Raw genomic sequence first — 56,513 nt, 5'->3', positions numbered from 1 at the left:
GCTGAGCGACGACGAGCAGCGGACCTGGCGAGCCTACCTCGCGAGCACCCAGCTGCTGCAGGATGCGCTGGAGCGGCAGCTCCAACGCGACTCGGGCATGCCGCACGCCTACTACATGATCCTCGCCATGCTGTCCGAGGCGCCCGGCCGTACGCTGACGATGACCCGGCTCGCCCGCGTCACCCGGTTCTCCGCGAGCCGGCTCTCCCACGCCATGGCCCGCCTGGAGGAGAAGGGTTGGGTCCGCCGGGTCAAGCACGGGCAGGACCGGCGCACGACCATGGCCGAACTGACCGGCGAGGGGTTCGCGGTCCTGGAGGCCGCCGCGCCCGGTCATGTGGAAGAGGTGCGGCACCGCCTGTTCGATCCGCTCACCGGCGAGCAGGCGCGGCAGTTCCGTGACATCCTCGCCACCCTCACGGCCGCGTACGCCCGGGACGGGCACGAGAGCGACCTCACCCCTCCCTGACGGCGACGGCGGCGCCACACGTCATCGAGTCACTCCTGGGGCGCCTGGATCCCTTCCAGGACCATGGTGAGGTACCGCCTGGCGATCTCGTCGGCGGCCAAGCGGCCGCCGGGGCGGTACCAGCTCGCCGCCACCCACACGGTGTCGCGCAGGAAGCGGTGCACCAGTGGAACGTCCAGATCGGAACGGAAGGCGTGTTCCTTGATCCCCCGGTCGAGCACCTCGCGCCACATCCGCTCGAACCGGTCCCAGGACTCCCCCAGGTAGGTGAAGCGCTCCCCCTCCGACAGGTGTCTGGACTCGTTCTGGTAGATCACGACGGCCGCCCGGTGCCGGTCGATCGCGCGGAACGACTCGATGACGAGGCTCTCCATCGTCTCCCGCGCCCCGAGCCCCGAGCCGAGTACCTCGTCGTACCGGGCCCACAGGTCGTCCAGGAAAGTGGAGAGGATCTCGTCGACGATCGACTCCTTGGAGTCGAAGTGGTAGTAGAGGCTGCCTCCAAGGATGCCGGCCGCGTCCGCGATCTCCCTGACGGTGGTGGCGGCATACCCTCGCGCGGCGAACACCTCGGCCGCGGTGGCGAGCAGCTCCGTACGTCGCCCCGCCCGCGTGGCCGCGGTGCCGCCGTCGTCACGCCGTCGTGGACTCATCTTTCGTGGCTCCCTGGACGCCTGCCGGAGACGGAGCCGGTCCGCTCCGTCTCATGTGTACGAGGACTAGTGTCCCGTCTCCCGCCGGATGGCGACGCCGCGGCGGTAGGTCACGGAGCGGAGACCGGCATGACCACCGGCGCGGAGACCCGCGGTGGTAGGCCCGCGGCGGGAGGCCCCTGGGGGATGGCCTAGGGAGTGTTTCGTGGATCTTTGCCGTAGCGAGGATCGGCCAGATGGATGCCGCGCAAGGCGGAGGAGGAGGTCGGAGCGGAGCCTCCGGCCGACATTCCCGGGCCCCGCGGAAAGTCCGAGCTTGCGAGGAGTTTTCGTGGGTGGGGCGACAACGAAGCGAGGCGCCATCTGGGCGACCGCAGTAGGCCAAAAAGATCCACGAAACACGACCTAGGACCATCGTCCGATACCGGTGTCACCACACTGGGATCTACAACAGATGGCACGGGGCCGCGAGGCCACGACGAGAGCATCGACACCCGACTTGGGAGAACCACCATGCGCGCCATCCGCCTGCACGCCTTCGGACCCGCCGAGAACCTCCGCTATGAGGAGGTCGAGGACCCCAGTCCCGCCGCCGGGCAGCTGCGGATCGCCGTACGGGCGGCCGGGGTGCACCTGGTGGACACGGCGATCAGGGCGGGGGTCTATCACGGCGGCCCCATCCCCGCGCCGGACCTGCCCACCATTCCCGGGCGCGAGGTCGCCGGAGTCGTGGACGCCGTCGGCGAGGGCGCCGACCCCGGCTGGCTGGGAAAGCGGGTCGTCACCCACCTGGGCATGGTCCCCGGCGGCTACGCCGAGCTGGCCGTACGGGACGCCGGTTCGGTGCACGAGCTCCCGGACGGGCTGGGATACGAGGCGGCGATCGCGATGATCGGGACCGGCCGCACCACCATGGGAATCCTGGACGTGGCGGCGTTCGCCTCCGACGACGTCGTGCTGGTGACGGCCGCGGCGGGCGGGATCGGCAACCTGCTCGTGCAGGCGGCGGTCGGCGCCGGCGCGACCGTCGTCGGGCTGGCGGGCGGCGCGGCCAAGGTCGAGCGGGTCCGCCGCCTCGGCGCCACGCACGCCGTGGACTACACCGCACCGGACTGGCGGGAGGCGGTACGGGCCGCGCTCGGCGACCGGGAGGCGACCGTGGCGCTGGACGGCGTCGGCGGCACGCTGGGGCGCGGCGCGATGGAGCTGCTGGGGATCGGCGGCAGGCTGGTCCTGTTCGGCTGGGCCGACTCCGCGGACGGGCCGACCGAGATCACCACCGAAGACCTGTACGCTCGCGGCCTGACCGCCTCGGTCGCGGTCGGCCCGCGGATCCTGAACCGGCCCGGTGGGCTCCGCTCCCTTGAGGAGCGGGCGCTGGCCGCGGCGGCGACGGGCGCGCTGGTCCCGCTGACCCAGAGCTTCCCGCTCAAGGACGCCGCGGCCGCACACGCAGCGCTGGAGACCCGGGCCACGATGGGCAAGGTCGTCCTCGTGCCCTGAGCGACCGCTCCGGGGAGCCGGTCGAGGGAAGCCGTCAGGGAAGACCGGCCAGGGAGCCGGCGAAGGGAAGCCGGCTACAGGGAGCCGCTGAGATAGCGCTCGGCCAGCTCGCAGCTCCCGTCGGTGTATCCGGCGCCGAGCTCGCGGGCGATGTCGACGGCCGAGTGGGTGCCGATCCAGGCGACCAGGAGCAGCCGGCGGAACAGGATGAAGGTCCAGATCTCCTGCTCCTCCTCCTTGGGCAAGGAGAGAACGGTCCGGTACCCCCGAACCCAGGAGTCGATCATCTCGGGCACCTGAGGGTAGTGCTCGATAAAGCTGACGGCCGCGCCGAGGTCGTACAGGTACCAGCCGAAGCCGCAGTCGTCGAAGTCGATGACGTTCGGCGCCCGCGCGCCCTCGACGAGCAGGTTCGCGAGCCGCAGGTCGGCGTGGATCAGTCCGTAGCGGTCCGTCCCCCGGCCGAACGCCGCCAGCCGCTCGCGCAGAACCTTGTCGAGCCGCTCGAGCACGGCTCTCGCCTCACCCTGGACGCCCGTGCCGTCCTGCCAGCGTCCCCAGCGGGCCACTTTGCCGAGGGCGGCGTCGTAGTCCCAGTGGAACCGCCGGAAACCCGGAGGCCGTCGCCAGCTCCGGGCGTGCCGGTGCATCCGCGCCGTCACCGCGCCGAGCCGTTCGAAGTCGTCAACAAGTCGGTCCTCGGACGGCTCGGTTCCGGGCAGGTACTCGAACATCACGCAGTTGCGCCGCTCTCCGCCCGGGCCCTCGACCGCGAGGATGCGGGCGCCTCCGGCGGAGGGGATCACGCGTGGGGTGCGCACACCCGCCTCCTCGCGCAGCGCCTCCAGCCAATCGAGCTCGGACGCGATCGCCTGCTCCGAGTGGTAGCCGAGGCGGTGTACGCGCAGGATCGACCGGTGGCCGGTGGCCGGCTCGTCCACCCGGTACGTCGCGTTCTCCGAGACGTTGATCAGCGTGGCGGTCGCGTCCGGCGATAGGTCGTGGTGACGCAGCGCCAGGCCCGCGATCCGGTCGGTCCGCGCCAGGACCTCGGCGCCTCCGGAGAGGTCGTGTTCCCGCATGCGCTGTCCTCCGAAGGCTGGAAAGGTCATCGACATTCTGGACCACGGCCGATCACGGCATCACGCGGGCCGGACCATCCGGGCGAGATATTTTCCAAGTAAATTAGAGGCTAATCTGTTACCCATGCGGGAGGGGAACCATCACGACACGTCCGTACGCCCACGGACGGGCGCACGCGTCCAGCCGCTTCCGCTCAAGGGCATGCTCCGCCTGAGACCGTACGGGGACATCTGGCACAAGCCCGCGCTCAGTGTGGTGGTCGCGACCGCCGTCCCGAGCCTCGTGCTGCTCGTCCTCGACCGGCTCGACCTCGCCGTCTACGCCTCCGCCGGCGCTCTCTGCGCGCTTTACGGCCACGGCCTGCCGTACGCGGCGCGGGCCAGGACCCTGCCGTGGGTGGTGGCCGGGATGCTGGCGGGCACGGGCGTGGCGCTGCTGACCGCGTCGCTCACCGACTCGACCGTCATCAGGGTGGCCGTCGCCGCGCTGATCGCCGCCGTCCACCGGATGCTCTGCGACGCGACGCGCATCGGACCACCGGGCAACGTCGTCCTCACGTTCGTCGCCGCGAGCTGCGCGTTCATTCCCCAGCCGTTGGGCGACATCCCCGGGCATCTGGCCGTCGGGCTCGCCGGAGGGGTCATGGCGCTGCTGGTCTGCCTGGCCCCGGCGCTCGTCCGGCCGCACGGCCCGGAGCGCGTCGCCACCGCTCGCGCGCTGGAGGCGGCGGCCCTGCTGCGCTCCGGCGCGCGGGAGAAGGGGCACGCGCGCGCCGCGGCCCGGCACGACACGGCCGCCGCGGTGAACGCCGCCTGGCACACCCTTCTGCTGCTGCGTCCCAGGACCGCCGCCGGGTTCCGATCGCGTGCCGTGCTGGAACGGCTCGTGGAGCACGCCGAGGCCGCGCTCGCCGGTGACCGGGCCGACCACGCCGAGGCCGTACGGCTCCGCGCGTGGGCCCGCGCGCTGCGCGGGAACGGTCCGCTGCCCGCGGTGGAACCGGAGCCCGGGCCCCATGTCGCGTCCCGCCTTCCCGCGCGCGAAGGCCCGCACGGGTTCCGTGCCGTGCTGTCCGAGCTGCGGCCAGGATCCCCGCTGCTCCCGATCGGGGCGCGGGTGGCGCTGGGCTGCACCCTGGCCGGATGGGGATCCATGGCCGCCGGGGTCGGTCATCCGTACTGGGCGGTCGTCACCGCCGCGTCGGTCTTCCAGGCCAACACGTCGCTGAGCTGGCAGCGGGCCCTGCAACGGGTCCTCGGCAACCTGGCCGGGCTGGTGCTGTTCACCGCGATCCTGCCGGTGTCGCGGATCGGGCCGCTCGCGCTCATCGCGTCGATGCTCGTCTGCCAGTTCCTGACCGAGGCGGCCATGACCCGCAACTACTGGGTGGGCAACGTCTTTCTCACCCCGATGGCCCTGCTCATGACGGAGTTCGCCGTGCGGCAGCCCGCCTCGGTGCTCGTCGCCGACCGCTGGCTGGACACCTGCGTCGGAGCGGGCCTGGGCATCCTGAGCTGCCTCCTGGTGACCAACCGCCGGGCGGGCGGCAGGGTCGAGTGCGCGTTGCGGCGGGTGGCACGCGCGGAGGCCGCCGCGCGCCGCCTGCAGGCCGATCCGAACGCCGGTCCGAATGCTGATCTGAATGCTGATCTGAATGCTGATCCCGACGCGGATCGGGGCGCGGATCGGGGCGCGGATCGGGACGGAGCTCAGGACCCGGCGGGCACGCGGGAGGAGGCGCGGGTCCGGCGCGAGCTGGCCGTGGCGCTGGTCCAGCTTCGGGAGGCCGTCGACGTCGCCTCCGGCGAGTGGTGGCAGCGGGCCCTCCCGGAGGAGGAGGTCGCGCTCGCGGAACGCGACGGCCACCGGCTGCTCGCCGAGCTGGCCGCCGGGCTGCCCCTGGCCCGGGCCGCCTGATCCGGCGCCGTGCTCGCCCGATCGCCGCTGCTGCCAGACTGGCAAGCCAGACCATCGAAGGGAAACCGGTCGTGGAGGACGTCGTCGCCGGAGTGCTGCGCCAGTGGCAGCAGGTCCATCCGGAGCTGGATCTCGGGCCGATGGCCGTGATCGGCCGGCTGAACCGTTGCTGCGCGCTGCTCCGCCAGGCCTCCGACATCCTGCTGGGCGAGGAGGGCCTGACCCGGCCGGAGTTCGACATCCTGGGGGCGCTGCGCAGGGTTGGCGGCGAGCTGACCCCGAGTCGCCTCGCCAAGGAGACCTTCGCGTCCGGAGCCGCCGTCACCAAGCGCGTCAAGGTCCTGGAGCACAACGGCCTGGTGTCGCGCCGCGTGGACGATCGGGACCGGCGGGTGTTCCATCTCTCGCTCACCGACCGCGGCCGCGAGCTCATCGACCGGCTCCTCCCCGAGCAGCTCGCGGCGGAGGTCACGCTGCTGTCCGGTCTCGGCGGCGACCGCCAAGACGAGCTGGCCGCCGCGCTCGGGGAACTGCTGGCCACCCTGGAGGGACGGCTGGGCGGGTTGATCGGCTGACCGGCTCGTCACCGCTGCGTGGGAAACCTGCTGTTGCGGCGCCACCACGCGGCCGGGTGACCTCACGGCTCGCTTCGCCGGGATGACCGCCGACCGCTTACCGGAACCGTTCACCGGGGTGACCGCGCGGCGGATTTCACCTCGTCGGTCGATCCCTTGCGACGGGAGACCCGGATCAGCGCGGCGGACAGCCGGGCGAGGTCGTCGTCCGATCCGACCAGGGCGGCCAGCGGGCCACCTTGCCGGGGCAGGCCGACAGTGCGGGCGGCGTCAAGGACACGGTCGTCGACATACGGTGCGACCTGCGGCCACACCACCTGAACCTCGCGCAGGAATATGTCGGCTCCCGTGGGTCCGATGCCGGGAAGCTCGGTGAGCAGAGCTTTGATCCGTCGCGGGTCGCAGCCGGACTCCTCCCGCAGCCGGCGCAGATCGCCTGACCACCGGTCGATCAACATGTCGGCCGCGCGGCCGAGCATCGTCGACGTACGCTCGTCGTACCGCCGATAGTGGCCCCGCCCCAGCGCGTCCACCCGATCCTGCCAGCTCGCCTTCCGCATCGACCGCGGCGTGCGATAACCCGCGGCGAACAACTCCCGCGCGGCGGCGACCGCGATGTCCGACGATATGCGGGCGCTCAGCAGGGTGGTGAGGACAAGGAGCTGGTACAGCGGGCCCGGCTTGTCGGCGAGCCGGATGCCGGCCTCCTCCGCGTAGGTGCGGCCGTACCGGTCAAGCAGGATGCCCACCAGGGCCCTGTCCGTGTCGGTGTCCGCATCGGTGTCCATGTCGATGTCCGTGTCCATGCCCGTGTCCGCCCATGTCCGCCCATGTCACGGATTTCCGCTACCCGCGCGCTGCCGCGGCATTCACGAAACACCCCGGCGATAGCACGGCTACCCGCCCAAGGACCCAGCAGGTACGCCTAACGGCCATGTCACCAACCGCCAAATGCGGCTGATCCCTGGTCTGTCGGCATGGAGCATCCGCCGTACACATCATGATCTGTACGGTAGAAAGGCATCATGATTGACGATCAGCGGCATGGCGGTCGACAGCGGGACCGCTCGCGTGTGACCCGTCCCGTGGAGATCCTGGTGAGCGCCCTGGCGGTCGGAGCGGGATTCGGCGCGGCAACCTCCCTCGTGAACGCCCTCTCCCACAGCTCCGCCGACCTTGAAAGCCGTGCCTATACCACCAGCGGGTGGTCGATCGCGGAAATCATGAGCGTGCTGCTCGACTCCGGCTAGGGAAGACGATCGTATGGACGGCGGCTGCCGCGAGTATCGGCTTCATCGTCGTCCGCTTCCTCCTCGTGGAGCGACGTCGGCGCTCTCTGGCAGCTGCGGAGTCGCCGCAGGAAGGGTGAAGCGCGTCCGCAAGGAGGTCCAGAACCGCCTGTGTGTGCCACTTGGCGGCAGGTGTCACATTGGTTAACGACACCCGGACCCGCTCCAGCGCCGCCCATCCGGGCAACGTGGTCGGTCCACCTAGGCGAGCCGCCCGAGGCCGGCGTAGACCCACATTTTCTCGGGCTCGACGGGCCGCGCGACGTGGGGGTGCCATTCGGGAGCGGTCACCAGGCCAGGATCGACGAGCTCGAACCCGTCGAAGAAGCGCATGATCTCGGCACGGTCGCGAGCCACCCACGGCGCGCCCGCGCGCCCGGACACGGCGACGAGATTGCCGATCTCCTGGGGCCGGAACTCGCTGGTGACGTGGGAGATCGCCAGGTGACTGCCCGGGGCCATGAGGTCGCGGAGCCGGGTCACGACCTCGGCCGGGCCGTCCTCGTCGGGCACGAAGTGCAGCACGGCCACCATCAGCACCGCGACCGGCTCGGAGAAGTCGATCAGCCGCTGGAGGTCGGGGTGGCCGAGGTAGTCGTCGGGGGCGCGCAGGTCCGCCTGGACGAACGCGACGTCGCCGCTCGTGGCCAGCAGCGCGTCGCCGTACCTCGCGACGATGGGGTCGTGGTCGACGTAGACGACCCGGCAGCGCGGATCGACCTCGTGCGCCACCTCGTGGACGTTCCGCTGGGTCGGCAGGCCGGACCCGATGTCCAGGAACTGCCGGATGCCCGCCTCCTCGGCGAGGAACCGTACGGCACGGCCGAGGAACTCGCGGTTCTGCCGGGCCATGGAACGCATCTCGGGGGCCAGCGCGAAGACGGTCTCCGCCACCTGCCTGTCGACGGCGTAGTTGTCCTTGCCGCCGATGGCGTAGTCGTAGATGCGGGCCGAGCTGGGACGATTGGGGTCCACTCCGGCCGGAACGGAACGTTCTGCGGTCACCGCACACTCCTGGTCAATCCTGGAGAGACAACTATCGCACAGATGATCACATCCGTGGCTCCCCGATCAGGCCCCACTTTCCCCGCATGACCCGTATGCCGACAGGCCGTTGATGATGAGGTCGACGGCCTCGTCGAATGCCTCGTCGTCCGGCTCGGGGAACACCCCGTTGATCTCGGTGAGCAGGAATCCCGTGGTGAACGCGAAGAGCACGTTGCGTATCCGGGGCCGACGCTCCTCGGGCACGCCCGCGGCTGCCAGCACCCGGTTCTGCGCCTCCCACACAGTGTCGTGACGCATCAGCCGCGGGCGGGAGACCAGGTACGGGTACAGCGCGGGATGCGCGAGCGCGATCGCCCGCAGGCCGACGCCGAGTGCCTTGAGCTGTTCCTGCCAGGGCGCCGCGTCGTCCGCCGGAAGCTCGATCCCGCTTATGACGAGGTCGCACACCCCTTCGAGCAGCGCCTCCTTGTTCGGCACGTGGTGGTAGAGCGACATGGGGTTGACGTCGAGTTCGGCGGCGAGCTTGCGCATGCTCAGCGCCTCGACCCCTCGCTCGTCGATGAGGCGCAGGGCCTCACCGTAGATCTCCCTGGATGAGAGGGGGGATCCTCTCCGCGCACTGGCTGCCATACACCGTATGGTAGCTTTCCATACGGTGTATGGCTGACCGAACGAGGAGTGCCAGGAGAAGAGATGGACGAGCTCAGCACCATTCCCAGCCACCCGGGGCTGCCCGTCGTCGGAAACTCATTGCAGGTTCCGCGGCACCACCCCAACGCGTTCTTCGTGGACCTCGCCGAACGGCATCCCGAGGGACTGTTCCGGCTGGAGCTGGTCGGTCACGACGTCGTGTTCGTCTACGATCCCGACCTCATCGCGGAGCTCTCGGACGAGACCCGCTTCTACAAGCCGATCGACCCGCCGCTGTCCATCGTCCGCGACTTCGGCGGGGACGGGCTGTTCACCGCCCGGAGCGATGATCCGGTCTGGGGGCAGGCGCACCGGATCCTGATGCCGGCGTTCGGCCAGCGGTCGATGAAGGCCTACTTCCCGCAGATGCTGGAGGTCGCCGAAGCGCTGGCCGCCAAGTGGTCGAGCGTCACCGGGGTCACCGCCGAGGTCGCCGCCGAGGTCAACGTGCCGGAGGACATGACCCGGCTGACCCTGGACACGATCGCCCTCACCGGGTTCGGCTGCCGCTTCGACTCGTTCGCCGAGGAGCGGCTGCACCCCTTCCTCGCGTCGATGGGCAACGCCCTCACGGAGGCCATGGCGCGCAACCGGCAGCTCCCGTTCGTCACCCGGATGAAGAAGCAGGCCGACGCGGCGTACCGGGCCGACATCCGGCGTATGCAGGAGCTCGTCGACGAGGTGATCCGCGAGCGGCGTGGGGACGGTGCGGGCGGCGCGGGAATCGGCACGGGGAGCAGCACGGGGAGCAGCGGACGCGACCTGCTCGGGCTGATGCTGGAGGCGGCCGACCCGCGCACCGGCGAGCGGCTGTCCGACGAGAACATCCGCGACCAGGTGCTGACCTTCCTCATCGCCGGACACGAGACCACCAGCGGCCTGCTCTCCTTCGCGATCTACAACCTGCTGCGCAACCCGCACGTGCTGGCCCAGGCGTACGCCGAGGCCGACCGGCTGCTTCCCGGCGACACCGTCCCGACCTACGAGACGATCATGAAGCTGGACGTCATCCCCCGGATCCTCGACGAGACGCTGCGGCTGTGGTCGCCGATCCCCGCGATCGGGCTCACGCCGTACCGGGACACCGTGATCGGCGGCCGGTACGCCCTGGCGAAGGGGACCAAGTGCGTGATTCTGCTGCCGCCGCTGCATCGCGCCGCGAAGGCCTGGGACCGGCCGGACGAGTTCGACATCGACCGGTGGCTGCCCGAGAACAAGGCGGCCCACCACCCGCACGCGTACAAGCCGTTCGGCAACGGCGAGCGGGCGTGCATCGGCCGCCAGTTCGCGCTCACCGAGGCCAGGCTCGCCTTGGCGCTCATCCTGCAGAGGTTCGCGCTCTCCGACCCCGCCGCCTACCGGATGGAGATCAAGCAGACCCTCACCCTGAAGCCGGACAACTTCACCATCCGGGTACGGCCCCGCAAGCCGGCCGAGCGTATGAGCGCCCTGGCCGCCCCTCCCACCGCGGAGGAGGGCACGAAGGAGGCCGGGAAGGGCGCGGAGGTCCGGGTCCAGGGTGTCGGCCTGACCGTCGCCTACGGCTCGAACCTCGGCACAGCGCAGGACATCGCCGAGCAGGTTGCCGACCAGGCCCGCCGATCCGGCTTCGCCACCACGCTGACCACGCTCGACGCGCTGCAGCCGCCCGCGGACGGGCTGCTCGTCGTGGTGGCGGCCAGCTACAACGGCAGGGCCCCGGACAACGCCGCCGCCTTCGACGCCGCGGAGAGCCTCGGCGACCTGTCCGGGGTGCGCTTCGCCGTGCTGGGCTGCGGCAACACGCAGTGGCCGACGTACCAGGCCTTCCCGAGGAGGATCGAGGCCAAGCTGCTGGCGGCGGGAGCCGTACCCTTGGTGCCGCGCGGCGAGGCCGACGCGTCCGGCGACTTCGACGGCGACGTGCGCTCCTGGACCGCGGAGCTGTGGTCGGCGCTCGCCTCCGAGTACGGCGCGGCGGCCGAGCCCGAGGGCCGACGCTACCGCGCCGAGCTGCTGACCCAGGCGGAGGTGCGGCCCGCGGTCGTGTCCGACCAAGCGTTCCCGCTCACGGTGTTCTCGAACGAGGAGCTGGTGGCCGACCCGTCGGGCCTGTGGGACTTCGGTGCGGAGCGGCCCCGGCCCGGCGTGCGCTCCATCGTCGCCGAGCTGCCCGAGGGCGTGACGTACGACGCGGGCAACCATCTGGCGGTGTACGCGAAGAACGATCCCGAGCTGGTCGCGTGGGCGATGCGCTGCCTGCGGCTGCCCGCGGGCCAGGTGGTTCGGCTGAGCCAGGACGGCGAGCGATCGACGCACCTGCCGCTGGGCGTCCCGGTGCCGACGGAACTGCTGCTGGCCGAGTTCGTCGAGCTACAGGAGGTCGCGACCCGTTCTGACCTGGAGACGCTGGCCTCCTTCACGGAGTGCCCGTGGACCAGGGGCGAGCTGGCCCGGCTGGAGTACGCCGAGGACGTGCTCGCCAAGCGGGTGTCCGTGCTGGCGCTGCTGGAGCGGTTCCCCTCGGTCGCGTTGCCGCTGGACGCCTTCCTGGAGATGTGCGGTCCGATCCGGCCGCGTTTCTACTCGATCTCCTCCTCTCCGCTGGCCGGGCCGCGCCAGGTGCGGATCACGGTGGGACTGGTGGAGGGGCCCGCCTGGTCGGGAACCGGGCAGTACCGGGGCATGTGCTCGGCTTACCTGGCCGGTCTGACGCCCAGGGACACGTTCTACGGGTACGTCCGGGTGCCGTCTCCGCCGTTCCACCTGCCCGACGACCCGGCCACCCCGGTGATCCTGATCGGTCCCGGTACGGGTTTCGCCCCGCTGCGCGGCTTCCTGGAGGAGCGGGCGCTGCGGGCGGGTTCGGGTCCGGCGAAGGTGTTCTACGGCTGCCGCCACCCCGAGCACGACTGGCTGTACCGGGACGAGAAATGGGACGCGGACGTGCACCTGGCCTTCTCCGCGCTGCCCGGCCACCCGCACCGGTACGTCCAGGACGCGCTGCTCGCGGACGCCGACGGCGTACGGGATCTGCTGGAGCGCGGCGCGTACGTCTACGTGTGCGGCGACGGGGTGCGGATGGCCCCGGCGGTGCGGCGGGCGCTCGCGGAGATCTGGGGCGAGGAGGGTGTGCGGCGCCTGGAGGAGGAGGGCCGCTATCAGCAGGACGTCTTCGGTGCCTGACGGGCCGCCTCGTGCCATCGGGAGAACCCGGGATCTCGGCGGCGATCACGACATTGGGGATACGTACGACCTGGGAGACCTCGCGATGGGGGCGGACCACCCGATCGCCCGGACCCGGGAGTTCGCCGGAGCCGGGACGTGGTAGTCCGCGCTCGGTCGCACGGCCGGAGACATACGATGACCCCGCCTTCCGCCGGTATCTCCTCTGCGAGGTCCGAACGGTGCGCCACGGAGAGTGATCTCCGGGCGCGGGCGGGGCCGTGGCCGGGGCGGGACTACGCCGCCTGGAAGTACACCGGCCCAGGCCCACTCGTGGTACGCACGGTGGACAGGATCAGGGACTGGACGATGCGCATGACGAGGGCCTCGAGGGCGATGAAAGCCGCCTTGGCCAGCACGGAAGCCAGGAACTCGGTCATTGGATACCTCACGGGGGCGAACCAGCACTTAAGGACAGATTTCACCATATAAACGACTACATCCGGACCATTCAGGTGAACAGCAGGTGAACAGCCAATGGCTATTGCACTATTCCGATGGCCGCCGACCTGCCCGAATGACTGGTGATCTGTCCCGAAGACCGCTGATCCGCCCCCCGATGAGTACTGACCAGAGTACTGACCCGTCCCGATAACTACTGACCTGCCCCGAAGACCGCCGATCCGCCCCCCGATGTGACTGACTGCTAGAGGAGCGCCGGGGCCGCCTCGACGGCAACCGGAGCTGCCGCGATGGCCGACGGGGCGATGCTCCGCTCGATCAGTTGCCCCAGGGCACTCGCCACGGCGGAGCAGCCGAGCCCGATGGCCCATCCGAACGGGCCGATGGGGCGGCACCCAAAGAACTGGCTGAGCCCGGGCACCGAGATGATCAGGGCCAGGCCCGCGAACGACGACATCGCGGCGATCACCACCGTGCGGTCCCTGCCTCCCGTCATGAGCGTCTGCAGCAGCTGGGTCGCCACCAGCCCGATCAGCCCGACGGTGTCCGCGCGGCCACGGGTTCCGGTCATCCGGGCGAGCCCCCAGGCGAGCCCGGCGCCCACGGCCGTCGTCCCCGCGCGCAGGTAGATGTCGCGCGTCAGCGCGGCCCCCAGCGACACCTCCGGCCCCTCCGCGAGCAGCTTCTCCGGGCTGGTCGCGCTCGGAGGGCGTACGGCCACCGCCATAGCGGGGAGCATGTCGGTGAGCATGTTGACCAGGAGGAGCTGGCGGGCGTTCAGCGCGCTGCGCTGGGTGAGCAGGTTGGATCCCACCGTGAAGAGGATCTCCCCGACGTTGCCGCCGAGCAGGATGCCCAGCGAGTCGCGGACCGATCCCCACATCGCCCGTCCCTCGACGATCGCGTCGATGATCGTCTCGATGCGGTTGTCGGCCACGACGATGTCGGCCGCCGACCGGGCGGCGGGCGTGGCCCGCTCCCCGAGCGCCACGCCCACGTCCGCGAGCCGGATCGCCGGCACGTCGTTGGCGCCGTCGCCGGTGACCGCGACGATCTTCCCGGCCTGGCGCAGGCAGGACACGATCCGCGCCTTGTGCGCCGGAGTGACCCGCGCGAAGACCGAGACCTGGGGCAGCACCTCCACGAGCGCGGCGTCGTCGAGATCGTCGACCTGCGGGCCGGTCATGATGTGCAGCCCGTTCAGCGCGCCGACCTCGGCCGCGATCGCTTCGGCGGTGCTCGGGTGGTCGCCGGTGATCATGACGACCCTGACCCCGGCCCGGGTCAGCCCCTCCACGCTCCGCTTGGCCGTCGGCCGTACGGGATCGGACAGGCCGAGGTAGCCGAGGAAGCACAGCCGGCTGATCCTGGACTCGTCCAGGTCGGCGCGGCTGGAGGCGCGGCGTTCCGCCACGGCGAGCACGCGGTAGCCCTGGCGGGCCAGCCGGTCCACCTCCTCGGTCAGCTCCTTCCGCGTCACATCGTCGAGGGGCACGGCACTGCCGTCGCGCTCGACGGTGTCGCAGCGGGTCAGCACGATCTCGGGAGCGCCCTTGACGCTCAGCAGGTGACCGGTCTCGGAGAGCCCGAGCACGGCGTGGTAGCCGCGGGCCGGTTCGAACGGCATCTCGTCGACGCGCTTCCATTCGCGCAGGCCGTCCTCGGGTGTGATGCCGACGCCGGTCGCCCCCTCCACCACGGCGCGGTCGGTCGGATGCGGGATGGCCCGGCCGCCCCCGAACCTCGGGCTGGCCCGCAGCGCGGCGGCGACGATCGCGCGGAGCTGGGGCGTCAGCGCGTCCACGTCCTGCTCGGTCCAGCCGTCGGACACCCGGCCCAGGCTGATGTGCCCCTCGGTCAGGGTTCCGGTCTTGTCGAAGCACAGGACGTCCACGCGGCCGAGCGCCTCGATCGTCGCGGGGTTCCTGACCAGCGTGTTTCGGGCGGACAGCCGCTTGGCGGCGGCCAGCTCTGCGACGGTGGCGATGAACGGCAGCCCCTCGGGGACCGCGGCGACGGACAGACTCACCGCGGTCGACACGGCGGTGGCGGCGGGTGAGCCGCGCAGCAGGTCGATCACCATCAGCAGCGCGCCGGACCCGAGGGCGATGGGGAGGATGCGCCGGCTCAGCTCGCGCAGGCGCAGCTCCACACCGCTCGGCGGCGGCCCCTCCCTGCCAAGCTCCGCGGTCCGGCCCACCTCGGTCGCCTCGCCGACGGCCACCACCACGGCCAGGCCGTGCCCCGCCGCGACGGTGGTGCCCTGGTAGACCATCGACGTACGGTCCGCCACGGCCTGCGCCGCCGTCGGCGCGCTCGTCTTGACCACGAGCTGGGACTCGCCGGTCAGCGTGGACTCGTCGACCTCCAGGCCGACCGCCCGGAGCAGCCGGGCGTCCGCGGGCACGGCGTCCCCGGCCCGCAGCTCGATCACGTCGCCCTGGACCAGGTCTTCTGCGGTGGCTCCCCCTCGGCCTCCGCCGCGTCGCAGGAGCCGTACGTGGACCTCCGTCTCCTTGGTGAGGTGGCGCAGCGCGCGCTGGGCGTCCCTGCGCTGGGCTCCGCCCAGGACGGCGTCCACCACCATCACACCGGCGATCAGCACCGCGTCCAGGACGGAGCCGACCATGGCCGACACCCCCGCCCCCGTGGCGAGGACCGGTGTCAGCGGGTTGGCGAGCTCTTCGACGGACGCCCGCACCAGCGACGGCGGCGCCTCGGCGGCGCGGGGCGGGGCGATCCCGCGCCGTTGGACCGCATCCTCGTCGGCCAGCCCGGTGTCGGAGGTGTCCAGCCGGGCCAGCACGTCGGACGTCGCCATCGCGTGCCAGGGCGTGCGGTCGGCGCCGGACGGCGGCACCACATGCCGGATGCCGCGGCCCACCAGCGCCCCGGCCACCATCGACGCCAGCGCGGTGGCGTCGCCCACGAGGACGGCGCTCCTGATCGCGCGCGCCGCCGGCCCGAGGGTCGACAGCCCCGCGCCGATCACCGCCCCGCCGAGGGTCACCCGCACGCTGTGCTCGCTCGCCTTCCTGGCGTACGGCAGGCCGCGCAGCAGCAGATAGACGCCCTCATGGTCGGCGATCACGTCGGCGTCCCAGGGGACGTGGCTCGACCCGCTCCGGAACACACCGATGCCGATGTCGGCCTCGGCCAGCCCGTGCGGGGAACGGCGCGACACCAGGGCGACGCCGTGCCCTTCACGCTGGAGCGTCCGCACCGACTCGACAAGGTGGGCCGCGCCCACGGCCATCTGCTCCACACCCAGCCGGCGGCCGAGCCCCGGCTCGCCGCCGGCCACGAACACCCGGGCGGTCCCCTTCGCCGCGGCGGCGAGCGCCTCCGCCAGCGGGTGCAGCTCGGGGGCCAGCCCCACCAGCGCGACCCGTGTGCCGTCCCTCGTCACCTCGATCGGCCGCACGCCGCGCTCGCGCCAGCGCGCCACCCGCTCCCTCTCCTCGGCCGCGGGGCCGGTGAGGGGCTCGGCGATCCATCCTGCTTCGGCGCGCCGGGCAGCGGGGTCCTTCAGGTCGAGGAGCGTGTAGAGCCGGGCGTGCAGGGCGTCGAGATCCCCACCCTCCGCGAGCGGCACCACCTCCTCGATCGTCCACCCGCCCGTCTCCAGCACCCGGGCGTCGAGGAGCACCGCGTCGATCCGGTCCATGCGGCGCAGCGCGGTCCGGTGCAGCACGATCCCGCCCCGGTCCGACACCGCCTGCACGACCGCGCTGGCGAACCCGTCCCGGCCGAGACGCGCGGCCTTGGGCGTCCCCGAGATCAGCATGGCCAGCCCGCGCTCCTGGCTGCGGCTGGCCACCGAGGTGACGCCCTGCGCGGCCAGCGCGGCGAAACTCGCCGCATCGCCGTACCGCTCGATCGGACCATGGGGCAGCGGGGCGGAGCGGGGCTTCATCGGCACCCGGATGTGGCGGTAGGCCCCGTCGTGGGCGGCGAACTCCTCCTCGCGGCGCTCCCAGGCACGGCGGCCGGCCCGGGAGTCGGCGAACCGCCCGGCCGCCGCCGTCGAGTCCAGGAAGAGGGCGATGGGCCGCACCGCGAGCGTCTGGGTGACGATCCGCGTCACGGTGAAGAGGGTGTCCGTCGCCGGCACCCCGACATGGCGTTCGAGCGCCACCCGCACCCGAGGGGTGTGCTCGACGAGCTGGACGAAGGCGGGAACGGTCGGCGGCAGCCGCCGCGAGCGCGTGAGGAAGCCGGCCAGCGCGAGGCCGGTGCCGGCGAGCCCGCCGAACAGGGCGATGCCGGCGTGCACCTCCTGCTCCACGCCGTCCCGCGCCCACCGGACCCCGCCGGCCGGTTCGGTCTCCTCCTCGTCCTCGTCCTCCTCGGCAGCGACCACCTCGGCCATTTCGACGGCCTGCTCGTCACTGCCGGGCGGCGCGACGTCGTACTCCTCGACGACGGCCAGCAGACGGTCCATGTCGGCGGTGTCCTCGGCACAGGTCACGAAGACGCAGCCGAGCGCGCCGTTCACCTCCGCGCGATCCGCTCCCGCCGCGCGCAGCTGCGCCTCAAGCGCCTCGACGGCGTCGCGGGTGTCGGGTCCGCCGATCTCGCGCAGTTCGATCCGTACTCCGCCCGCGCACGCCTGGACGCGCCGCGGGCGCGGTAGGAAACTTCGCAGCGGCTCCGGCAGGATGCTCAGCACGGTGTCGAGGGAAGGCAAACCGAACCGCATGTCAGCACCCACCTGTCGTGTGGGCGCGGCGGTGGGCCCAGTGGCCGGCCCTGTGGTCGGCCCTGTGGTCGGCCCGGTGGCAGGCATGATGGCCGGTCCGGACGGCGGACGCGCCGTCCGGACGGGATGGCGGGGTCACCTGCCCGCTCGCGCGGTCCGGGCGGCGGTCGCCACTGGGGTCGGGCGCCGCTCCTGCGACCAGGCCTTCGACTCCTCCGTGCGGCCGCGCTGCGCGAGCACGGTCCCGACGCCGATGGCGGCGGCCACGGGCCAGTCGATCACACCCAAGATGGCGAGGGCGCCGAGCCCTCCGTAGTACGCGACACGCTCGGGCGGCGGAAGGAACGACCGCGCGACGTCGACGGCGTGGCCGACCTCCTGACGGCCGACGTGCGGCATGTGCGGCATGTGCGGCATCTCGAGGTGTGGCATGTGCGGCCGGTGGAACTGGAGACTCACCATGGGCAGGTTCAGCGTGAACTGCCCGTTGTGCTGCTCCGCCACGGATATGGGCTTCACGGCGGACGGGACCGCGGTCTCCGCGGTCGGCTTCGCGGCGGCCCTCGTGGGCTGCTTCCTCGTCGCCGGCTTCCGCGTCGTCCGGGGCGTGGTGGCCGCACCTGTACGAGTCGCGCGGCCCGTCTGGGGCGTCTGCGTCACGATCGTGTTCCTCCTCACACCCGGGGAGGCGGTTCCCCGGAAAGACGGTGTGGAGGACGGCACCCGCGGTCGACGGGCCGGTCCCTCCCTCCTCTACATACTTGGCCCGGCCGTCATTAACGGAAAGCCCTAATCGCGTCCTTTTACGGTCCCATTCTCGATCCGGGACGCTCCGTCGCCCGAACCGCGGATCACCGCGCCGCGGTCACGCGGACACGCGCCGGCGGCTCCGCGAGGGGCGCGGGGAGCCGCAGCGGCTGCCGTCCCGGGGTGACGGTGCCGAGCACCCGCGCCCCCGAGGCTCCCGTGCAGGTGGGAACCGTCCCCGGCAGTCCGTGCGCGGTCAGCCAGCCCAGGAATGAGAAGGCGATTGCCTCCTTGGCGTCGGAGGGCACGCCCAGCTCGTCGCTGGCCAGGAACCGCGCGCCGGGCGCCCGTCGCTCCAGCTCTCCCATGAGGACCGGGTTGCGCAGGCCGCCGCCGGACACGACAACCGTGTCCAGCCGGTGCCGCCGGATCTCCGCCGCCGCCGTCTCCCCTGTCAGCGCGGCCAGCGTCGCGAGCAGGTCCTCCAGCCCCAGCCCGTACGGCGCCGCCACCCGCGCCAGGTATCCCTCGTGGAACAGCTCCTTGCCGGTGCTCTTGGGCGGCGTGCGCCGGTAGTACGGATCGGCGAGCAGCTCGGCCAGCAGCCCATCGTGGACCTTCCCCGCCGCCGCGAGACGGCCGTCCTCGTCGTACGGCCTGCCGGTCGCGGCGAGGACGGCCGCGTCCAGCAGGGCGGAGGCCGGACCGGTGTCGTAGGCGACGGCCCGGTGGATTCCGGTGGAGTCAGGCACGGCGGAGTCAGGCACGGTGGAGTCAGGCACGGCGGAATCAGGCACGGCGGAATCAGGCACGGTGAGGTTGGCGATCCCTCCGAGGTTCAGCGCCCCGGTGCGGCCCGGCAGCCCGGCCAGCAGCGGGAGGTCGAAGGCGGACACCAGAGGGGCGCCGTGGCCGCCCGCGCTCACGTCGCGGACGCGCAGGTCGGAGACGACCGGGACGCCGAGCCGCTCGGCGATCCAGGCGGGCTGGCCGAGCTGCAGCGTGCCCCGCGCCCGGCCGTCCTCCACCCAGTGGTAGAGGGTCTGGCCGTGGGAGCAGATCAGGTCGGCGGCGGGGCACTCCTCGGCCGCGCGGGCGAACGCCTGGCCGATCAGGGTGTCGAGGCGGCACACCTCGGCCATGTCGATCCGGTGCGGCGGCAGCGCCGCGACGACCCTGGCGCGCAACTCCGGCTCGTACGGCCGGGCGCCGATGTGCTCGATCACGCCGGTGAGCACGCCGTCCGCCATGGTCCAGTCCACGACCGCGCTGTCGATCCCGTCGTGGGACGTCCCCGAAATCAGCCCGAGCACCCGCACGCCTGCTCCTTGTCGGGATTCTTCATAGGAATATAGTTCTTGGAAGATTATCTACACATGGAGAGCGTGTGACGACTCTGGTCATCGGCGTCGACGGCGGCGGGACGGGCACCCGCTGCGTGGTGGCGACACGTACGGGCCAGGTGGCCGGAAGGGGACGCGGCTCGGGCGCCAACGTGCTCTCCGCCGCCGATCCCGTCGGCAGCCTGCGGACCGCGCTGGAGGACGCCCTCACCGGCATCGCGCCGGACCGGGTCGTGGGCGGCGTGTTCGCCCTCGCGGGCGCGGGCTCGGCCCCGGAGCGGGCCGAGCGCCTCGCCACCGAGGCGTGGCGGGCCTGCGGGCTGTCCGGACGGCCCGTGGTCGTGCCCGACATCCTCGCCGCGTTCGCCGGCGCCACCGAGGAGCCGTCGGGGACGGTCCTGATCGCGGGGACCGGCGCGATCGCCGCCAGGATCCACGAGCGCGCCATCGTCGCGCGCGCCGACGGGTACGGCTGGATCCTCGGGGACGAGGGGTCGGGGGTGTGGATCGGACGGCGGGCGGTACAGGCCCTGCTGGCCGCGCTCGACGGCCGGGGCGCGCCCACGGCGCTGCTCGACGGGCCGCCGGAGTGCTCGCTCCGCGACGCCCTTGTCGACGACACCCTGATCGACGTTCCGGGCGAGCCCGGCGCCAGAGGAGGGGCCGTGCGCCTCTCGCCGGACCGGGTCGTGCGTGCGGTCCAGGCCGGGGTCACGGAGGCCGGTCCCGCGTGGCTGGGACGGTTCGCTCCCGCGGTCGAGGCCGCGGCGCGCCTGGGTGACGCGACCGCTCTCGCGATCCTCCAGGAGGCCGCGGACCGGCTCGTCGCCACGGCGGAGTCCCTGGGCGAGGAGACCGGGCCGACGGTGCTCGCTGGGTCGCTGCTCACCAACCCCACCGTGCTGGCCGAGCTGGTCAGGTCCGGGCTCGGCCGCCCCACGCTCGCCGCTCGTGACGGCGCGGCCGGGGCGGCCGCCCTGGCCCTGCACCACGCCGCGCCGGACGCCCCTGATGCCCGGGAGGTCATGGCCGCCCACCGGAGGCTCATCGCCTGACCGGCGCGGGTCCCGGTCCCCGGCCCGGCCGGCACGGCTCCCTGCGGGGGCGGGAGCCGTACCGGCCGGGTGGGTCATCCGGGGGTGGATGGTGCGGGTCGTCCAGGTGCGCGGATCAGCGGACCGTGCGGCCGTCGCTCGGCTCGCTCATGCGGTTCGCCCGGTCCACGGCCGCGACGTAGTAGGTCACGCCCTGGCCGCCTTCGGGATCCACCCAGCGCACGTTGCGGTCCGCCGGGACGAGCGCGACCAGGTTGCGGGCGTCGGCGAAGTCGCCCGCCCCCGCCTCCCGGTCCAACCGGAAGACCGCGAACTGGAACGGGATGGTGCTGCCGGTCGCGACGATGTGCAGTTCGGCGCCTCCGGCCGCCCGGCGGGCGGTGGCCAGGACCGGACGCCGCGGGGCCTGGCCGTTCGCGAGGCGCGGCAGCAGCGGGCCGAGGGCCGGTCGGGTGTAGTGGTCGGTCGCGACCGTGGAGAGGGAGCCCAGCCGGTTCTCGCGCACGTCGGCGGCGCTGAACCAGATGTCCCCGCCGACCTCCGGATGGTTCCGGTTGAGCGTGAGGTGCCGGGTGAGCTCGTCCGGCTGGAACCACTCGGCAGGCTGCCCGTCGACACCGGCCTTGTAGGCGGCCTGGCCGATCCACAACTGCACGTCGGTACCGGCCGCCACGCCGGACCACCAGGGGATCAGCTTCGCGTAGTCGGCGTTCCACTGGCCGATGTACCAGTAGATCTGCGGCGCGATGTAGTCCAGCCAGCCCTTCCTGACCCAGCCCCGCGTGTCGGCGTGCAGGTTGTCGTAGGACTGGCCGCCGGCGGTGTCCGAGCCGAGGGGGTCGGTGGACTTGTTCCGCCAGATGCCCGACGGGCTGATGCCCCAGGCGACCTCCGGCTTGGCCTGCCGTACGCGCTGCTGCATCTCCTGGACGAGCAGGTCGACGTTGTGGCGCCGCCAGGAGGCGAGGTCGGGGAAGCCCGCGCCGTACTGCGCGAAGGCCGCACTGTCGTCGAACGCCGTGGAGTTGACCGGGTAGAAGTAGTCGTCGAAGTGCAGGCCGTCGATGTCGTACCGGGTGATCGCGTCCATCATCGCGTCCTGGACGAAAGCCCGTACCTCCGGAATTCCGGGGTTGTAGTAGAGCTTTCCACCGTACGAGACGATCCAGTCCGGGTGCTTGCGGGCCGGGTGCTCGGGGTGGAGCTTGGCCGGGTTCGACTGCATCGACACGCGGTACGGGTTAAACCAGGCGTGGAAGGCCATGCCCCGCCGGTGCGTCTCCTCGACGAGGAAGCCCAGCGGGTCGTAGCCCGGGTCCTGTCCCTGCACGCCGGTCAGCCACTCCGACCACGGCTCGAACGACGAGGGCCAGAAGGCGTCGGCGGTCGGCCGGATCTGGACGAAGACCGAGTTCAGCTTGCGGACCTGCGCCAGGTCCAGCCAGGCGAGGTATTCGGCTTTCTGCTGGTCGACGGTGAGTCCCGGCTTCGACGGCCAGTCGATGTTGACCACCGAGGCGATCCACATCCCGCGCATCTGGCGCAGCGGGGGGATGTGGCCGTCGGAGCTCCCGGCGGCGAAGGCGGGCATCGAGGTTAGGCCCGACACGGGGAGAGCCGTCGCGGCGGCGGCCAGAGCCAGGCCACGCAGGACAGAACGTCGGGTAGGTGAACTCATGCGGACCTCCAGGGGGCATGAAGAAGAAGGCACCGACCGCGACATTGGCAGAAACTTACTTTCAGATCAATGATGATGAAAGAAAGTGTCATCGATGTGTAACCTGCTTCAAGACGTCCACACAGGAGGGTGAGCTCATGTCCGCAAGCAGCTCCAGCCTGGACCGGCTGGCCATGACCGTCCTCCAGCCCGGCTTCGACGGCGTCACACCGCCCGACTGGCTCCGCCGGGCGCTCGCCGACGGCCTCGGCGGCGCCGTGCTGTTCGCGCGCAACATCGTGGACGTCCCGCAGACCGCCGCGCTCGTCGCCGCGCTGCGCGAGGAGAACCCGGCCGTGGTCGTCGCGGCCGACGAGGAGGGCGGCGCGGTCACCCGCTTCGAGGCCGGGCCCGGCAGCTCATGGCCCGGCAACCGGGCGCTGGGCGTGGTGGACGACGTCACCCGGACGGAGCAGGTCGCCCGGGCCATCGGCCGGCTGCTCGCCGCGGCGGACGTCACGCTGAACTACGCGCCCGTGGCGGACGTCAACGCCAACCCGGCCAACCCGGTGATCGGCATCCGCTCCTTCGGCCCCGATCCCGAGCTCGTCGCCCGCCACACCGCCGCCTGGATCACTGGCCTCCAGGCCGAGGGGGTGGCCGCGTGCGCCAAGCACTTCCCCGGCCACGGCGACACCGTCACCGACTCGCACCTCGCGCTGCCGACCGTCCACGCGTCCCTTGAGGTGCTCCGCGAGCGTGACCTGCCGCCGTTCCGCGCGGCGGTGGAGGCCGGCGTCCAGTCGATGATGTGCGGCCACCTGCTGGTGCCCGCGCTCGACCCGGACGGCCCCGCCACGCTCAGCCGGCGGATCCTGACCGGGCTGCTCCGCGAGGAGCTGGGCTTCCGCGGGATGCTCGTCACCGACGCGATCGAGATGCGCGCCGTCGCCGCCCTCCACCCGCCCGGCGAGGTCGCCGTACGCGCGCTCATGGCCGGTGCGGACGCGATCTGCGTGGGGGTCTCCTCCCCCGGCGGTGAGAGCGTCTACGCGCTGCGTGACGCGATCGTCGCGGCGGTCCGCGACGGACGGCTGCCCGAGGAGCGCCTCGCCGAGGCCGCGGCCCGGGTCCTCGCCGTCGCCGACTGGCACACCGCCCAGGCGGCCACGCGGCGCGCGGCCCAGGAACGTCCCGGTCGCGGATACGCCGAGGGGACGGACGAGGAGAGCGTCGAGGAGGGCGCCGAGAAGAGCGGCGAGCAGCTCGGCCTGGAGGTGGCCCGCGCGGCCATGCGCGTCGTCGTACCCGGCGCCCCCACCACCGGCGCCCCCACCACCGGCGCCCCCACCACTGGCACTCCCCAGCCGGTCCCGATCTCCGAGCCGCCTCTGGTGGTCCACATCGCACCCCGGATGAGCCGGGCGGTCGAGTCCGGTGCGCCGGTGGGCCTCACCCGTGAGCTGAACGAGCTGCTTCCGGGCACGGAGGGACATACGATCACCGCGGAGGCCACGACGCTTCCCGATCTGAGTGGTGACCGGCCGGTCGTGCTGGTCGTCCACGACGCGGGCAGGCACGCGTGGGTCCACGAACTGCTGGCGACGGCCGTACAGGCCCGGCCGGACGCGATCGTGGTGGAGACTGGCATTCCCGCTCAACCGGTTGGCGCGGTATATGTCACTACACACGGCGTCTCGCGGGCATCTGAGCGCGTTGTCGCCCGATGGCTCACCGGCAGCGAACGAACGCGACCCCGACAGGAGAAGGCAGAAGGGTGAACGAACACGAGGGCCCAACCCCGGTCAACCTGGTCGCGACGGTGCGGGCGATCCTGCCCTCCCTCACACCCGCGGCCCAGTCCGTCGCCCGGCTCATCCTGGACGATCCCGCGATGGTCGCCGCCAGCACCATCACCGAGTTCAGCGCGGCCTCGGGAACGAGCGAGGCCACGATCGTGCGCACCGCCAGGGCCCTCGGGTTCGCCGGTTACTCCCAGCTCCGCTTCGCCCTCGCGGGCGCGGTCGCGCGGGCCAAGCCCGAGCGCCTGGTCCCCGGCGACCTCGGGCCGGACGATCCCCTCACCGACGTGATCGCGAAGGTCACCCGGGCCGAGTCCGAGGCCCTCGCCGACACCGCCGCCCAACTGGCCCCGGAACGGCTGGCCGCCGTCGTGGAGGCCGTGGCCACCGCGCGCCGGGTCGACACGTACGGGGTCGGCGCCTCCGGCCTCGTCGCGGTCGACATGGCGCAGAAGCTGATGCGGATCGGGCTCCCCGGCCACTCCTTCACCGACGCGCATCTCGCCCTCACCAGCGCGGCGCTCGTCCGATCCGGTGACGTCGCCATCGGAGTGAGCTGCACCGGCGAGACGCCCGACGTGTTCGGCCCGATGCGGGTGGCGAGCGCGGCCGGGGCCACCACCGTCGCGATCACCAACAACCCCCGGTCCTCGCTGGCCGAACTCGCCGACCACGTACTGGTCTCGGCGGGCCGGGAGACGGCCTTCCGCCCGGGATCGCTGGCCAGCCGGATCAGCCAGCTCCTCATCGTCGACTGCATCTTCGTCGGGGTCGCCCAGCGCACCTTCGACACCTCAGACTCCGCCTTACGCGCCACCCGTGCCGCGGTCAACGGCTACCTCGAGGACTCCCGCCGGCGTACCAAGACGGGATGAGCCCGTGGTGGCTCGCCGTCGATAAGTGACGCCGCGGCGAGCGGCTGCTCCGGGACGCGTGGTGCCCGCCGTCAATGAGCGGCGGGCCGCTGTTCCGGTGTGCAACCTTCCGTGTTCGCGCCGCGTGATGCGGCGCGGGACTCCTACAGCCGCGGTTACTCGTGCGCCGCTGTCTTCAGCCGTCAAGGCTGATCATCACCCGCCGAGGGGAACTCGATCTGCGATGGTCCGCGACACGCTGTGACCGTGTTTTGCCGGGATCCGGCAGGGCAGGGGGCAGTCATGGCTGATCACGTAGGCGGCCGCGGGCACCGATGTTTCGCAAGGTTCTACGACACCATCACGCGGACCGCCGAACGAGCCTGGCTGGGGGCGGTGCGCGACCATCTGGTCGGGGACCTGAGCGGGCAGGTTTTAGAGATCGGCGTCGGCACGGGCGCCAACCTCGCTCACTAACGTGCGGCCGAACGGGTGGTCGCCGCCCCTGAGCGCCGCCTTGCATCGGGGCCGGAGGTCGGCTACCGCGGTCCCAAGCTGCACAAGAACCCTCGGGTAACACCTGTCGTGCGAGCCAGCGACATTCCTTCTGGTCATGAGGGGCTAACGGGTGAACAGCGCAAGTGATCCTGAAGCCGATATCCGGGCTCGGCTCCAGCAGCACTGGGAGGCATCCGAACGCGGGGACGTCGACGCTGAGCACGCGATCTACGCTGCAGACGCGATCCTGGACTACCCGCAGTCGGGCGAGCGCTTCAGAGGCCGGTCAAGGATCCAAGCGCAACGCGGCGGGCACCCGGCCGAACGCCACTTCACCATCCGCCGAATCCTGGGCGGCGGCGACCTTTGGGTGAGCGAGTGCGTGATCACCTATGACGGCGTGCCCACATACTCGCTCAGCGTTATGGAGATCACCGATGGTCTCGTAACGCACGAGACCCAGTACTTCGCCGACCCCTTCCCCGCGCCTCCCGGGCGCGCTGCGCTAGCTGAGCCGATTCCGGTCCGCGACCAATAGCCGATTGAGCTGTCGGGTCGATGGACGACATCGACCGGACGTCAAGGTGTCCACGCTCCAGGGGGAGGCTCCAAGAACAGCACGCACGGAATCAAACACCGCGATCGACTTGTCTTGGAGTTGGTCCGGGTGGCACAAACCGTGGCGCTGACGGGATTACGGTGTGCTCAGCGCCGCATCGATGGCCGCGCCATGGCGATCCAGCCAGGCCTCGCGCCGCTTGATCTCATTGCCGATGCCCTCATCCCACATCCTCGCCCAGCCGCCGCCCTGCTCCTCAGCTCTCTGCTTCATCAGGAACCACGCCCGCCGGGTCCCCAGCGCGAGCACCTCGACGACCCGGGAACGGTCGACCTCCGACATCCCGTAGGCGTCGGCCAGGATCCGGCAGCGGCGCGGCACGTCCACCTCCCGCAACAGCGGGTCGGCGTCGACGGGGTCGCACAGCGGCGCCCAGTACATCATCGCGTTGGCCACCTCATCTGCCCGGGTGGTCGGCTTGGCGAGGTCGAAGTCGATCAGCGCGGCCGCCTCACCGTCCCGGAACACGATGTTGTCCGGCGTGTAATCCCTGTGCCCGACCACCTCAGCCGGGTAGGGCGGCGCGGGCGGCATGCCCGGCGGCTCCGCGAGCCCCCGGCTCGGCCGCACTCCTTCAGGGATGACGAACCCCGCGACGGCGTCGTCGTAGTCGCGGACGAGGCGCCCGACGGAGGCCAGCCGCTTCTCGTCGGCGAGCCACGCCGGCCTCGGCCGCCCCGCGACCTCGCCGGGAACGAAGGTCAGCACCTCACGCCCGGCCGCGTCGATGCCGAGGAACCGCGGCGCGCCCGGGAACCCGGCCTCCTCCAGATGGCGCAGTAGCGCGTGGACAAGCGGGGCGTTGGGGCCGACCGGCCGGCGCACAGTGTCGCCGACCCGCACCACCCCCTCGGTGACGTCACCGCCGACGAGCGGGATCTCGGGGTGGGACTCGGACGATTCAACGTAGCTGAAAGAGTTCATTTTCCCTGGGGGTAGAGGCCAACGACTCGGTCCGCCGCGGCGAGTGCAGTCATGATCTCAAAGCACACGCCCCGATGCCGGATGAATTCGCGGCCGAGGCGAACCCGGTCGGCCACAACGGCGCGCCCGCCATCTCCGCGGACACCCTGCGGCACACCTTCGCGACGGAGCCGCGCGTGTGCGCCAGAGCCCATGCGCCCCGCGTGCCGGCCTCCTTCATGCGAGCATTCGGGTCTCCGGGTGCTGTTACTTCTCACCGGCATTCCAGGCTCGATCGGCCCCGGAGTGCTGTCGAAACCGACCGGCAAACACTGCTGCCGGTCACCCGCAGAATCAGCCGTGGGCAAGACCTGCTGGACTAACGGAATCGGCCTCGGATTCTTGTCTCAGCCGCCAGCGGCAAAGTCGCCGCGCACGGGTTCATCCACCGACTCGGCCGGCCATGGCGCATGGTTTCCCTTGCCCATGAGTCAGCTGAGGGTGTTGAACGTCGCTTCTGGGCGACGGCGGCCGTCACGGCCATACGGAAGGCGGCGGCCCTGCCGGCGTAGGTCATCGTCCGGGATGACAACGGAAGCGCACCCAGGACCCTGGCTGTCCTGGTCGACCCGGTCGACCCGGTCGCGACCGGCCACGCACGTGCTGCCGGGAGCGAGGCGCTTGACCCTCACGTGCCGTCAGACTGCATAGTCGGTGGCGTGGAGGAGCACTTGACCGTGGGACGCGTGGCCGAGCTGGCCGGCGTGACCGTCCGCACGCTGCATCACTATGACGAGATCGGGCTCGTGCGGCCGTCGGCGCGGACCGCAGCCGGGTACCGGGCCTACTCGGCGGGTGACGTGGAGCGGCTGCGGGAGGTGCTGGCCTACCGGCGGCTGGGCTTCGGGCTGCGGGAGGTCGCGGACCTGGTCGGCGACCCGTCCACCGACGCGGTCGCGCACCTGCGCCGACTGCGCGGCCTGCTGTTGGAACGGCGTGATCGCGCTGATGCCATGGTGGCGGCCATCGACAGGGAACTCGAGGCGCGGGCGAAGGGAATAAAGATGACGCCGGAGGAGCAACTGGAGATGCTCGGCGCGCGGCTGTACGACGCGATCGGCGGCGCTTACACCGCGACACGGCGCACCGAGCTGCGGATCGCCGCGCAGATCTGGGAAGCGCTTGGGGACGCACAGACGGTGCTGAATGTCGGGGCGGGTACCGGCTCCTACGAGCCCTCCGACCGCGACGTGATCGCAGTAGAGCCGTCGGCGGTCATGCGGGCGCAGCGGCCCGCCGGCGCGGCACCGTGCGTGGCCGCCGCCGCGGAGAGCCTGCCGTTCAAGGACCAGTCCTTCGACGCCGCAATGGCCGTCTCCACCGTTCGCCACTGGCGGGACCCGATCGCCGGGTTACGCGAGATGCGGCGTGTGGCCCGCCGCGTGGTGGTGCTCACGTTCGACGCCAGCGAGCCTGGATGGCAGCGCCGGTTCTGGCTTACTCGCGACTACCTGCCCGAGTTCGTCGGCCTCTTTACGCAATGGCCCTCGCTTGCCGGGATGGCCGACGCGATCGGCGCCCGCGCGGAGCCGGTGCCCATTCCGTGGGACTGCACTGACGGCCTGTTCGAGGCATACTGGCGCCGGCCCGGGGCGTATCTGGAGGATCACGTGCGCCGTGCGATGTCGGCGTGGACGAGGGTCGGGCCGGAGGCCGAACAGCGGGCGGTGCGAAGCCTCAGCGATGACCTCGCCTCCGGCCGGTGGGCCGAGCGCAACCGCGACCTCGCCGACCTCGACGCGGCAGAGCTTGGCCTCCGCCTGCTCATAGCTTGAACCGCGTCGCAACCCCAGCATCGTGATGGCTCGGCTCCCGCTGTGGTCGGCCGCCGAAGTTCGACAAGACCGACGACAAAGAGCACCACGCGGTGGAGTGCGGGATCAACCGCCTCAAGCACCAACGCGCGGTCACCACCCGCTACGAGAAACTCGCCGTCCGCTACGAAGCGACCGTCCTCGTCGCAGCCATCACCGAGTGGCTGTGACGCGGTGTGCCGTGGTTGTAGCGGTCACGCAGGCGCGGCGTAGCAGCGCACGGTCACTGTCTGAGCCGGACTCCACCGCTGGTCGACCGTGGCCAGCAAGCGCCAGCCCAGACGTTCGTACAAAGCGGCTGCCGCCGTGTCAGTGGCCACGACGTCGAGAACCGGGTACAGATCACGCTCCTGTGCCTCCCTCACAACCTCGGCCATCAGCAGGGCGCCGATTCCGTATCCACGAGCCGTGGGTGAGACGAACAGACGGCTGACCACCGCGGTGGACTGAATAGGCTTGCCCTCCAGACGGCTCCAGTGGATCGGTGCCACGTCCCCGGCCCCGCTACGGGACAGACCGATGTGTCCGACGACGCGCCCGTCCAGTTCCGCCACCCAGGACGCGAACTGGGAGGGCTCCATCAGCCACTCGCTGGGCCGGTCCGGCCAGTTCACCGGATAGCCGTCACGGTCATGGACCTGGGCGAGCACTCGGACGCACTCATCGACGTCAGACGCATCACGCGGCCTGACAACGCAGGCCGCCGGAGATCCATCAGCCGTGGAAACAGTCAGTCGAATCACCGAAGCATCGAAGCACACAGGGGCGCCTGCATTGCCACTCCCAACCAGCACTTCCGATACACGTCGGTGCGGCGGGAGAGCGGAGCGGAGTGCGGGTGGTTGTGGAGGCGCGCGTAAGACCGTGCCCTGTACCACCGCGCCCGCGACGGCCGCGAAAGCGGCATCACCAGAGCGCAACTATCACGGCGCGCCGGAACAGCCACCCGCCGCAGCGCAGCGCCACTCTCGGACGGCGAGTCGGCGGGCGTCGCCGGAGCAGCGACTGCCCTACCCGCTGCTGCCCGAGGCGGAGAAGGAGAAGGACCGGCTCGTGGTGCGCCTGGCGGTCGAGCTCTGGTCGTGAACGCCGGACGGCGCTCCGGTCAGGACGCGATCCGGAGCGCCTCGGCGGCGACGGCGTGGCGCAGGTCGCGGATGCCCGGCCGGCCACGTACGGGGTGGACATTGTTGGTCAGCAGGACGACGGTCAGCGCCCGTTCGGGGTCGACGACGAGGGCGGTCCCGGTGAACCCGGAGTGGCCGTAGGCGCGGCCGAGTGGCCCCACGATGGCGGGGTCGCCGATGCGGACGCCGAGCCCGTGGTCGAACGCCGCCCCCGTGACGCCCTGGTCGCGGGCCATCTCCGCCACCGTGTCCGGGCGCAGGATCGGCCCGCCCCCGGTGCGCAGGGTTTCCCCGAAGCGGACGAGGTCGTCCGCCGTGGAGAACAGCCCGGCGTGCCCGGCGACCCCGCCGAGGCCGTAGGCGGTCTCGTCATGGACCTCGCCCCTGATGCAGCCGGGACCGGGGCGGTCGGCCTGGTACTCGGTCGCGACGACGCGCGGGAGCAGCGCGGCCGGAGGGCGGTAGCAGGTGCTCGTCAGGCCGAGCGGCCCGATGACACGGGTGCCTACGAGCTCGTCGAGGGGCGCTCCCCCGGCGATCTCGGCCACCCGGCCCGCCGTCACCATGCCGACGTCGGAGTAGACGTACCGCTCCCCGAGGGGGTGGTCCGGCCGGGTGGTGAGGATCAGCTCCATCCGCGCGGCGTGCGCGGCGGGGCCGTCGCCGGGGATCTCCTCGTGGGCCCGGCGGCTCGGCGGCAGACCGGCCGTGTGGGTGAGCAGATGCCGCAGCGTGGTCGCGTGGTGCCCTCCGTACGCCGCGGGGAGCCAGGTGGCGACCGGCTCGTCGAGCCCGAGGAGGCCGTCCTCCACCAGCGACAGGATGGCAGCGGTGGTGAACAGCTTGGTGATCGAGGCGAGGTCGAAGACCGAGTCGCGACGGGCGGGGGGACGTTTCTCCAAGAGCGCCTCCGTGGCTCCTGAATAACGTACGGCCTCGCCCGCCGCGGCCGCGGCGACGACGGTTCCCTCCACGGCGATCACCGCGACCGCCGCCGAGCAGGCCGCCGGCACCGCATCCTCCAGGATCCGGGAGAGTCCGGCGGAGGTCTCCGGTGTGGAGACGTCCCGGACCGGATTCCCCGGGACGTCCGGCATGGCCCCGGAGGGATCGTCACCGGATCCGATGTCGGTGCGGTCGCCCGGCCTGTCAGGCACCCAGCGCTCCCCCAGACGCGGCCTGCCGCGCCGCCTCCAAGCGGTCGCCGTTGGCCTGGAGCAGCGCCTTGGCGTCGTCCGCCCCGAGGTCGTGCTCGATCATGAGCACGGCCGCCTTTACCTGCCAGCCCGCCGCCTCCAGGGCCTCCTGGGCGGTGTCCAGGCCGGCGCCGGTGATGTCGCCGACCATGCGGGCGGCCCGGTCGGCGAGCTTGGAGTTGGCCGCGGAGACCTCGATCATCGAGTTCCCGTACGTCCGGCCGAGCCGGACCATCGCGATCGTCGAGATCATGTTGAGGACGAGCTTCGTCGCGGTCCCGGCCTTGAGGCGGGTCGATCCGGTCACGATCTCGGGCCCGACGATCACCTCGATCGGGTGCTCGGACGCGGCGGAGAGCGCGGATCCCTTGTTGCACGACAGAGCCGCGGTCAGGGCGCCCCTGCGGGACGCCTCGCCGAGGGCTCCGAGCACGTACGGCGCCCGCCCGCTGGCGGAGACCCCGACGACGGAGTCGAGCGGGCCCACCTCCTGGGCGCGGATGGCCGCGGCTCCGGCGGCGTCGTCGTCTTCGGCTCCCTCGACCGAGCGGGTCAGCGCGGGCACGCCGCCCGCGATGATGCCCTGCACGAGCTCGGGGTCGGTGCCGAAGGTGGGCGGACATTCGGACGCGTCGAGCACCGCGAGGCGGCCGGAGGTCCCGGCGCCCACGTAGAAGAGCCGTCCCCCCTGCTTCATGCGGGCGACGATCGCGTCGATGGTGGCCGAGATCTCCGGGATCGCCACGGCGACCGCCGCAGGGACCTTGGCGTCGGCCGCGTTCATGAGCCTGGCGACCTGTTCGGTGGGCAGCCGGTCGATCTCGCTGTAGCGTGGATCGCTCTGCTCTGTGGACAGGTCGGCGAGTGGATCAATCATCTCGTTCCATGTCGCTAATTTTCACCGGATGGTTCCATTATGCAAAAATTCTTCGGAGAATGGGATCATGTCACATGTACGAACCGGTGCCGAGCGGCTCGCGGCCGATCCCGATCTCCTGCGAGGAGGCCGGATCGGCCTCGTCACCAACCCCACCGGGGTTCTTCCCGATCTGACCCCGACCGCCACGGCGCTGCGGGCGGCGGGTGTGCCGCTGACCGCCCTGTTCGGTCCCGAGCACGGGATCCGCGGCACGGCGCAGGCGGGCTTCAGCGAGGACTCGGGCCGTGACCCGGCGACCGGGCTCCCGGTCCTCGACACGTACGGCAGGCACGGCGACGCCCTGGACGCGCTGGTGGCGTCGTCGGGCGTGGACACGCTGGTCTTCGACATCGCCGACGTGGGGACGCGCTTCTACACCTTCGTGTGGACGATGCACGACCTCATGAAGTCGGCGGCCCGGCTGGGGCTGCGCTTCGCGGTGCTGGACCGGCCCAACCCGCTCGGCGGCACCCGCGCCGAGGGGCCGCTGCTCGACCCCGCCTGCGCCAGCTTCGTGGGCCGGGCGGCCATCCCGGTACGGCACGGCCTGACCATCGGCGAGCTGGCGCTCCTCCTCAACGAGTCGATCGGCGTGGATCTGACCGTGATCGTGAACGAGGGCTGGCGGCGGCACATGCGCTTCGCGGACACCGGCCTGCCCTGGATCATGCCGTCGGTGAACATGCCGACCACGGAGACGGCGCTGGCCTACCCGGGGACCGGCCTGTTCGAGGGCACGACCGCGTCCGAGGGCCGGGGCACCACCCGGCCGTTCGAGCTGGTCGGCGCACCCGGCCTCGACGCCCGGTTCGCCGCGGAGCTGAACCGTCTCGGGTTGCCCGGCGTGCGGTTCCGCGACACCTGGTTCACCCCGGCCTTCGGCAAGCACGCGGGAACGGCGGTACGCGGGGTCCAGCTGCACGTGCACGACCCGGTGGCCTTCCAGCCGGTGCTGACCGGGGTGTCGATGCTGCACGTCTACCACTCGCAGCACCCCGAAGGGTTCGCCTGGACCACAGCCGACGCCACCGAAACGGATACCACGGGCGGGCAGCACTTCATGGACCTGCTGTGGGGCTCCCCGTCGCTGCGCGAGCGGCTGGACGCGGGGGCGGACCCCCGCGACCTGTGCCCCTCCCCCTGCCACCCGGAGGCCTGGCTGTCCGGCGGGAAGCTGCTCTACCCGTGACATCCGGCCGTCACCGCAGGTCCCGCCGGTAGAGCCAGAAGACACGCTCCGCCCGCGCACCGACCGCGCCGGAGTAGAACCGGAGCGGCCCCACCCAGGAGATCTGCGCGCTCGACAGGCCCGCCGCGTGCATCTCGGCCAGGCAGCGACGCAGCAGCACGCCGCCGACGCCGAGCCCGCGCGCGGCGGGTGCGGTGCCCATCGGGCCGAACCAGGCGGGCCTGGCCCCCCAGGCGGCGAATCCGATGATCTCCCCGTCGCGGGTGGCGTAGTGGCAGCCGGTGGCCTGCTCGGCCTCCCACGCCCAGCTCTCGTTCCACTCCTCGCGGACGAACGCCGTCACCGCGGCCCGGTCGCCCGGCTCCGCCGCGTGTATGGCGACGCCCTTGGCGGCCAGCCGTTCGACGTCGTCCGCCGTGGAGTGACCGCAGGACAGGTCGGCGGTCATGTTCCAGGCGACGCCCTCCCGCTCGTAGCCGAGCGACTCGACCAGGCAGGCGGCAGGGGTGTAGCGCACGTCGATGCCCGGCCAGGCGTAGGCAGGCGGGTTGCCGGCGACGCGCACGGTCGTGACGCCTTCGGCTCGCAGCCACTCCTCGGCCGCCGCGACCAGCGCCCGCCCGCGTCCCTCGCCCCGGGCGTCCGGATGTACGGCGAGCAGATCGAGGTGGCCGACGCTGGGGTCGCGCGTGGACACGGAGGTGAGGACGACCCCGTCGAGGCCGTCCGTCGCCAGCGCGGTCCAGCGGCGGTCCGCCGGCGGCGTGGCGAGCCGGGCGACCAGCAGCGGCGCGTCGGCGGCGTCGAGGGTGAGCGCCGCCGCGGCGAGCTCGCCGAGCGCCTCGATCTCTCCGGACGCCTCGCGGATCCCTGCGGCGACCTGCCGGGCGGCGTCCCCGGTGAGCCCCTTGGCGGCGGTCACGAGGCCACCGCCGGGGTGGCGACGACGCTGCGGCGCTGCGGGTGGAAGCAGGCGTGCTCCTGGAGCGTGCCGCCGTCGTGGCCGAGCACGGGCAGCTCGGACGTGCACCGCTCGGTCCGGAACGGGCACCGGGCCGCGAACAGGCAGCCCGCGTCCGGCTGCGCCGCGTCGATGGCCTCGGTCGGCACCACGCGCTCCGCGCCCGGGACCTCGAGGCCGTGCAGCACCGGGATGGCCGACAGCAGCGACTGCGTGTATGGGTGCACCGGGTCGGAGATGACCGTCTCCACCGGGCCGCGCTCGACGACCTGGCCCCGGTAGATGACGTACAGCTCGCCGTCCAGGCCGATGTAGCGCGCGGTCGCGACGTCGTGCGTGATGAACAGCACGCTGACGCCGAGCCGGTCGCGCAGGTCTTTCAGCAGGCCCAGGATGCCGAGGCGCAGCGACACGTCGATCATCGAGGTGGCCTCGTCGGCGACGAGCATGTCGGGGTCGACGGTGAGCGCGCGGGCGATGACCACGCGCTGGCGCATGCCGCCGGAGAGCTGGTGCGGGTAGCGCGGCAGCACGTAGCCCGGGTCGAGCCCGACGAGGCCGAGCAGCTCCTCGGCCCGCTCGTCGATCCACGAGCGCGAGCGGCCGGTCTGCTTGGCCCGCAGGGTCAGCGGCGCGTCCAGCGTCTGGTGGATGGTGCGCGCCGGGTTCAGCGCGGAGTACGGGTCCTGGTGGATGAGCTGGACCCGCCGGAAGTGCGGCTGGCGCTGCTTCGGGCGGAGCGACGACATCGGGACGCCGTCGATGACGATCTCACCGGAGTCGTAGCTCTCCAGACCGGCGAGGATGCGGCCCAGCGTCGTCTTGCCGCAGCCGGACTCGCCGATGAACGAGACCGCGCCGCCCTTCTCGATGGAGAAGTCGACGCCGCGCAGCGCCGGGACCTCCCGGGCGCCGAGCATGCCGCCGCGCTGCCGGAACGTCTTGGTGATGCCCTTGCCGGTGATCATGCCTGCTCCTCCCCTCTCGTGGGTCCCGTCGTGACGGTCTCCTTCTGCTCCCCGTCGCCGGCCGCCGTGTGGCAGGCCACCACGCGCGGTCCGATGGTGAGGACGGGCGGCTCGCCGGTCTCGCACACGTCCATGCGGACGGCGCAGCGCTCGCGGAACACGCACCCGTCGGGCGGGATGGTGCCCAGCGTCGGCGGGCGGCCGGGCAGCGCCCTGGCCTCGTCGATGTCGCCGACCAGGCGCGGGATCGCCTGGAGCAGGCCCTGTGTGTACGGGTGCTTGGGCGCGCCCAGCACCTCCCTGGTCGGGCCCTGCTCGACCAGGCGACCGCCGTACATGACGGCGAGCCGGTCGGCGATCTCGGCGACGACGCCGAGGTCGTGGGTGATGACGAGCGTGGTGAGGCCGCGCTCCTCGTGGACCTCGCGGATGATCCGCAGGATGGTCGCCTGGGTGATCATGTCGAGCGCCGTGGTGGGCTCGTCCAGGACGACGACGTGGGCGTTGAGCACCAGCGCGAGCATGATGCCGACGCGCTGGCGCATGCCGCCGGACAGCTCGTGCTGGTAGGAGTCGAGAACCCGTGCCCCGTCCAAACCCATCCGGTCGAGGAGGCTCCGCGCCTCCTTGACCAGGCCGGGCAGGTCGTCAACATCGTGCGAGCGGCCCAGGTCGAGGAGCTGCTTGCCGACCGTCTTGAGCGGGTTGAGCGAGTTCTGCGCGGCCTGGAAGACGTAGCCGACGTGCCGGCCGCGCGTCTTGCGCAGGTCGTCGCCGCCCAGGGTCACGACGTCGCCGAGGCCGTCGATCTCCACGCTTCCCGACCTGATCCGGCCGGGCGGCTGCACCGCGTTGAGCATCGACAGCGCCAGGGTGGACTTGCCGGAGCCGGACTCGCCGACCACGCCGGTGATCGTCCCGGGTTCGAGCTCGAGGTCGACGCCCCGGACGGCGGGTAGCTCGCCCGCGCCGGTGCGGTAGACGACGGACAGGTCACTGATGCGGACGCCCGGCGCCCTCTTGTCAGAAGTCACGGACACCGGTCACTCCTCACGCAGACGGGGGTTGAAGATCTCGTCCATGGCGTCGACGACGAGCACGATGCCCAGGGTGAGCAACAGGATCGCCAGCAGCGGCGCCAGAAGGTACGGCAGGGCCGCGGTCGTGGTCAGCGCGCCGCCCCCGAACACGGCGAGGTTGAGCATCACGCCCCAGTTGTTGGCCTCGAACGGCAGGACGCCGAGGAAGAAGAGGCCCACCTGCGCGTACACGGCTCCGGTGACCGCGATGAGCATGTTCATCGCGATGTACGGGGCCATGCTGGGCAGCAGTTCCCTGCCGATGATGTGCGGCGTGGACAGACCGAGTCCCCTGGCGGCCTCCACGAACCCGCGCTCGCGCAGGGAGAGGGTCTGGGAGCGCACGGCGCGGGCCACGCCGCCCCAGCCGAGCAGGCCGAGCACGAGGCCCATCTCGATGGCGCTGGTGAACTTCCAGATCGTGGACAGCACCAGCATCAGCGGCAGGCCGGGGATCGTCAGCTTCATGTCGGTGATCCGCATGAGGACGCTGTCCCAGCGTCCGCGCCTGAACCCGGCGAACAGCCCGATGCCCGCGCCGAGCACGACCGTGATCACCGCGGTGACCAGGCCGGTCAGCAGGACGTAGCGCGATCCGGTGATGACGAGGGCGAGCACGTCGGTGCCCTCGAAGTCGGTGCCGAACGGGTGCGCCCAGCTCGGCGGCGCGTAGAGCGCCGACGTGTCACGCGGCAGATGTTCCGGGTAGAACATCGGCCCGAAGACGCCCATGAAGGCGAACCCGGCCATGATGACCACGCCGGCCATCCGGCTGGGCTTGCGCTTCATGACCCGCCAGACGCCGCGCCAGAAGTTGCGGCGCAGGGTCGCCGAGGCGCTGCGCGCCTCCGGCATGATCGTCGTCGCGGTCATGCCGCCTCACCTCCGCTTCTGACCCGGGGGTCGATGACGGTGTACAGCAGGTCGGCCGCGATGTTCGCGATGATGATCGCAACCGTGATGAGCAGGAACGCGCCGCCCATGAGGGCGTAGTCGCGTCCGGTGATGCTGTCGATGAGCATCAGCCCGAGACCCGGATAGTTGAAGATCCGCTCGATGAAGATGGCCCCGCCGAACAGCATGCCGAGCGACAGCGCGAGGATCGTGAAGAGCGGCAGGATCGCGTTGCGCGCGATGTACCTGAAGATGATCGAGCGCTTCATCCCGCGCAGTTCGGCGGCGAGGATGAAGTCGTCGCCGAGCACGGTGACCACGCTGGACTTCATGGCCAGGATCCAACCGCCGTAGCTGGACAGCGCGTACGTCACGACGGGCAGCGTGGCGTGCTGGATCAGCGAGCCGATGTAGCCGGCGTTGAAGCCCGGCTCGAACATGATGTCGGCGGTTCCTCCCGCGGGGAGGATGGGGATCAGCGTGGTGAAGATCGCCGCGAGCAGCAGCGCCAGCACGTACTGCGGCAGGCCGTGCAGCAGCGATCCGGAGATCGCGAGCAGGTCGCCGACCTTGCTCTGGCGCTTGATCGCGGCGTAGACCCCGAGGATGATGCCGACCAGGAAGCTCAGCAGGGTCCCGGCGAGCACCGGGATCAGCGTCCACTTGGCCGCGGACATGAGCACAGTCCCCACGCCGGTGCCCGGCACGTTCAGCGACTGGCCGAGGTCGAACCGGGCCAGCCCCTTCATGTAGTCGAGGTACTGCTCCCACATGCTGCCCGTCGGCATGAAGCCGTACAGAACGTTGACCGCCTGCTGGGCCGCCTCGGGCGACATGCCCTGCTCGACGAGCTTCTCGTACTTGGCCGCCATGGGGTCACCGGGAATGTTCCTGATGATCAGGAAGCTGATCGTGGTGACCACCAGGATCATGACGAGCCCGCGGGCCAGGTGGCCCGCGAGTCGTCGTGCGACAGCGATTACCCCGGAACGTCCCGGGACCCCGATGAGCGTCATGAACCTACTTCTTCTTGATCATTCCGAGCTGGATCCACACACCGGAGGTCTCCCGGAGCAGGTCGCTCTCGTTCTCCGGGAAACCGGTGAACCGGTTCGTGTTGATGAACTGCGTGTTGACGTAGTCCCACAGCTGGATAACGGGCAGGTCCTGGTTGGCCGCCTTGGCGAGCTGGCTGATGATCGCCTTCTGCTCGGACTCGGGAGCGGTGTTCAGCTTGCCGGTGAGCTCGCCGGGGTTGACCTTCCCGACGCCCTTGACATCGATCGTCTCGGGGCTGCCCATCCAGTTGCCGTCCTTGCCCGGGGCAGAGTGCTTGATCTTGCCGCCGAGGATGGACCAACCGTTGGAGGCGCCGTAGAGGCGCTGGTAGATGTTGTACGGCGCGGGGCCGAGGGCCACGAGCCAGAAGCCGACGTCGTACTTGCCCGCCGCCAGCTCCGAAAGGTAGAGCGGGTAGTCGGCGCTGGTGAGCACCTCGGCGCTGACGCCCGCCTCGTTGAGCTGGCTGGTCACGGCCTTGGCCGCGGACACCCAGTCGGAGAACGGCGCGGGCACGTTGATCGTGAACTTCCACGGCTTCCCGTCAGGAAGCGTCCACTTGCCGCCGGTCTTCTTCAGACCGGCTTCCTTGAACTCCTTCTCCGCCTTGGCCACGTCGAGCTTGTACGGCTCGAGCTCGCTCAGTTCGGAGCCCAGCCACGCCTCCGCGGGCTTCTGGTGGATGCCCGTGGTGGTCAGCGCGGGGGTGCCGCCCTCGGGAGAGGCGATCTTGGTGATCTCGTCCCGGTTGATGAGGTAGGCGAGGCCCCTGCGCACGTGGACGTTGTCGTAGGGCTTCTTGGACTGGTTGAACGCCATCGCGACCGAGACGGGCGAGAAGCCCTTGACGACCGCGTTTCCAGGCGTCTGGCCGATCCGCTTCATCACGTCGGCCGGCACCGCGGTGAACGGCGCATTGTCGAGCTTACCCGAAATCAGGTAGTTCCAAATCTGCTCGTTACCCGTGTAGTTGAGCAGCTTGACCTGGTCGGGGCCGACGTTGGCGGCGTTGTAGAAGTTCTTGTTCTTGACGAGAAGTGCCTCGCCCGGGTTCATCCGCTCCAGGGTGAACGGCCCGGCGGAGACGTCCTTGGCCGGCGCGAAGGCGAGCACCTTGTCCGCCTGGGCGGTGATCTCGGCGCGGGCCTTCTCGGCCTCGGCGCCCTCACCGCGGGCGGCCTTGAGGGTGTCCCAGAAGTTGGCGGGGACCGCGTCCTTCCAGATGTGGGCCGGGACGACGAAGCTGTCCATTACGCCACGGACGAACGTGACACTGGGGTTGCTCATGTCCTGAGAGATCTTGACCGTGTGGTCGTCGATGATCTCCACGTCGGAGGCCGCGCCCGCGGCTCCGGGGTCGACGGAGAAGGCCGTGCTGCCCTGCGTGTACGCGAGGGCGATGGAGAGCTTGACATCCTCGGCGGTGACGGGCGTGCCGTCGGACCACTTGTTGTTCGGCTGCAGGTGCAGCGTGATCGAGGAGTTGTCGGGCGCGATCTCCCAGCTCGCGGCGATGCCGGGATAGAACTGGTTCGGGTCGGTCAGGTGGTTCTTCTTCCACCCGAGCTTCATCGCGTTGTACCCCTGGAACATGTTGCCCTTGGGGTTCCACGGGTTGATCGGCCCGTTGACGTCGAGACCCGGCTTGAAGCCGTCGATGGTGGTGAAGACGCCGCCACCGGCTGAACTTCCACCCGTACTGGTGCTGCTGCACGCCGTCACAGTGACGGCGGCAAGGCTGAGCAACGACACAACCGCTGCTACACGCTTCATGGACCGCTCCGTGGGGGTCTATATATCGAGGCTGGACAGAGGGAACTTTTTCCGGACTTTATGGTGAAGCAGCGATGACGTCAATTATCTCCACAAGACGTGAAGCTTCTGTAACTTTCCTTCATTGAGTCACACGCGAAACCGATCGTCAGGCCCTGAAGTCCATGGTCAGGAGAGTGCCGCGCGGAACGCCCGGGCGAGGTCGAGCAGGTGGTCGTCGTCCCGCGCGGTGAGCTGGAGATCGAGCAGGATCTCGTCCGCGCCCGCCTCGGCCGCGGCGGCCAGATAGCCCGCGATCTGCGTGACCGTACCCGAGTCGGGGACGTCCGCCTCCGGCGCGGGCGCGGCGGTGACCTTCGGGTTGGCCCGCAGAACCATGCGGAGCGCGGCGGGATCACGTCCCGCGTCCTCCGCGGCCCGGCGGATCGCGGCCCACATCCCGGTCAGGACCGGGAGCGGCAGGGCGACGCCGAGCCAGCCGTCGGCCCGGCGACCGACGCGCTCAAGTGCGCTTGGAGCGAAACCGGCGAGGTAGACCGGCATCCCGCCGGGCGGTTTGGGGAAGACGCGGCTCGGCGGGACCTGCCACCGCTCGTCGGCGTAGCTGACCGGATCGTCGGTCCAGGCGGTGAAGTCGCCGGCCAGCCCCTCGGCGAGCTGGATGTGGCTGTACGACGACTCCATCGCTCGCGTGTCTGCGTCCTTCTGAGGGAGGTCACGGCCAGCTGGACGGAAGACGGCTGCCAGGGGCATCCGGCCGGCGAAACGTCCAGCATCGATTGCGAACTCCGGACGGATCGGCACGATGCGGGGTCATGGACGACAGAAATCTCAACGGCCGCAAGTTCGTGATGGTCAGCTCCACCGCGAGCGAGGTGGACCCGGACGGGCCGACCGAGTTCGTCTACACGGAGGAGGACGGCATCGTCTGGGGCAGCTACGTCGGCGACACGGTGGTGCACGGGCATTTCGTGGGTACCCGGGAGGACGACCGCCTGGAGATCACCTACATCCACCAGCTCAAGAAGGGCGGCCGGGCCGGCGGGAGGAGCACCAGCCGCATCGAGACGCGGCCCGACGGGCGGCTGCACCTGATCGAGGAGTTCCAGTTCGAGGGAGACGACACGACGCACGTCAGCGTCTGCGCCGAGGTCTCCTGAGCCGACGCCCGGCGTCATCATCCCTGTCGACATCATTGTCGACAATGATGTCGACAGCACGTCATCACCCCTGGTCCCGCTGCAGGCCGGCCCGGCTTTCGGAGACCCCTTCGAACCGCATCTTGCCCAGCGGGACCCCGTCACCCGATGCCTCGGCGGCGGGCCTGCGGGCGGCGGGCCTGCTGTCGGTCGGCAGGATGTACGGCCGCTTGATCACCTCGTCGAGGATGAAGACGGTCTCGGTGGCCTTGACCGCTGGAATGTTCGCCAGCCGCTCGGTCACCAGGGAGTGCACGGCCGCCACGTCCGCCATCCGCACCTGGATCATCGCGTCGTGCTGGCCCGTGGTGATCGCGCAGTATTCCACCTCGGGCATCTGGGCGAGCTGGGCGCGGAACTGCCGCCACATCTGCTGCCGTACGGTGACGAAGACCAGCGCGGTGATGCCCAGACCCGCGCGGACGTGGTCGATCTCGGCGGTGAAGCCCTTGATCGCCCCGTCGGCGCGCAGGGCCTCGAACCGGGTGTAGGCGTTCGCGCGGGAGATGCCCACGCGCTCGGCGAGCGCGGCCACGGAGATCCGGCCGTTCTCCCTGAGCACCTCAAGGATCTTGAGATGTGTCGAGTCGAGCTCCAGGCCGATGCCGATACGTCCAGAAGGAGTAGCCCCAGGAGTCGGGTAGCTTGACATTTCGGTCACGGCAGCTTCTCCCTCATCAGATTTGTCTCAGCATCCCGGCACACGCTGGACTTTCTGTCGGACACTCCTGCACCATCATCGACTAAACGTCTCACATGGCACATTTTCGGAGGATACAGATATGGCGCTCCGTTCGCGGCGCCGGCGGGCGACCACCGCCCTGCTGCCGGTCGTGCTCACCGGTGCTCTCGCCCTCGCCGCGTGCTCCAGCGGCGGCTCGTCCGCCACGCAGGGGCAGAGCAGCGCGGGCAAGACCCTCGTGATCGACACATCCTTCGATCTCAAGACGGCCGACCCGGGCCGCACGTACGAGCCGACCGGTCTGGTCGTGGACAAGGCGACCTACGACACGCTCCTCACCTTCGAGGGCGCGGACGTCACCAAGCCGGTCCCGTCCCTCGCCGAGTCGTACGAGATGTCGTCCGACGGCAAGGAGCTCACGCTCAAGCTGCGCAAGGACGCCACGTTCGCCGACGGCACCCCCGTCACCGCCGACGACGTCCTCTTCTCGCTGACCCGCGTGCGCGACATGAAGGGCACCCCCTCCTTCCTGCTCGACGGCGTCGAGGTGGCCAAGACCGACGACAGCACGATCACGCTGACGTCGAAGGCGCCCAACCCGGCGCTGCCGTACATCCTGCCGAACCCGGCGCTGGGCATCCTCAACTCCAAGGTCGCCAAGGAGAACGGCGCGACCGAGAACGCGGACGACAAGGCCGAGCAGTACCTCAACTCCGCCTCGGCCGGCTCCGGGCCGTACACGCTCGAGTCGTTCAACGTGAGCAGCCAGGTCGTGCTCAAGAAGAACGACAAGTACTGGGGCGCGAAGAAGCCGGTCTACGACAAGGTCGTCATCCGCAACGTCGAGTCCGCCACGCAGAAGCTCAACGTGCAGCGCGGCGACAGCCAGGTGGCGCTGAACCTGTCGGGCGACCAGGTGGCCGGCATGGGCGGCGGCCTGCAGGTCAAGCGGACGACCTCGGCGTACGTGTTCTTCCTGCTGGCCAACCAGGACCCGGGCGTCAGCAAGATCACCTCCAACCCGAAGTTCGTCGAGGCGCTGCGCAAGGGCGTCGACTACACCGGCCTGCTGGAGCTGGCCGGTGAGGGCTCGACCCAGGCCGCGGGCATCATCCCGTCGATGTTCCTCGGCGCACTCCCCGCCGACCAGGCGACCCAGCGCGACGTCGAGGGCGCGAAGGCGGCGCTCAAGGAGAGCGGCGTGGCCAACCCCACGGTCAAGCTCGAGTACCCGAGCGAGCTGACCGTGAACGGCCTGTCCTTCCAGCCGCTGGCCGAGCGGATCCAGGCCAACCTCAAGGAGATCGGCATCACCGTGGAGCTCACGCCCGCGCCGGTCACCACGGCCCTGGACAACTACCGCAACGGCAAGGAGGAGCTCGGCCTCTGGTACTGGGGCCCGGACTTCCCCGACCCCAGCAACTACCTGTCGTTCCTGCCCGGCAAGCTGGTCGGTCTGCGCGCCGGCTGGAAGGCGGGCGCGGACAAGGAGCTGGAGGCCGCGGGCGAGAAGGCGGCCGCCTCGGTGACCGACGAGGACCGCAAGCAGGCGTACACCGACGTGCAGACGAAGCTCAACGCCTCCGGCCCGTTCATCCCGCTGATCCAGCCGGGTCAGAACATCGTGACGGCCGGATCCGTCACGGGCCTGGAGTACCACCCGGTGTGGACGATCAATGTCGCCGACCTCGGTGCCAAGTAAGGACCAGGACGGCGGCGCGGCCCTGCCCAGCGAGAACACGCGGCGGGGCCGCGCCGCGCGTCGGCGTCCGTTCGTCCGGTTCCTGGTCCGCAGGATCGTCACGGCGCTGCTGCTCGCCCTGGGCATCACGCTCGTCACGTTCCTCCTGACGAACCTGGTCCCCGGCGACCCCGCCGCGGCGAACCTGGGTCAGCGCGCCATCGGCGATCCGGCGATCGTGGCGCAGTGGCGCGCGGACCACGGTCTGGACAAGCCGCTCCCCGAGCAGTACCTGATCCACCTCTCCGGGGTGCTGCGCGGGGACTTCGGCCAGAGCCAGCAGAGCCACCGCCCGGTGGCCGACGACCTCGCCGAGTTCGTGCCCGCGACGCTGGAGCTGGCCGGCGCGGCCATCCTGATCTCGCTGGTGCTGGGGGTCGCGTTCGGTGTCGTCGCCGCGCTGCGCCGCGACCGGCTGTCGGACCACATCCTGCGCGTGACCAGCCTGTTCGGCATCTCGGTGCCGACGTTCTGGCTGGCGCTGGTGGCGTTCTACGTCTTCTTCTACCGGCTACAGATCACCCCGGGCAGCGGCAGGATCGACCCCGGCATGACGCCGCCGCCGCACGTCACCGGTCTGTACACGATCGACGCGGCACTGTCCGGCCAGTGGGACGTGTTCGCCTCGGCGGCCGGTCACCTGGTCACCCCGGCGCTGGTCCTCGCGCTCTACACCATCGGCCTGCTCACCCGGTTCACCCGGTCGGCGGTGCTGGAAGTGCTCGGCCAGGACTACGTCCGGGCGGCCCGTGCGAAGGGCCTGCCCGCCCGGGTCATCCTGTTCCGGTACGTCCTGCGGTCGGCGCTGGTCCCGGTCATCACGGTCGCGGGCCTCGCCTTCGGCAGCCTGCTGTCCGGCACCGTGCTGGTCGAGGCGATCTTCGCCTGGCCCGGCATCGGCCAGTACGCCTACAAGAGCGCGACCTCCCTCGACCTGCCCGCCGTGATGGGCGTCGGCCTGGTGGTGGGCGTGGTCTACCTCGTCATCAACCTGATCGTGGACGTTCTGTACGGCGTCATCGACCCCAGAGTGAGAATCTCGTGAGACGACGACTGACAGGGGGGCCGGCAGGAGGGCGGACAGGAGGGCGGACAGGGGGGCTGACACGGCGGCTCCCCGAGGCGTGGCGGCAGCCGCTGGCGATCGTCGGCGGCGTGGTCGCGTTCGCCTGGATCGTGATCGCGCTGGCCGCGCCGGTGCTGGCCCCGCACGACCCGCTCGCCCAGGAGCTGCCCCGGCTGGCCCCGCCCGGGCCGGGTCACTGGTTCGGCACCGACCAGCTCGGCCGCGACATCCTGAGCCGCGTGCTGTACGGCGCCCGCGTCTCGATCCCGTTGACGCTGCTGCTGGTGGTGCTCTCGGTGCTGATCGGGGGCCTGCTCGGCGCCTGCGCCGGATATTTCGGCCGATGGGTGGACGAGACGATCATGCGGCTGGCGGATCTCGTGTTCGCCTTCCCGACGATCATCCTCGCCATGGTGGTGGCCGCCGCCCTCGGCGCGAGCCTCGGCAACGCGGTGATCGCCGTGCTCATCGTCGCCTGGCCGGCCTACGCCCGCGTGACGCGCGGCCTGGTGCTCGGCATCCGCGAGCGCGAGTTCGTGCTGAGCGGGCGGCTGCTCGGCTTCTCGGCCTGGCGCTCGCTCCGCGTGGACGTGCTGCCGAACGTCACCGGCCCCGTCCTGGTGCTCGCGACGCTCGACATCGGCACCGCGCTGCTGCTGCTGTCCGGCCTGTCCTTCCTCGGTCTCGGCGCCAAGCCGCCGTCTCCGGAGTGGGGCGCGATGGTCGCCTCCGGCGTGGAGGTCTTCGACAGCTGGTGGGTGGCGACCTTCCCCGGTCTCGCCATCCTGACGGTCGTGCTCGCGTTCAACTTCCTCGGGGACACGCTGCGCGACGCGCTCGACCCCCGGACCGCCCGCGCCATCAAGGAGCGTGCCATTTGACCGAGCGACAGACAGGGCGACAGACCGGGCGACGCGAGGAGAGCGCCGTGGAAACCGCCGGGGAGACCTCCGCGAACGGCGTCCTCACCATCTCCGATCTCACCGTCGCCATCCACGGCAAAGAGATCCTGCGCGGAGTGGACATCGCCCTGCGACCGGGCCAGGTACACGGCCTGGCCGGCGAAAGCGGCTCCGGCAAGACCATGACCGGCCTCGCCGTGCTCGGCCTGCTCCCCCACGGAGCCCGTACGACGGGCCGGATCGAGTTGGCCGGCCGTGACCTACTGTCCCTCCCCGCCAAGGAACTCAACGCCGTACGGGGCGCCGAGGTCGCCATGGTCTTCCAGGACCCGGCGACCAGCCTGCATCCCATGCTGTCGGTGGGGCGGCAGCTCACCGAGCACATGCGCCACCACCTCCGGCTCGGCCGCCGCGAGGCGCGGGAGCGGGCGATCGACCTGATGCGCAAGGTCCGCATCCCCGGGCCGGAGGAGGCGATCGACCGCTATCCGCACCAGTTCTCCGGCGGCATGCGCCAGCGCATCGCGATCGCGGTCGCGCTCGCCTGCTCGCCGAAGGTGCTCATCGCGGACGAGCCGACGACCGCCCTCGACGTGACCGTCCAGGCGGGGATCCTGCGGCTGCTGCGCGGCCTGTGCGACGACCTCGGCCTGGCCGTGCTGCTCGTCACCCACGACCTCGGCGTGATGTCGGCGGTCGCCGACGAGGTGAGCGTGATGAAGGACGGCCTGGTCGTGGAGACCGGACCGCGCGGCCAGGTGCTGCGCGAGCCGCGTCACGCCTACACCCGCGCGCTGCTCGACGCCCTCCCCGAGAACGCGGGTGCCGAGACCACAGGGACCGAGCCTTCCGAAGGGGAGCCGGCATGACACTGCTGACCGTGGACGACCTCGTCGTCGAGCACCGGACGCCCGGACGCCCCGTGGTGCGGGCCGTGGCCGGGGCCAGCCTGAGCGTCGCCGCCGGGGAGGTGGTCGGCCTCGTCGGCGAGTCCGGGTGCGGCAAGTCGACGCTGGCCCGCGCGGTGTGCGGAATCGGCCGCCCGGCCTCGGGGACCATCGCGTTCCAGGGCCGTCCGGTGGCACCGCTCGGCCTGCGCCGCAGGGACCGGTCGTTGACCGGCATCCAGATGGTCTTCCAGGACCCGTACGCGTCGCTGAACCCGCGGCGGCGGGTGGGCGACCAGATCGCGGACGGGCTGCGCGCCGCCGCGGACGCCTCGACCACGCCCGCCGACCTGCTCGACCGGGTCGGCCTGCCGCGCGAGTTCGCGACCAGGTACCCGCACGAGTTCTCCGGCGGCCAGCGCCAGCGCATCGCGATCGCCAGGGCCCTGGCCGCCCGGCCGTCGCTGCTGATCGGCGACGAGCCGATCTCGGCGCTCGACGCCTCGGCGCAGGCGCAGGTCGCCCGCCTGATGCGGGACCTCGCGGTCGAGTCGGGGGCGGGCCTGCTCTTCATCAGCCACGACCTGTCCGTGGTACGGCTGATCGCCGACCGGATCGCGGTGATGTACCTGGGGAAGATCGTGGAGATCGGCCGCACCGACGAGGTCTGGGCCGACCCCCGGCACCCGTACACGCGGGCGCTGCTCGGCGCCATTCCCGCGCCGGACGGGGCCGGCGTGCTGCCGGCCGAGCTCCCGGGGGACGTTCCCGATCCGGCGGCGCCGCCGCGCGGCTGCCGGTTCCACCCCCGCTGCCCGAAGGTGATGGACGTCTGCAGGGAGCGTGAGCCCGAGTTCGGGCCGGTCGCCTGCTGGCTGCACGAGCCCGCCTGACCGGTTCGCCCGGTCAGGCGGGCGGTCAGGCGGGGCCTGATGACCAAAGTCCCGGCGGCGCGGGGGCCGTCGGCACTGGTCTCCCCGGTGGATACGGCGAAGTCTGGCTCTGTGCGAGATCCGTCTATCCCGAGGAGGCCCTCGATGCTCTCGCCCCTGGCGTCCGATCTCGGCGTGCAGTACCTGCTGGTGGCGGCGGAGCAGGCTCCGTCCGTGCTCAACACCCAGCCCTGGCGCCTCCGGACCGTCGGCGACGACGTGGCCGAGTTGCTGTGCGATCCGAGCCGCCGGTTGCGGGTCAGCGATCCCCGAGGCCGGTCGATGCACGTCAGCTGCGGCGCGGCCCTGTTCAACCTCAGGCTGGCGGTCAGGATCGGCGGCTACCGCCCCACGGTGTCCCTCCTGCCCGACACGGACGACCCGACGCTCCTCGCCTCGATCAGGATGACCGAGTCGACGCCGGCCAACGCGACCGAGCGTTCCCTCTACTCGGCGATCAGGGTGCGGCGGACCAACCGGGAGCCCTTCGACGACCGCCTGGTCCCGCCCTCCGTCCTGGCCGGCCTGCGCATCGCCGCCAGCCGCGAGGGCGCCAACCTGGTCCCCCTCGACGACGAGGCGGCCGGAGAGCTCCTCGAACAGGTCGCCGTGGCTAGCGACGAGCTGGCCGGCGACCGTGGCTACCTCGCCGAGCTGGCGGCGTGGACGGCGGGCCGCGCGCTGTTCGACGGCGTCCCGCGCCACGTCCACGGGCCGCGGCCGGACCGCGATCCCGCCCCCGTCCGCGACTTCGGGATCGGCCACCGGGGACAGAGCCGCCGAGTGGACCGCTTCGAGTCGCGCCCGCAGCTCGCCGTGCTCACCACCCGGGGAGACCGGCCCGTGGACTGGCTGCACGCCGGCCAGGCGCTCCAGCGGGTGCTGCTCATGGCGACGTGCCGCGGCATCTCCGCCTCGTTCCTCAACCAGCCGCTCGACCTGCGCGACATGCGCCGCCGTACGGACCCGAGGCACGCCCGCGGCCACGCTCAGATGATCATCAGGTTCGGGTACGGCCCGGTCGTGCCGCGCGCGCCGCGTCGCCCGGCGGGCGAGCTGCTGCTCCAGGACTCACGGAAGGAGGAGCGGCTCATGCCGCTCCTGCGCGTCTGAATCTCCCGGACCTCTGCGGCCTCTCCGGATTCTCCGGATTCTCCGGCCTCTGCGGCCCGCTGCGCCCTCGGGGAACCGAACGCAGAGGACCGAACGTAGAGGAACCGTCAGCTCTGGGGGATGACCGCGACGGGGCAGAGCGCGTCGTGCAGCACGGACTGGGTGACCAGGCCGAGCGTGACCCGCGCCGGTTCGCGGTGCGCGCGGTTGCCGATGACGAGGAGAGCGGCGTCACCGCTCACGGTGAGCAGGGCCTCCTCCGCCGGCCATTCGGCGAAGGAGGTGAAGACCTGCACCTGCGGGTACTTCTCGCACCACGGCGCCACGATCCGCTGGAAGCGGGCCGCGGCCTCGCGGGACGGCTGGTCCCCCTCCGTCCACGCGTGCACGGCCAGCACGTCGCTGCGGCGCAGGCTCGCCTCCTCCAGGGCGAAGCCCAGCACCCTTCCGCTCTGCGGGGAGTCGTCCACTCCGACGACGACGCGCCCGGCCTCGGGGATCGGCCCGCTCACGAGGATCACCGGGCAGGGCGCGTGGCCGGCGACCTGGGCCGCGGTCGCGCCGACCCTGAGCCGCTCGAAGCCACCCGTCCCGCGGGTGCCCAGGACGATCAGCTCCTCCGCCGCCGCCTCGGTGAGCAGGACCGACGCCGCGGAACCCCGTTCCAGCCGGGCCCTGACCTCCAGATGGGGAGCCAGCGTGGCTGCCAGGGTGACGCCCTTGCCTATGACGAACTCGGCCGTGTGCCGTACGGTCTCGATCACCGAGGGGTCGCTGGGCTTGACGGCGAACGGCCACTGCCAGGCGTGGGTCACCACGAGAGGCGCGTACCTCAGCTGCGCCTCGCGCACCGCCAGGCGCAGGGCCCACTCGCTGCAGGCCGATCCGTCGTATCCGACCACCACAGGCCGCTGGGACTCATCGGCTCGCATCGCCGTCTCCTCCTCACCGTCGTTCCCCGGTCCTGGGCGGTCCTCTTCCCTTTAAGGGCGCGGTCACGCGTCGGCCCCCGCTGGCACGTCTGGCACGCTGTCAGCTCGCCCGGCGCAGGAGCGCCAGCCGTACCATCCTGGACAGGTCCTGTGCGGTGACCATGCCCGCGACGTGTCCTCCCTCGATGACGAGGGCGACCATCGGCCCCATGGTCGGCCGTTCGAGCAGCGTGGCGGCGTCGTCGTCCGGTCCGAGGATCCGGTCGGGCGGCAGCGGCCGGGCCAGGCGGTCCAAGCGGGTCGAGCCACGCTGGGAGGGCGGCACGGCGGCCAGCGCCTCCAGGTTGACGTAACCGATGGGCTCGCCCCCGAAGGCGACCACGGGGAACACCGACTGGTGCGACCGGGACGCGACGCCGGAGACGAACTCCTCCACGTCCAGCCAGGCGGGGGCCAGGTCGGGCAGCGGGGTCATCACGTCCCTGATCCGCACGCCCCCGAGCCCCTCGCGGGCGGATCGCGCGGCCATCTCGGTGCCGGCCGCACCGGCGAGGAACCATCCGATGATCATGAGCCAGAGGCCGCCGGCCCATGAGGTGAACAAGACCTCGGCCATGCCCAGGCCGACCAGCAGAAGCCCGAGCCCCTGACCGGCGCGTGCGGCGGCCCGGTCGGCCCTGGCCCGGTCACGCGTGCGCCACCACAGCACCGCGTGCAGCACCCGGCCGCCGTCGAGCGGCGCGCCGGGAAGCATGTTGAAGACGCCGAGCAGGAGGTTCATCAGTGCCAGCCACATGAGCGCGGACAGCACCAGACGCGGCCCCGGCATGAACGCGGCCATGACGAAGGCGAGCCCCGCGACGGCCAGGCTGGTCAGCGGGCCGACCACCGAGATCTCCAGCTCGTTGCGCGGAGTCCGCGCCTCGCCCTGCATCTGGGTGACGCCGCCGAAGAGCCAGAGCGTGATCGACTGCACCGGAACGGCCCGCCACCGGGCGACCAGCGCGTGCGCCAGCTCGTGGGCCAGCAGCGAAGCGAGGAACAGCACCGAGGTCGCCACGGCGATCGTCCAGTACAGCCCGGGCACCTGACCGGGAGCCGCGCCGGGCAGTACGCCACCGCCGAGACTGGCCGCGATGAGGGCGGCGATGACCAGCACCGACCAGTGGACCCCCACCGGGATGCCGGCGACCTGCCCGAGGCGCAGACTCTGCTTCATATATCCACCATCCGCCCGAAGGGCCCGTCCCGGCAGGGACATTTCGTCCCTTTTTAGGAGGACCTTCGACTGCCCGGCGCGGCGCGGATGTAACCGATCAGGTCGCGGGGCGGCCTGATCGGCTCGCGTACGCTCCCCGTCAGATCGCGGAGGCGCTCTCGATCAGCTTGGCGGTGGCGACCAGGCGCACGCAGACCGCGAGGCCCTCGATGGCGAGATCGAGCTCCTCCAGGTCCGGATACGTCGGCGCGATGCGGATGGTCCGGTCCTGCGGGTCGTTCCCGTACGGGTGGGTGGCCCCGGCGGGGGTCAGTGCGATGCCGGCTTCGGCCGCCTTGCGCACCACGTCGCGCGCGCAGCCCTCGGGGACGTCGAGGCTGATGAAGTAGCCCCCGGCCGGGCTGGACCAGGACGCGAACCCGGTGCCGCCGAGCTCCTTGTCCAGGATGCGGCTCACCGCGTCGAACTTCGGCCGGATGAGGTCACGCTGGCGGCGCATGTGGGCGGCGACACCCTCGGCGTCCTTGAGAAAGCGCACGTGCCGGAGCTGGTTGATCTTGTCGGGGCCGATGGTCTGCTTGCCCGCGTTGGCCATCCACCACGCGACGTTGGCGGGCGAGGACCCGAAGAACGCCACGCCGGCGCCGGCCCAGGTGATCTTCGAGGTGGAGCCGAAGACGAAGGCGCGGTCCGGGTTCCCGTGCTCCGCGCACAGCGTCAGGACGTCGGCGATCTCCACCGGGGTGTCCGTGAGGTGGTGCACCGCGTACGCGTTGTCCCAGAAGATCCGGAAGTCCGGGGCGGCGGCCGGCATGGCGGCCAGGCGCCGCACGGTCTCGTCGCTGTAGGAGACGCCGTCCGGGTTGCTGTACTTCGGCACGCACCAGATGCCCTTGACCTGGGCGTCCTCGCGTACCAGGCGCTCGACGACGTCCATGTCGGGGCCTTCGGGCGTCATCGGCACGGGGATCAGCTCGATACCGAAGCGCTCGCACAGGGCGAAGTGCCGGTCGTATCCGGGCACCGGGCACAGGAAGGCGACGCGCGGCTCGTCCACCCAGCGGCGCTCCGCGCCGGGAAGCCGGCTGAGCAGCGCCTGGACGACGGTGTCGTGCATCATCGCGAGGCTGGAGCTGCCGCCCACCACGAGCTGGGCGGCGGGCACCTGCAGGGGCCCGCTGAAGATCTCCCTGAGCTCCGGCAGGCCCTGGAGCCCGCCGTAGTTGCGGCAGTCGGTGCCGTCGGCGGCCGTGTGGTCGTCCGCGCCGGGCAGCGCGAGCAGGCCGTCGGACAGGTCGAGCTGCCGGGCCGACGGCTTGCCCCTGGTGAGGTCGAGCGACAGGCCGCGCGCCACGAGGGCGGCGTGGTCACGGACGGCGCGGTCGTGCTCGGCGACGAGCTCGTCGAGGTCGCCGACGTTCGATGAGGTCACGGATCTTCCTTAGGAATCGGCCATGGCGGCGGGATATCGCGGCGGATCTGGCGGATCTGGCGATTTCGAGAATAGAAGGCCGCCGGGTCCGTCCCTCGACGCCCCCTGGGCTCAGGCCCGAGCGATCAACGGATCAACGCCCGGCGGGCGGGATCCCGAGATCACCGCCCCGCCGCTATGACGCCGTGACGCCGTGATCCGCGCTTTACGGCCGTTGCTTTCAGTTCGGCGGCCCTGGCGGCCCTGGGGTCCACACCCGAGGGCGGAGGACCCGTGGAACCGCGCCCGGTGACGGCTCTGACTTCAGGCCATCTCGAACCAGACCTGGTTCCGGCCGGCCTCGCGGATCATGCCCCATCGCGCGGCCAGCGCGTCAAGCAGCGGCAGGCCGCGCCCGCTGGTCCCGTTGGATACGGCATGGCCCGCGCAGGGCGGGTCGGCCGACCCCTCGTCCTGAACGCAGACGCGCACCCGGTCCTCCGTACAGGACACCGTCAGCGTGAAGGATCCCCCCTCGCCCGAACGCGAATGGACCACCGCGTTCGTGGCGATCTCACTGGTCAGCAGCACGCAGTCGTCGTGCAGCGGATGGTCCCTCCCCAGGGCGGCGGACACGAGCCTGCGGGCCCGCACCACCTGCTCCTTACCTCCGGCGAGCCGAGCCACCCGATCCCCCGCGACCTTCATCAACGACCTCCGCTCTCCGCGCCCCTACAGAGTGGACGCTTGACGATCTATCGGAGATGTCATGAGAAAGCGGAAGACTTCACACCACCCGGAAGTACGGCGTCCCGATACCGCCGGCGTGATCCCGAAACAGCGGACGAACCAGCGGGTGAGGTGGCTGTGGTCGGCGAATCCCACCTCGGCGGCCGTGTCGGCGATAGGCCGAGGCGAGGAGCCATGATGATCACTGTCCTGACCGGCGCGGACATCTCCACCGAGTCGGGCATCCCTGACTGTCGCGGGCCGAGCGGCCGGGCCGTTCTCGGACTGCTGGCCCGGCTGTCCGGGTGAGGATCAGGTGATGTCCAGCATCATCAGCAGGATCAGGCCGAGCAGGTGGCCCAGGACGACGAACACGATCAGGAAGACGAAGATGAACTTGGCCGGGCCGTGCTCGAAATGCTTGCCCTTGCCCTCCAGAGCCCCTCGCTGCGCCTGGCGCTCGGCGATCCGCTCTTCGATGCTCTTCCGCCTCAAGGGGGCCACGACCTTACCTCCGGCCAGGTGAGTCATCCCAGCGCGCCCGGTGGGCGAGCGCCGGAGGAGCTCACGATCTCAGGATTACTTGGTACACAAACCATTTGTATACTAACTTTTATAGCACGCCGATACGGAGGTGCTTGTGAGAGGCTTCGCCGACATTGACCCATTGTCCCTGGAGCGACAGGTGTGCTTCGCGCTGTCCGTCGCGTCCAGGAATGTCGTCGCGGTCTACCGCCCGCTGCTGGAGCCCATGGGCCTGACCCACCCGCAGTACCTCGCCATGCTCGCCCTCTGGGAGCACGCGCCTCTGGCGGTGAAGGACCTCAGCCGGATGCTCCAGCTCGACCCCGGCACGCTCTCCCCACTGCTCAAGCGCCTGGAGGCGAGCGGGCTGATCCGGCGCGAGCGGGACGCCAACGACGAGCGCGCCCTCGCCGTCGTCCTCACCCCGGCCGGCAAGGACCTGCGGTCCGACGCGGAGAAGATCCCCCCGGCCATCGTGGCGCGCCTCGGCATGGAGCTGGACGAGCTCCAGCACCTGCACGAGTCGCTGATGCGGGTGATCGCCGCCGCCAACAGCGCCAACGGCCACGGAGCGGGATAGTCCCGGCGCACCGGCCACCTGCGGCCACGCGTCGGCGCGGCCCTGGCCACGCGGGGCCGGGTCACCGATGTCGTGCGGAAGGAACCGGCCCGAGCCGGTTCCAGGACGGTGACACCGCGGCGGGAAATCAGGGACCGGCGAGCATGTCGAGCAGGCGAGGCACCACGGTTCCGGCCCCGAAGACGGCGGAGGGGACGAGGAACTGCAGGCAGAGGGCGAGGACGCATCCCCGGCCACCTCCCAGCCGGGACGGCGGTGGCTCCTGCGGTCCGAGTCCGCGCCATACCGACCGCGGTTCGGAGAGCAGGTACATGACGGCGCCGATCTGGCCGACGGTGAACAGCCAGAACCACGCCCAGCGGTTACCCAGCCGGGGCCGGGCCGTGCCGACCATGACGATGAACGTGGCGATCCAGGCGACCGAGACCGTCCAGCTCCCGTGCGGAACCGGCACCGTGGACGGCCAGGCGGGGAACAGGCCGTTGCGGCCGTCGCGATCCGTCGCCTTCCGCAGCACCGGGCGCGGGTCGACGTCGGCGACGTCCGCGTCGGTGATGTCTGGGGCGGCGTCGGCGACGAGCGCGGCCATCGTATAGGGACGGTCATCGTGCCACGGCCGTAGCGCCCGGTACCAGAACAGCGGCCCCGTGGACCAGCGCACCTCCCTCAGCTCGCCCCGCTCGTCCTCGTGCCCCTTGTAGATCACGTAGGTGACCCGCCCGGCGGCCAGGTCCGCGCGGAGATCCGCGAGTTCACGCTCCCGGGGAACGGCGCTGAGAACGGTGACGAGACCACCCCAGAGCAGGACGACGAGCAGGAGCACGCGCACCCACAGGCCCGCGATGCGGTACGGCTCCCGCAGCGCCGGCGACTCCCGGTACGGATGCACCGCTCTCCCCCATCGTGTAGCCCCGCCACCCCGTACAGGGATCATCCCGTACGACGGAACGGCGGAGGCATGAAATGTCCGCATCCGGCCGGAATCTCGGCACGCATCCGCGAGCGAGCCGCTGTGGCGGCGTGCTCGCAGGCAAGTACGGCGGCGCACCAATGGAGCAGGAGCTCCGGCTCAGTCGTCGAGGTCGTCGGAGTCGTCAGGGTCGAAGGGAGGGTCGTCGACCGCCTCGGCCATGCTCTCGATGAGCCGCAGCACCGCACGGCAGTCGCCGACCGCGTTGTGGTCGCCACCCGACAGCGCGTGCCGTCGCCAGTCGGAACGCCGGTCGTCCCACGCGCCCCTGAACCAGCCGTACACGGTCATCGCGCACTTCCACGAGAAGCCGTTCGACCAGGCCATGGCGTAGTCCAGGCTGCGGATGCGGGCGACCTCGGCGCGCAGGAGCCGGCCGTCGTAGCGGCTGTTGTAGACCACGACCGGCCGGGCCGGCCCGGTGAGCACCGCGCTGAGCTGCGGCAGGACCTGCGCGAACGTGGGCCACCCGGCGACGTCCGCGTCGAGGTAGCCGTGGATCGCGGACGCCTCCGCCGGGATGGGGACGCCCGGGTCGATGAGCGTGTCGAGCAGCACGTTCCCGCGCATGTCGACGACGCCGATCTGCACCGCGCGGTCGGTGTTCGGGTCGGTGCCGGTGGTCTCGGTGTCGAGGATGACGGCGTTCGACCGGAGCATCTCGTCGGCCCACCGGATCGCTCTCCAGCGTTCGGCCTCGAGATCGATCGTGTCGCAGTCGCGGTAGAGTTCGAACTCGCGTCCGTCGATGACGACAAGCGCGACCGGCGGCTTGACCGGCAGGTGGCGTCGCTTCGCGAGCTGCCCCTTGGTGCGGAGGTCGCGGGCCTTGGCCTGCCGCCAGGTGAACCGGGGCAGCCCTTCGGGCGCGACCGCGGGGGAAGTGGTCATGATCGCGATATAGCAGGCACCACCGACACTTTCCACCCTTCACGCTTCGGCACGTCACCCGAGACGGGCCGGGACGAGCACCAGAGAGGCGGCCGATGGAACAGGGCGCGGGCACGGGTTCGGACCTCGCCGAATGGCCGGAGAGCGTCGCCGAGGCGGAGGCGGTCCAGGAACGGCTGCGCCCTCTGGTGGACCTCGCGGACCCGGGACCGGAGACGGTCCGGCACGTCGCGGGGCTCGACGTCGCGTACGCGACCGAGGGCGACGAGCTCACCGCCGCCGTGGTGGTCCTCGACGCGGACACGCTCGACGTGGTCGACCAGGCCGTCGTCCACGAACGCGCGCGGTTCCCGTACGTGCCGGGGCTGTTCGCCTTCCGGGAGCTGCCGCCGCTGCTCACCGCGCTGGAACGGCTGCGGGTCGCGCCCGAGCTGCTGGTCTGCGACGGGTACGGCCTGGCCCACCCGCGCCGGTTCGGCCTGGCCTGCCATGTCGGTGTGCTGACCGGCCTGCCCGCGATCGGGGTGGCCAAGACGACGTTCATCGGACGCTACGACGACCCCGCTCCGGAACGCGGCTCGTGGACCCCGATCGTGGACGGCGGCGAGGTGGTCGGGCGGGCGCTGCGCACCCGTGACGGGGTCAAGCCGGTCTACGTCTCGCAGGGCCATCGCGTCGGCTTGGACAACGCGTGCCGCCACGTGCTGCGGCTCGCCCCGGCC

General features: G+C 71.2%; 53 protein-coding genes (2 of these 53 only partly in view). 24 read left to right on the top strand and 29 right to left on the bottom strand.

Features of this window, described 5'->3' with window-relative positions:
• Window positions 1–469, top strand: the 3' portion of a protein-coding gene (locus QSK17_RS13485; RefSeq protein WP_285705014.1) for a MarR family winged helix-turn-helix transcriptional regulator. 17 nt of this gene lie to the left of the window's left edge; the window shows 469 of its 486 coding nt (coding positions 18–486); its start codon lies beyond the left edge, outside the window; the stop codon is at window positions 467–469.
• Window positions 470–498: 29 nt separating this feature from the next.
• Here QSK17_RS13485 and QSK17_RS13480 read toward each other — a convergent pair whose 3' ends face one another.
• On the bottom strand, window positions 499–1,122 hold the full coding sequence (locus QSK17_RS13480) for a TetR/AcrR family transcriptional regulator (protein ID WP_285705013.1): 624 nt from the start codon (window positions 1,120–1,122) through the stop codon (window positions 499–501).
• A 513-nt stretch (window positions 1,123–1,635) separates the two neighbouring features.
• On the opposite strand from QSK17_RS13480, the gene QSK17_RS13475 reads away from it, so the two are divergent.
• The gene (locus QSK17_RS13475) at window positions 1,636–2,625 is read left to right on the top strand and encodes a zinc-binding dehydrogenase (RefSeq protein ID WP_285705012.1); all 990 of its coding nucleotides are present in this window, start codon (window positions 1,636–1,638) and stop codon (window positions 2,623–2,625) included.
• 74 nt (window positions 2,626–2,699) lie between these two features.
• On the opposite strand, the gene QSK17_RS13470 is transcribed toward QSK17_RS13475, so the two are convergent.
• The gene (locus tag QSK17_RS13470) at window positions 2,700–3,707 is read right to left on the bottom strand and encodes a phosphotransferase enzyme family protein (protein ID WP_285705011.1); all 1,008 of its coding nucleotides are present in this window, start codon (window positions 3,705–3,707) and stop codon (window positions 2,700–2,702) included.
• Window positions 3,708–3,831: 124 nt separating this feature from the next.
• On the opposite strand from QSK17_RS13470, the gene QSK17_RS13465 reads away from it, so the two are divergent.
• Together QSK17_RS13465 and QSK17_RS13460 are read left to right on the top strand one after the other, a co-directional pair.
• A complete protein-coding gene (locus QSK17_RS13465; RefSeq protein WP_285705010.1) occupies window positions 3,832–5,625 on the top strand; it encodes an FUSC family protein in 1,794 nt (597 codons plus the stop codon).
• A 71-nt stretch (window positions 5,626–5,696) separates the two neighbouring features.
• Complete coding sequence (locus QSK17_RS13460) at window positions 5,697–6,200, top strand: MarR family winged helix-turn-helix transcriptional regulator (protein ID WP_285705009.1); 504 nt, start codon at window positions 5,697–5,699, stop codon at window positions 6,198–6,200.
• Window positions 6,201–6,310: 110 nt separating this feature from the next.
• Here the strand turns inward: QSK17_RS13460 and QSK17_RS13455 are convergent, their stop codons facing one another.
• Complete coding sequence (locus QSK17_RS13455; RefSeq protein ID WP_285705008.1) at window positions 6,311–7,006, bottom strand: endonuclease; 696 nt, start codon at window positions 7,004–7,006, stop codon at window positions 6,311–6,313.
• Window positions 7,007–7,225: 219 nt separating this feature from the next.
• Here QSK17_RS13455 and QSK17_RS13450 point away from each other — a divergent pair, with 219 nt between their 5' ends.
• Entirely contained in the window at window positions 7,226–7,450 is a 225-nt protein-coding gene (locus QSK17_RS13450) for a hypothetical protein (protein ID WP_285705007.1), read from the top strand.
• Window positions 7,451–7,690: 240 nt separating this feature from the next.
• Here QSK17_RS13450 and QSK17_RS13445 read toward each other — a convergent pair whose 3' ends face one another.
• Entirely contained in the window at window positions 7,691–8,494 is an 804-nt protein-coding gene (locus QSK17_RS13445; RefSeq protein ID WP_285705006.1) for an SAM-dependent methyltransferase, read from the bottom strand.
• A gap of 66 nt (window positions 8,495–8,560) precedes the next feature.
• The gene (locus QSK17_RS13440; protein ID WP_285705005.1) at window positions 8,561–9,127 is read right to left on the bottom strand and encodes a TetR/AcrR family transcriptional regulator; all 567 of its coding nucleotides are present in this window, start codon (window positions 9,125–9,127) and stop codon (window positions 8,561–8,563) included.
• A 63-nt stretch (window positions 9,128–9,190) separates the two neighbouring features.
• Here QSK17_RS13440 and QSK17_RS13435 point away from each other — a divergent pair, with 63 nt between their 5' ends.
• Window positions 9,191–12,352, top strand: a complete 3,162-nt coding sequence (locus QSK17_RS13435; protein WP_285705004.1) for a bifunctional cytochrome P450/NADPH--P450 reductase — start codon at window positions 9,191–9,193, stop codon at window positions 12,350–12,352.
• 275 nt (window positions 12,353–12,627) lie between these two features.
• Here QSK17_RS13435 and QSK17_RS13430 read toward each other — a convergent pair whose 3' ends face one another.
• The 3 genes from QSK17_RS13430 to QSK17_RS13420 form a co-directional block, all read right to left on the bottom strand.
• Complete coding sequence (locus QSK17_RS13430; protein ID WP_285705003.1) at window positions 12,628–12,771, bottom strand: hypothetical protein; 144 nt, start codon at window positions 12,769–12,771, stop codon at window positions 12,628–12,630.
• Window positions 12,772–13,037: 266 nt separating this feature from the next.
• Window positions 13,038–17,495 (bottom strand): cation-translocating P-type ATPase, encoded by a 4,458-nt coding sequence (locus QSK17_RS13425; RefSeq protein WP_285705002.1) that lies wholly within the window; start codon window positions 17,493–17,495, stop codon window positions 13,038–13,040.
• A 135-nt stretch (window positions 17,496–17,630) separates the two neighbouring features.
• On the bottom strand, window positions 17,631–17,927 hold the full coding sequence (locus tag QSK17_RS13420; protein WP_285705001.1) for a hypothetical protein: 297 nt from the start codon (window positions 17,925–17,927) through the stop codon (window positions 17,631–17,633).
• Window positions 17,928–17,955: 28 nt separating this feature from the next.
• Between QSK17_RS13420 and QSK17_RS13415 the strand changes: the two genes are divergently transcribed.
• The gene (locus QSK17_RS13415) at window positions 17,956–18,288 is read left to right on the top strand and encodes a hypothetical protein (protein WP_285705000.1); all 333 of its coding nucleotides are present in this window, start codon (window positions 17,956–17,958) and stop codon (window positions 18,286–18,288) included.
• A 58-nt stretch (window positions 18,289–18,346) separates the two neighbouring features.
• Here the strand turns inward: QSK17_RS13415 and QSK17_RS13410 are convergent, their stop codons facing one another.
• Window positions 18,347–19,561, bottom strand: coding sequence for an anhydro-N-acetylmuramic acid kinase (locus QSK17_RS13410; protein WP_285704999.1), 1,215 nt, complete (start codon window positions 19,559–19,561; stop codon window positions 18,347–18,349).
• A gap of 68 nt (window positions 19,562–19,629) precedes the next feature.
• Between QSK17_RS13410 and QSK17_RS13405 the strand changes: the two genes are divergently transcribed.
• Entirely contained in the window at window positions 19,630–20,640 is a 1,011-nt protein-coding gene (locus QSK17_RS13405; RefSeq protein WP_285704998.1) for an N-acetylglucosamine kinase, read from the top strand.
• A 115-nt stretch (window positions 20,641–20,755) separates the two neighbouring features.
• On the opposite strand, the gene QSK17_RS13400 is transcribed toward QSK17_RS13405, so the two are convergent.
• Window positions 20,756–22,318, bottom strand: coding sequence for a glycoside hydrolase family 10-like protein (locus tag QSK17_RS13400; RefSeq protein ID WP_285704997.1), 1,563 nt, complete (start codon window positions 22,316–22,318; stop codon window positions 20,756–20,758).
• A gap of 137 nt (window positions 22,319–22,455) precedes the next feature.
• On the opposite strand from QSK17_RS13400, the gene QSK17_RS13395 reads away from it, so the two are divergent.
• From QSK17_RS13395 to QSK17_RS13380, 4 genes are all read left to right on the top strand, one after another.
• Window positions 22,456–24,078: a glycoside hydrolase family 3 protein gene (locus QSK17_RS13395; protein ID WP_285704996.1), complete on the top strand. Its 1,623-nt coding sequence runs from the start codon at window positions 22,456–22,458 to the stop codon at window positions 24,076–24,078.
• Window positions 24,075–24,974 (top strand): MurR/RpiR family transcriptional regulator, encoded by a 900-nt coding sequence (locus QSK17_RS13390; protein WP_285704995.1) that lies wholly within the window; start codon window positions 24,075–24,077, stop codon window positions 24,972–24,974. Before QSK17_RS13395 ends, QSK17_RS13390 begins: the two co-directional genes overlap by 4 nt.
• A gap of 282 nt (window positions 24,975–25,256) precedes the next feature.
• Window positions 25,257–25,430 (top strand): hypothetical protein, encoded by a 174-nt coding sequence (locus tag QSK17_RS13385; protein WP_285704994.1) that lies wholly within the window; start codon window positions 25,257–25,259, stop codon window positions 25,428–25,430.
• Between the two features lie 151 nt (window positions 25,431–25,581).
• On the top strand, window positions 25,582–25,989 hold the full coding sequence (locus QSK17_RS13380) for a nuclear transport factor 2 family protein (protein WP_285704993.1): 408 nt from the start codon (window positions 25,582–25,584) through the stop codon (window positions 25,987–25,989).
• Window positions 25,990–26,145: 156 nt separating this feature from the next.
• On the opposite strand, the gene QSK17_RS13375 is transcribed toward QSK17_RS13380, so the two are convergent.
• The gene (locus QSK17_RS13375) at window positions 26,146–26,994 is read right to left on the bottom strand and encodes a phosphotransferase (protein WP_285704992.1); all 849 of its coding nucleotides are present in this window, start codon (window positions 26,992–26,994) and stop codon (window positions 26,146–26,148) included.
• Window positions 26,995–27,692: 698 nt separating this feature from the next.
• Here QSK17_RS13375 and QSK17_RS13370 point away from each other — a divergent pair.
• A complete protein-coding gene (locus QSK17_RS13370) occupies window positions 27,693–28,808 on the top strand; it encodes a MerR family transcriptional regulator (protein WP_285704991.1) in 1,116 nt (371 codons plus the stop codon).
• A gap of 233 nt (window positions 28,809–29,041) precedes the next feature.
• Here the strand turns inward: QSK17_RS13370 and QSK17_RS13365 are convergent, their stop codons facing one another.
• The gene (locus QSK17_RS13365) at window positions 29,042–29,497 is read right to left on the bottom strand and encodes a GNAT family N-acetyltransferase (protein WP_285704990.1); all 456 of its coding nucleotides are present in this window, start codon (window positions 29,495–29,497) and stop codon (window positions 29,042–29,044) included.
• A gap of 214 nt (window positions 29,498–29,711) precedes the next feature.
• Here QSK17_RS13365 and QSK17_RS13360 point away from each other — a divergent pair, with 214 nt between their 5' ends.
• Window positions 29,712–29,933, top strand: a complete 222-nt coding sequence (locus tag QSK17_RS13360; RefSeq protein WP_285704989.1) for a hypothetical protein — start codon at window positions 29,712–29,714, stop codon at window positions 29,931–29,933.
• A 19-nt stretch (window positions 29,934–29,952) separates the two neighbouring features.
• On the opposite strand, the gene QSK17_RS13355 is transcribed toward QSK17_RS13360, so the two are convergent.
• Window positions 29,953–31,131, bottom strand: coding sequence for a serine hydrolase domain-containing protein (locus tag QSK17_RS13355; RefSeq protein ID WP_285704988.1), 1,179 nt, complete (start codon window positions 31,129–31,131; stop codon window positions 29,953–29,955).
• Complete coding sequence (murQ, locus tag QSK17_RS13350; RefSeq protein ID WP_285704987.1) at window positions 31,124–32,047, bottom strand: N-acetylmuramic acid 6-phosphate etherase; 924 nt, start codon at window positions 32,045–32,047, stop codon at window positions 31,124–31,126. The genes QSK17_RS13355 and murQ overlap by 8 nt, the downstream gene beginning before the upstream one ends.
• Window positions 32,048–32,114: 67 nt before the next feature.
• Between murQ and QSK17_RS13345 the strand changes: the two genes are divergently transcribed.
• On the top strand, window positions 32,115–33,278 hold the full coding sequence (locus QSK17_RS13345; protein WP_285704986.1) for an exo-beta-N-acetylmuramidase NamZ family protein: 1,164 nt from the start codon (window positions 32,115–32,117) through the stop codon (window positions 33,276–33,278).
• Window positions 33,279–33,288: 10 nt separating this feature from the next.
• Here QSK17_RS13345 and QSK17_RS13340 read toward each other — a convergent pair whose 3' ends face one another.
• From QSK17_RS13340 to QSK17_RS13310, 7 genes are all read right to left on the bottom strand, one after another.
• Window positions 33,289–34,200, bottom strand: a complete 912-nt coding sequence (locus tag QSK17_RS13340) for a GNAT family N-acetyltransferase (RefSeq protein WP_285704985.1) — start codon at window positions 34,198–34,200, stop codon at window positions 33,289–33,291.
• Entirely contained in the window at window positions 34,197–35,207 is a 1,011-nt protein-coding gene (locus QSK17_RS13335; protein WP_285704984.1) for an ABC transporter ATP-binding protein, read from the bottom strand. The genes QSK17_RS13340 and QSK17_RS13335 overlap by 4 nt, the downstream gene beginning before the upstream one ends.
• Window positions 35,204–36,247 (bottom strand): ABC transporter ATP-binding protein, encoded by a 1,044-nt coding sequence (locus QSK17_RS13330; RefSeq protein ID WP_285704983.1) that lies wholly within the window; start codon window positions 36,245–36,247, stop codon window positions 35,204–35,206. The genes QSK17_RS13335 and QSK17_RS13330 overlap by 4 nt, the downstream gene beginning before the upstream one ends.
• Before the next feature lie 3 nt (window positions 36,248–36,250).
• Window positions 36,251–37,159: an ABC transporter permease gene (locus tag QSK17_RS13325; protein ID WP_285704982.1), complete on the bottom strand. Its 909-nt coding sequence runs from the start codon at window positions 37,157–37,159 to the stop codon at window positions 36,251–36,253.
• Entirely contained in the window at window positions 37,156–38,196 is a 1,041-nt protein-coding gene (locus QSK17_RS13320) for an ABC transporter permease (protein ID WP_285704981.1), read from the bottom strand. The genes QSK17_RS13325 and QSK17_RS13320 overlap by 4 nt, the downstream gene beginning before the upstream one ends.
• A gap of 4 nt (window positions 38,197–38,200) precedes the next feature.
• A complete protein-coding gene (locus QSK17_RS13315; protein WP_285704980.1) occupies window positions 38,201–40,012 on the bottom strand; it encodes an ABC transporter substrate-binding protein in 1,812 nt (603 codons plus the stop codon).
• A 168-nt stretch (window positions 40,013–40,180) separates the two neighbouring features.
• Window positions 40,181–40,696, bottom strand: a complete 516-nt coding sequence (locus QSK17_RS13310; RefSeq protein WP_285704979.1) for an LLM class flavin-dependent oxidoreductase — start codon at window positions 40,694–40,696, stop codon at window positions 40,181–40,183.
• A gap of 131 nt (window positions 40,697–40,827) precedes the next feature.
• Here QSK17_RS13310 and QSK17_RS13305 point away from each other — a divergent pair, with 131 nt between their 5' ends.
• Window positions 40,828–41,172 (top strand): avidin-fold protein, encoded by a 345-nt coding sequence (locus tag QSK17_RS13305; protein WP_285704978.1) that lies wholly within the window; start codon window positions 40,828–40,830, stop codon window positions 41,170–41,172.
• Window positions 41,173–41,236: 64 nt separating this feature from the next.
• Here the strand turns inward: QSK17_RS13305 and QSK17_RS13300 are convergent, their stop codons facing one another.
• Window positions 41,237–41,863, bottom strand: coding sequence for an Lrp/AsnC family transcriptional regulator (locus QSK17_RS13300; protein WP_285705054.1), 627 nt, complete (start codon window positions 41,861–41,863; stop codon window positions 41,237–41,239).
• A 130-nt stretch (window positions 41,864–41,993) separates the two neighbouring features.
• Between QSK17_RS13300 and QSK17_RS13295 the strand changes: the two genes are divergently transcribed.
• The 6 genes from QSK17_RS13295 to QSK17_RS13270 all read left to right on the top strand — a co-directional run bounded on the left by QSK17_RS13295 (window position 41,994) and on the right by QSK17_RS13270 (window position 48,534).
• On the top strand, window positions 41,994–43,595 hold the full coding sequence (locus QSK17_RS13295) for an ABC transporter substrate-binding protein (protein WP_285704977.1): 1,602 nt from the start codon (window positions 41,994–41,996) through the stop codon (window positions 43,593–43,595).
• A complete protein-coding gene (locus QSK17_RS13290) occupies window positions 43,570–44,679 on the top strand; it encodes an ABC transporter permease (RefSeq protein ID WP_285704976.1) in 1,110 nt (369 codons plus the stop codon). Before QSK17_RS13295 ends, QSK17_RS13290 begins: the two co-directional genes overlap by 26 nt.
• Complete coding sequence (locus tag QSK17_RS13285; RefSeq protein ID WP_285704975.1) at window positions 44,676–45,581, top strand: ABC transporter permease; 906 nt, start codon at window positions 44,676–44,678, stop codon at window positions 45,579–45,581. The genes QSK17_RS13290 and QSK17_RS13285 overlap by 4 nt, the downstream gene beginning before the upstream one ends.
• 47 nt (window positions 45,582–45,628) lie before the next feature.
• On the top strand, window positions 45,629–46,471 hold the full coding sequence (locus QSK17_RS13280) for an ABC transporter ATP-binding protein (RefSeq protein WP_285704974.1): 843 nt from the start codon (window positions 45,629–45,631) through the stop codon (window positions 46,469–46,471).
• Complete coding sequence (locus tag QSK17_RS13275) at window positions 46,468–47,382, top strand: ABC transporter ATP-binding protein (protein WP_285704973.1); 915 nt, start codon at window positions 46,468–46,470, stop codon at window positions 47,380–47,382. The genes QSK17_RS13280 and QSK17_RS13275 overlap by 4 nt, the downstream gene beginning before the upstream one ends.
• Window positions 47,383–47,526: 144 nt before the next feature.
• Window positions 47,527–48,534: an Acg family FMN-binding oxidoreductase gene (locus QSK17_RS13270; protein WP_285704972.1), complete on the top strand. Its 1,008-nt coding sequence runs from the start codon at window positions 47,527–47,529 to the stop codon at window positions 48,532–48,534.
• Window positions 48,535–48,641: 107 nt separating this feature from the next.
• Here the strand turns inward: QSK17_RS13270 and QSK17_RS13265 are convergent, their stop codons facing one another.
• The 5 genes from QSK17_RS13265 to QSK17_RS13245 all read right to left on the bottom strand — a co-directional run bounded on the left by QSK17_RS13265 (window position 48,642) and on the right by QSK17_RS13245 (window position 53,329).
• A complete protein-coding gene (locus tag QSK17_RS13265) occupies window positions 48,642–49,466 on the bottom strand; it encodes a universal stress protein (RefSeq protein WP_285704971.1) in 825 nt (274 codons plus the stop codon).
• A 100-nt stretch (window positions 49,467–49,566) separates the two neighbouring features.
• Complete coding sequence (locus QSK17_RS13260) at window positions 49,567–50,685, bottom strand: site-2 protease family protein (RefSeq protein ID WP_285704970.1); 1,119 nt, start codon at window positions 50,683–50,685, stop codon at window positions 49,567–49,569.
• 139 nt (window positions 50,686–50,824) lie between these two features.
• The gene (locus tag QSK17_RS13255; protein ID WP_285704969.1) at window positions 50,825–52,117 is read right to left on the bottom strand and encodes an aspartate aminotransferase type Ic; all 1,293 of its coding nucleotides are present in this window, start codon (window positions 52,115–52,117) and stop codon (window positions 50,825–50,827) included.
• 303 nt (window positions 52,118–52,420) lie between these two features.
• Window positions 52,421–52,804 (bottom strand): ATP-binding protein, encoded by a 384-nt coding sequence (locus tag QSK17_RS13250; protein WP_285704968.1) that lies wholly within the window; start codon window positions 52,802–52,804, stop codon window positions 52,421–52,423.
• A 333-nt stretch (window positions 52,805–53,137) separates the two neighbouring features.
• Window positions 53,138–53,329: a hypothetical protein gene (locus QSK17_RS13245; protein WP_285704967.1), complete on the bottom strand. Its 192-nt coding sequence runs from the start codon at window positions 53,327–53,329 to the stop codon at window positions 53,138–53,140.
• 154 nt (window positions 53,330–53,483) lie between these two features.
• Here QSK17_RS13245 and QSK17_RS13240 point away from each other — a divergent pair, with 154 nt between their 5' ends.
• Window positions 53,484–53,930, top strand: a complete 447-nt coding sequence (locus tag QSK17_RS13240; RefSeq protein ID WP_502889204.1) for a MarR family winged helix-turn-helix transcriptional regulator — start codon at window positions 53,484–53,486, stop codon at window positions 53,928–53,930.
• A gap of 127 nt (window positions 53,931–54,057) precedes the next feature.
• Here the strand turns inward: QSK17_RS13240 and QSK17_RS13235 are convergent, their stop codons facing one another.
• Together QSK17_RS13235 and QSK17_RS13230 are read right to left on the bottom strand one after the other, a co-directional pair.
• On the bottom strand, window positions 54,058–54,819 hold the full coding sequence (locus tag QSK17_RS13235) for a hypothetical protein (RefSeq protein ID WP_285704965.1): 762 nt from the start codon (window positions 54,817–54,819) through the stop codon (window positions 54,058–54,060).
• Between the two features lie 180 nt (window positions 54,820–54,999).
• On the bottom strand, window positions 55,000–55,791 hold the full coding sequence (locus tag QSK17_RS13230; RefSeq protein ID WP_285704964.1) for a 3'-5' exonuclease: 792 nt from the start codon (window positions 55,789–55,791) through the stop codon (window positions 55,000–55,002).
• Between the two features lie 95 nt (window positions 55,792–55,886).
• Between QSK17_RS13230 and nfi the strand changes: the two genes are divergently transcribed.
• Window positions 55,887–56,513, top strand: the 5' portion of a protein-coding gene (nfi, locus tag QSK17_RS13225; protein WP_285704963.1) for a deoxyribonuclease V. It continues 66 nt past the right edge of the window; the window shows 627 of its 693 coding nt (coding positions 1–627); it begins with the start codon at window positions 55,887–55,889; its stop codon lies beyond the right edge, outside the window.

Source organism: Microtetraspora sp. NBRC 16547 (genome assembly GCF_030268965.1).
In the GTDB taxonomy this organism is placed as follows: Bacteria; Actinomycetota; Actinomycetes; order Streptosporangiales; family Streptosporangiaceae; genus Microtetraspora.
Note: the sequence above shows the minus strand (reverse complement) of the source record. Positions and strands in the feature narration are given on the sequence as shown.

Bases quoted from the DNA above. Each gene is read 5' to 3' on its own strand.
- QSK17_RS13440 (WP_285705005.1), bottom strand. From the start codon at position 9,127: ATGGCAGCCAGTGCGCGGAGAGGATCCCCCCTCTCATCCAGGGAGATC.
- QSK17_RS13230 (WP_285704964.1), bottom strand. From the start codon at position 55,791: ATGACCACTTCCCCCGCGGTCGCGCCCGAAGGGCTGCCCCGGTTCACC.
- QSK17_RS13455 (WP_285705008.1), bottom strand. From the start codon at position 7,006: ATGGACACGGACATCGACATGGACACCGATGCGGACACCGACACGGAC.
- QSK17_RS13435 (WP_285705004.1), top strand. From the start codon at position 9,191: ATGGACGAGCTCAGCACCATTCCCAGCCACCCGGGGCTGCCCGTCGTC.
- QSK17_RS13270 (WP_285704972.1), top strand. From the start codon at position 47,527: ATGCTCTCGCCCCTGGCGTCCGATCTCGGCGTGCAGTACCTGCTGGTG.
- QSK17_RS13395 (WP_285704996.1), top strand. From the start codon at position 22,456: ATGTCCGCAAGCAGCTCCAGCCTGGACCGGCTGGCCATGACCGTCCTC.
- QSK17_RS13465 (WP_285705010.1), top strand. From the start codon at position 3,832: ATGCGGGAGGGGAACCATCACGACACGTCCGTACGCCCACGGACGGGC.
- QSK17_RS13305 (WP_285704978.1), top strand. From the start codon at position 40,828: ATGGACGACAGAAATCTCAACGGCCGCAAGTTCGTGATGGTCAGCTCC.
- QSK17_RS13325 (WP_285704982.1), bottom strand. From the start codon at position 37,159: ATGACCGCGACGACGATCATGCCGGAGGCGCGCAGCGCCTCGGCGACC.
- QSK17_RS13375 (WP_285704992.1), bottom strand. From the start codon at position 26,994: ATGAACTCTTTCAGCTACGTTGAATCGTCCGAGTCCCACCCCGAGATC.
- QSK17_RS13400 (WP_285704997.1), bottom strand. From the start codon at position 22,318: ATGAGTTCACCTACCCGACGTTCTGTCCTGCGTGGCCTGGCTCTGGCC.
- QSK17_RS13335 (WP_285704984.1), bottom strand. From the start codon at position 35,207: ATGATCACCGGCAAGGGCATCACCAAGACGTTCCGGCAGCGCGGCGGC.
- QSK17_RS13430 (WP_285705003.1), bottom strand. From the start codon at position 12,771: ATGACCGAGTTCCTGGCTTCCGTGCTGGCCAAGGCGGCTTTCATCGCC.
- QSK17_RS13385 (WP_285704994.1), top strand. From the start codon at position 25,257: ATGGCTGATCACGTAGGCGGCCGCGGGCACCGATGTTTCGCAAGGTTC.
- QSK17_RS13320 (WP_285704981.1), bottom strand. From the start codon at position 38,196: ATGACGCTCATCGGGGTCCCGGGACGTTCCGGGGTAATCGCTGTCGCA.
- QSK17_RS13420 (WP_285705001.1), bottom strand. From the start codon at position 17,927: ATGCCACACCTCGAGATGCCGCACATGCCGCACATGCCGCACGTCGGC.
- QSK17_RS13310 (WP_285704979.1), bottom strand. From the start codon at position 40,696: ATGGAGTCGTCGTACAGCCACATCCAGCTCGCCGAGGGGCTGGCCGGC.
- murQ (WP_285704987.1), bottom strand. From the start codon at position 32,047: ATGATTGATCCACTCGCCGACCTGTCCACAGAGCAGAGCGATCCACGC.
- QSK17_RS13250 (WP_285704968.1), bottom strand. From the start codon at position 52,804: ATGAAGGTCGCGGGGGATCGGGTGGCTCGGCTCGCCGGAGGTAAGGAG.
- QSK17_RS13315 (WP_285704980.1), bottom strand. From the start codon at position 40,012: ATGAAGCGTGTAGCAGCGGTTGTGTCGTTGCTCAGCCTTGCCGCCGTC.
- QSK17_RS13450 (WP_285705007.1), top strand. From the start codon at position 7,226: ATGATTGACGATCAGCGGCATGGCGGTCGACAGCGGGACCGCTCGCGT.
- QSK17_RS13275 (WP_285704973.1), top strand. From the start codon at position 46,468: ATGACACTGCTGACCGTGGACGACCTCGTCGTCGAGCACCGGACGCCC.
- QSK17_RS13345 (WP_285704986.1), top strand. From the start codon at position 32,115: ATGTCACATGTACGAACCGGTGCCGAGCGGCTCGCGGCCGATCCCGAT.
- QSK17_RS13260 (WP_285704970.1), bottom strand. From the start codon at position 50,685: ATGAAGCAGAGTCTGCGCCTCGGGCAGGTCGCCGGCATCCCGGTGGGG.
- QSK17_RS13265 (WP_285704971.1), bottom strand. From the start codon at position 49,466: ATGCGAGCCGATGAGTCCCAGCGGCCTGTGGTGGTCGGATACGACGGA.
- QSK17_RS13300 (WP_285705054.1), bottom strand. From the start codon at position 41,863: ATGTCAAGCTACCCGACTCCTGGGGCTACTCCTTCTGGACGTATCGGC.
- QSK17_RS13480 (WP_285705013.1), bottom strand. From the start codon at position 1,122: ATGAGTCCACGACGGCGTGACGACGGCGGCACCGCGGCCACGCGGGCG.
- QSK17_RS13290 (WP_285704976.1), top strand. From the start codon at position 43,570: ATGTCGCCGACCTCGGTGCCAAGTAAGGACCAGGACGGCGGCGCGGCC.
- QSK17_RS13475 (WP_285705012.1), top strand. From the start codon at position 1,636: ATGCGCGCCATCCGCCTGCACGCCTTCGGACCCGCCGAGAACCTCCGC.
- QSK17_RS13470 (WP_285705011.1), bottom strand. From the start codon at position 3,707: ATGCGGGAACACGACCTCTCCGGAGGCGCCGAGGTCCTGGCGCGGACC.
- QSK17_RS13295 (WP_285704977.1), top strand. From the start codon at position 41,994: ATGGCGCTCCGTTCGCGGCGCCGGCGGGCGACCACCGCCCTGCTGCCG.
- QSK17_RS13415 (WP_285705000.1), top strand. From the start codon at position 17,956: ATGGGCAGGTTCAGCGTGAACTGCCCGTTGTGCTGCTCCGCCACGGAT.
- QSK17_RS13425 (WP_285705002.1), bottom strand. From the start codon at position 17,495: ATGCGGTTCGGTTTGCCTTCCCTCGACACCGTGCTGAGCATCCTGCCG.